Here is a 55,647-nt window from a genome sequence, read left to right as displayed (position 1 = left end):
GCTGAACAATTTGATCGGCAACGCGTTGCACCATGCTGGCAGCGGGGTTGAGGTGGCGGCTTATGTCTCCGGTGATACCAGCGCGCCGTATGTGGTGCTGAGCGTCATGGACCGTGGCGCAGGGATTGATCCGTCGGAACTGGAGGCGATCTTCAACCCGTTCACCCGGGGTGATCGTGCCAGGGGCGGGAAGGGGACAGGACTTGGACTGGCCATCGTGAAGCGGATCGCTTCGATGCATGGCGGGAATGTCGAGTTGCGTAATCGGCCGGGTGGCGGGCTTGAAGCTCGGGTGCGGTTGCCGCTTGGGCTTATGTTGCCGCGGGATGCGGTTTAACAGCTGACTACTCCAAGCATTCCCACGCAGAGCGTGGGAATGCTCGGTGGGTCAGCCCTTGCCTTTGGTGCGCGTCATATTCGGCCCGCCATTCTTCTCAAGATGCTCGATGATGATCCCCGCCACATTCTTCCCGGTGGTGGTCTCGATCCCTTCCAGCCCTGGCGACGAGTTCACTTCCATCACCAGCGGCCCGTGATTGGAACGCAGGATATCCACGCCCGCCACCGCCAGCCCCATGACCTTGGCCGCCCGCAACGCGGTCATGCGTTCTTCCGGGGTGATCTTGATCAGGCTGGCACTGCCACCGCGATGCAGGTTGGAGCGGAACTCCCCAGGCTTGGCCTGGCGCTTCATCGCCGCGATCACCTTGTCGCCCACCACGAAGCAGCGAATGTCCGCGCCCCCGGCTTCCTTGATGTATTCCTGAACCATGATGTTCTGCTTCAGGCCCATGAAGGCCTCAATCACCGACTCTGCCGCCGTCGCCGTTTCACACAACACCACGCCGATGCCTTGTGTGCCTTCCAGCACCTTGATCACCAGCGGTGCGCCGTTGACCATGTCGATCAGGTCGGGAATATCATCCGGGGAGTGCGCAAACCCGGTGACGGGCAAGCCAATGCCGCGGCGCGAGAGCAATTGCAGTGACCGCAGTTTGTCCCGAGAACGGGCGATGGCCACCGATTCATTGAGCGGGAAAACCCCCATCATTTCGAACTGACGCAACACCGCGCAGCCATAAAACGTCACAGACGCACCGATCCGCGGGATCACCGCGTCGAAACCTTCCAGCGGCTTGCCGCGGTAATGGATCTGCGGTTTGTGGCTGGCAATGTTCATATAGGCGCGCAGGGTGTCGATCACCACCATTTCATGTCCACGCTCGGTACCGGCTTCGACCAGACGACGAGTGGAATACAGACGCGGGTTCCGCGACAGCACAGCGATCTTCATGCAACACCTGTGGAAGAGGTAGATACCGGGAACACCGGCTTGTCTTGTACATATTTGATGCCCGGATTGACCACCAGTTGGCCGTCGATCAGGGCTTTGGAGCCGAGGAGCAGGCGATAACGCATGGACTTGCGGCAGGCGAGGGTGAATTCGACCCGCCATACCCGATCACCCAGGGCCAGTGTGGTGCTGACCACGTAACGCATCTGAGCGTGACCGTTGGAGCTTTTGATGGTTTTGCGCGTCACCAGTGGCGCCTCGCAGCGTCGATGGCGCAACTGCACCACCGTGCCCAGGTGGGCGGTGAAGCGCACCCAGCTTTCACCGTCGCGCTCGAACGGCTCGATGTCGGTGGCATGCAGGCTTGAGGTGCTGGCGCCGGTGTCGATTTTTGCGCGCAGGCCCGCGACTCCCAGATCCGGGAGCGCCACCCACTCGCGCAGACCGATAACGGTCAAATGGTCAAATGTCTTCAATAGGAAAAAACCGGCGATTAACGCGTCCAGGCCTCAGGTGCTACCTGGGCCAACGCTTTGAATGCAGGCTTGGCGAACCAGTAACCCTGCATCAGAAATATTCCACAGTCCGCCAGGAAATCCCGTTCTCCGGCGCTTTCGATGCCTTCGGCGATGACTGTAACGTTCAACTCCGCACACATTGTGACAACCCCTCGGACGATCGCCTGACGAACACGGTCGCGATCGACATCGCGGATCAGTGCCATGTCGAGTTTGATCAGGTCCGGTTGGAAATCAGCCAGCAGATTGAGCCCCGAGTAGCCCGCGCCGAAATCGTCGATGGCGGTCTTGAAGCCGAATTCGCGGTATTCACGCAGAATATTAGTCAAATGGCGATAGTTATCTACGTGCTCGCTTTCCAGGGTTTCGAAAATCAGCCGGTTGATGGGGAAGTTGTGTGTTTTCGCGGCTTCCAGAGTGGTGCGGATGCACAGCTCCGGGCGGTACACGGCGTTGGGCATGAAGTTGATGGACAAGTGTGTCTGCATGTTTAGATTGGCCGCTCCTGCAATGGCGCGGGTCCGGCAGAGCTGGTCGAAGCGGTAGCGATTTTCCTCGGTGACCTGGTGGAGCACCGACAGTGCGCCTTCCCCGGCAATGCCACGCACCAACGCTTCGTGAGCAAAAACTGATCGGTCGCGCAGATCGACGATCGGTTGGTAGGCAAAAGAAAAATCGAAGCCCAGCGGCTCGCTTTGCTGGCAGCCCTGGCAACCGCCCTGAGGCGAGGTCAATGAAGACGGGAATATAGTCACTCGATCACTCCATGCCGGTGAGCCGGCCAAGATCACAGTCTATCTGGGGGGCCGAGTTCTTGCGCCCGACAGAAACGGTAGTACAGTTCCGACTATGGGCTGAAAGAGGAATTCCAGTGGCACAAAAAAACGAAGAGGACGACAAGGTCCGTCTCGATAAGTGGTTGTGGGCCGCGCGTTTTTATAAAACACGTGCCTTGGCCAAGGCGGCAATTGAAAGCGGCAAGGTGCATTGCCGTGGTGAGCGCTGCAAACCGGGCAAGGAGCCGAGGGTGGGCGACGAGTTTCAGATTCGTGTGGGGTTCGAGGAACGCACGGTGGTGGTTCAGGCGCTATCGATTGTGCGCCGTGGCGCGCCAGAGGCTCAGACGTTGTATGCGGAAACCGATGCCAGCATCGCCAAGCGCGAAGCGGCTGCGGCCATGCGCAAGGCGGGCGCGTTGGGCATGAGCACCGATGGCAAGCCAAGCAAGAAACAGCGGCGGGATTTGTTCAAGTTTCGTGGGAGCAGTAACGACGAGTGAGGTAGATGCTTCTGTGTCGTCTGGGCTGAAGTCTTCGCGGGCAAGTCACGCTCCCACAGGTATAGCGCAGACCTTTGTGGGAGTGAGCCTGCTCGCGATCGAGTACGCAGCACTCGCCGGCAGCACCACAAAATCAGGCCCTAAGCACCACACTCATCCGCGAAACTCCCCACATCGAATGGGCGCAGACTTGCAATCGCCCAGATGCGTAGCCATATCGGGTTGCTGGCCAGCGGCGCATTCAGCAGATGAAACAGCCACTCGTCGAAAATCACACACAGCATCTGACCCGTAGGCCATAACCAAAAGGCCAGCAGCGCCAGAGGCACGAAATTGCACAGAGCCAACCGGCGCAGGTTCCACCTTGCTTGGAACAAACCCGGATTGTTCATAAAATGCCTCCCATGGCTGAACGTCGCGCACCAAAGTGGTGCTGCAAAGGCGCAATTTTCACGATTTGTAACCATTTTGTCATTACTTCAGAACCCAGACCTATGACCGATCTACCGGATACCGACTACACCCAACGCTTCATCTTCGATGACAGCGACACCCGCGGCGAGCTGGTTTCGTTGGAACGGAGTTACGCTGAAGTCCTCGCCAAACACCCGTATCCGGAGCCGGTCGCGCAACTGCTCGGCGAACTGATGGCGGCTGCGTCGTTGCTGGTCGGCACGTTGAAGTTCGATGGCTTGCTGATTCTTCAGGCCCGTTCCGACGGTCCGATTCCGCTGCTGATGATCGAGTGCTCCAGCGAGCGTGAAATCCGTGGCCTGGCCCGTTACGAAGCCGACCGGATTGCCCCCGACGCGACCCTCGCCGACCTGATGCCCAATGGCGTGCTGGCACTGACCGTCGACCCCACTCAGGGTCAGCGTTACCAAGGCATTGTCGACCTGGATGGCGAAACCCTGTCGGAGTGCTTCACCAACTACTTCGTCATGTCGCAACAGGTTGGCACCCGGTTCTGGCTGTACGCCGATGGCCGTCGCGCCCGCGGCATGTTGTTGCAGCAACTGCCTGCCGACCGCTTGAAAGACCAGGAAGAGCGCGAGGACAGTTGGCAGCACATCACCGCGCTGGGCAACACCCTGACCGCCGACGAATTGCTGAGCCTGGACAACGAAACCGTGCTTCATCGCCTCTACCATGAAGAACAGGTGCGCCTGTTCGATGTGCAGAGATTGCGTTTCCGTTGCAGCTGCTCGCGAGAACGTTCGGCCAATGCTCTGGTCAGTTTGGGCATGGAAGACGCGCAGGCGCTGGTCATCGAGCACGGCGGCAACATCGAGATCGATTGCCAGTTCTGCAACCAGCGCTACCTGTTTGACGCGGCCGATATCACCCAATTGTTCGCCGGTGCGGGTGTCGAGACACCGTCAGATACCCGGCACTAAAACGGTTCAGCGCAGGTAAATTCACTGGATAGCGCCGGAATAACGCCGTTCTGACGGGAGGGCCCTACTATTTTTGGGCGTTTCTGGCATAATCCGGCCCACTTTTTGTCGCGGTAGTAGTGCACGACTTTCTACTACAAAACGTTTGGAGCACACTCGGCCACTGGCCGACGGGGAATCTCATGACGCAAGCCAATAACGCCGTGTACACCGATCTGAGTGTTGATGATCTGGTAAAAGAAGCTCTGAATCGCGGTGAAGGCGAGCTTGCCGACACTGGCGCACTGGTTGTTCGCACCGGTCACCGTACCGGCCGCTCGCCAGTCGACCGTTTCATCGTTGAAGAGCCGTCCACTCAGGCCGCCATTGCCTGGGGCCCGATCAACCGCAAGTTCCCGGCCGACAAGTTCGATGCCCTGTGGGACCGCGTCGAGGCCTTCAACAACGCGCAAGAACATTTCGTTTCCCACGTCCATGTAGGTTCGGCTGAAGAGCACTACTTGGCCGTGAAAATGACCACTCAGACGGCCTGGCAGAACCTGTTCGGTCGTTGCCTGTTCATCAACCCGGCTCAGTACAACCCGGCCGGTCGTGAAGAGTGGCAAGTTCTGAACGTCGCCAACTTCGAGTGCGTTCCAGAGCGTGACGGCACCAACTCCGACGGCTGCGTGATCATCAACTTCGCCCAGAAGAAAGTGCTGCTCGCCGGCATGCGTTACGCCGGTGAAATGAAGAAAGCCATGTTCTCGGTGCAGAACTTCCTGCTGCCGGCCGCCGACGTGCTGCCAATGCACTGCGCTGCCAACATCGGTGAAGCGGGCGACGTGACCCTGTTCTTCGGCCTGTCGGGCACTGGTAAAACCACCCTGTCCGCCGACGAAAGCCGTTACCTGATCGGTGACGACGAACACGGCTGGGGCGAAGGCGTTGTCTTCAACATCGAAGGCGGCTGCTACGCCAAGTGCATCGACTTGTCCGAGAAGAACGAGCCGGTCATCTGGAAAGCCATCAAGCACGGCGCCGTCCTGGAAAACGTCGTCATCGACGATGCCAAGCACGCCGACTACGCCGACGTCAGTCTGACCCAGAACAGCCGCGCCGCTTACCCGCTGGAGCACGTTGCCAAGCGTTCCGAGAAGAACCTCGGTGGCGAGCCAAACGCTGTGATCTTCCTGACCTGCGACCTGACCGGCGTACTGCCGCCAGTCTCGATCCTCAGCGAAGAACAAGCGGCCTACCACTTCCTGTCCGGCTACACCGCGCTGGTGGGCTCGACCGAAATGGGTTCCGGCAGCGGCATCAAGTCGACCTTCTCCACCTGCTTCGGCGCACCGTTCTTCCCGCGTCCGGCCGGCGAATACGCAGAACTGCTGATCAAGCGCATCCGCGGCTTCGGCTCCAAGGTTTACCTGGTCAACACCGGCTGGACCGGCGGCGGCTACGGCGTTGGCAAACGCTTCAACATCCCGACCACCCGTGGCGTGATTGCAGCGATCCAGAGCGGCGCGTTGATCGGTGCAGAAACCGAGCACCTCGACACCATCAACCTGGACGTGCCGTTGGCAGTGCCAGGCGTTGAGACTGGCCTGTTGAACCCACGTAACACCTGGGCTGACAAGGCTGCTTACGATGAAGCGGCGAAAGCACTGGCTGGTTTGTTTGTTGAGAACTTCAAGAAGTTTGAAGTGAGCGACGCGATCAAGGCTGCGGGTCCTAAGCTGTAAGGCTTGGATTTAGCGAATGAAAAAGCCGCCCTTTGAGGGCGGCTTTTTTGTGGGCGTTTGATTTCACCATCCAACTCACAACTGCCAATATTCCAGCTGTGTTGGCGCTAAACGACCAGAATAATGGCACTTATGTGTTGGGCTCGATGCCTTCCAGTTGCTGCGTATCCCACCGTTGCATTTTGATCGCTTGGTAAAGCATGCCGATGGTCAGCGGGATTTTGTCACCGCGACCCTTTGCCTTTCGCTTGAGATGCACATCAAACCCTTCGGGCTGAAAGTAGCGATAGGCGTCGTAGTCATCGAGGTCGAACCCGAACTGTTGTTCCAGCGATTCCATCAAATGCCGCGCATCAGCGCCATTGCAGCCCAGGTCGAAGTTGATCGAGGTGGTGAGGCTGATGGTTTTGCGTTCGGGCAGGCCGAGCTCTTCGTGCAACAGCTGCATGAGCAGGTGCATGACTTGGTCGTCGGGGAAGTTGGGGGAGAGGTTCATTGCGGGGGTGTCCGGTTGGGCTTGGATGGATCTTATTGATCGGCAGGCTTGTGGGGAAGGGCGGGAGCGGGTTGTGACGGTTTGTCTTGTTGGTATTTGGCGAGCGCTTCTTCTCGCGTAGGCAGTGGTTTGTCGAGGTCTGCCGGTGATGTGTCGAAACCAGCGAGATGCAGACTGGCCAGGTAATTAGAGCGGCACACCTTTTCGTAGTGCGCTTGTTTGTGTTTGAACGTTAATTCAGACATCACGATTGTCTCAGGCGTTGAAGGCTTGATCGAATGCAGCCCGGGACGCTCTGCGTCCCAAGAGCCGAACGCGGAGCGTCCGTGGAGGCATTCCCACGCGGAGCGTGGGAACGATCTTTTCACTCGGCGTCAGGCAGGTGCTTTCCAGCCCATCATGCGTTGTTGGGCGACTTGGAGCAGGTCGCAGCCGTCCTGGGCCAAGAGGTAGAGCGCGTGGGTGATGTGGGGGATATCTTCGACGTCGCCGTGTTTGAAGCAAACGCAGTGCAGGGTTTTGAGGAGGTCGCTGGAGGCTCGGATGCGCTGGAGGGCGGCTTCGAGGATGTCCTGGGGGTTGGCCTCTGTGTCGATGATCAGGGGCGGGGAATCGGTTAGGTTGGTTTGTAGTGGGAGGTAGCGATCGTTTGTAAGTGTCATTATTTGTAGCCTCAAATGCATCAGAAAGAACCGCCGCCACCGTGACCAAGCGATGGGAGGCGGACTGTGTTCGGGTTGGTCAACCGATGAGGCTCACATCCCGGCACGCCCGAGGGCGTCCCAAACACAGCCGCCATATAGCGTGCAGGCACTTGAAGTGCCGGCAGCATACAACGGACGCTTAGATATGAGCCATTCGGGTGACCAAGCCCGAGTCGCTGATTTGGCAGCGACAGTCACGACTATAGATACGAGCTACCAAGCAGCGATAGGCGACAAAGCATCCCCGCTTGTAGGAACGGGCCGAACCTCGGTTAGGCCCTTTCTATAGGAATTTTCCGCGGCGCAATTTTCCGCGTTTTTCCGCCATCAGCTTCCTCGCGTCCCCATCAGAAATGCTCGGCGTGAATCATCAAGGTTGACCTGAACCTGCTCCCACTCCCATCACTTAACCAATATGCTGATAAGCCCCCACATCCTGCAGGCCAGTGGTCAACCCAGTCGCCGGCGCATAGATCGTGCCTTTTACTGCCGAGAACTTGACCCCGTTGCTGCCTAGCGAAACGTAGCGCTCGCCCTGGTCCAGTTCGGTGAAGAAGGTGTACGAGCACTTTTCCATCGCTTTGTATTTCGCGGCGGCGCTGGCCATGGCGTTGTGGTGGTTTTGCAGGTCGGTCGGGGTCAGGTTGGTGGTTTTGTTCAGCGGCACACCCCAGCGTTTCAAGCATACTTCGGCAAAGTGGCGGACGATCAGGCCGGGTTCGGCCAGCGCTTTAGGGCCGCTGACACCATCGGCGGCGGCGTTGCCGACCAGCGTGCCGTGGCGGCCGGGCATCGGGTAGATGTGAGTGCGGGTGCCGGTGGCCGTTTGCGGGATGACGCAGCTGAAGCCTTTGGAGCGTTCGTCCCGGGCGTAGAAGCCAACGTATTCTTTTACGTTGGCATTCAGTTTGACTTTTTCTTCCTGAAAGTTACCGATGCCCGGTACCGGATCTATCGCAAAGATGTTCACCGGGATGTTCTTCAGTGCGCTGTCCTTGAACATGGCATTGGCCAGCATATGGCAACTAATGCCGCCGCGGCTCCAGCCTACCAAGTTGACGTTGGTTGGAATAACGCCGTCCTTGCGGAATGTTTTGATGATTTGTTCCTGTAACTTCTGTTGGGTCACGCTGCGGTCGCCGTAGTTGTACTTGCGCCACAACCAGGAACCTTCGACGATCACATCTTCAATAGGGATTCCGGCAGCCTTGAGACGGTTGTATTCAGCCTCGGTCAATTTTTCACGTTCCCAGTCGCATTTGCCTTTGATGATGTTGATGGCGTGTTTGACGTTTTCTTCCCAGCCCTTGCCGAACAGCGTGCCGCTCAGGCCGTAGTCCCCGGATTTGGTGAACAGCTCGTCGGCTTGCAGGTTGCTGGTGCCGGGGCCGTCAATCACGATCCATTCGGCAAATTCGCGGCCGCCGTGATGGGAAGCCAGTGTCGAGACCAGTTCGCCGTTCCAGTAAGTCGGGTTCTGGTTGTCGAATTTGGTCGAACCGGTGCCGCAGAAGAAAATAGTTAATGTAGTCATTGTAGTGCTCTTGATGGGTTTAAGAGCTTGCAGACTAGTGTTTGTTATTTGCAAGTTGAAGAAGTTAGTTGTTTCTGTATTTGTGTTTTTAAAGTTCTGTTCGTTGTCTTGCAACTTCAAGAAGTTCGCAGCCGTCCTGCGTTAATAAATAAAGTGCATTCACTATGTGAGGAATATCCTTCACATCCGCCTGTTTGAAGCACAGGCAGTAAAGTGTTTCGAGCAGGTCGCTGGCGGCGCGCAGACGTTGGTGGGCGGCGTCGAGGATTTCGTGAGGGTCGGCCTCGGTGTCGATGACCAACACGGGCGATTCGCTGTAGCGGGTTTTGAGCGGGCGATAGCGGTCTTGCATGAGGTCCGTCCTGTTTTCAGCGGCGACGCAAACTATAGAGGCGTACTTCCTGGCGTCGCAATACAGCGCAAATGGACGGGATTTGTAGGGGATTTACTTGCGTTGTGGCTTTTTGCCTACGTGTACCCCGAGGCTTTTTTCAGCAAATCCCCTAGAAGTCGAATTTCCTACATGTTTGTCAGGCGCAACGCAGCAATCCTCTGTATGGTGCGCGCCAGAATCTGTAGGACGTTTCGAAAACGTCTGTTCAATGCTTAAAGGGAATTAGGTATGCAATGGCTACGTATGGCCTCGATTTTGTTGCTGTGGGCAGGTGTTTGTCGTTTGGCGGGCGCAGCTGACACGGATAATTCGTTAATCCTCGCCAATGTGGATCGCACCGGTTGGCCAGATGCGATGACAAGCCAGGCCAATGTGGACACTGCGTCCCGCGCCGAAGTATTGATGTTCGGTAAGGCGCTGCTGGCCAGCGAAATGCTCGACGAACAAAGTCTGAAACAGCGACTGGGCGTGCAGGATGTAAAGCTCAAGTCGGTCAGGCGAGTGCGTGACGGGTTGTGGGATCGGTTACTGATCACCTACCGCGGCGCCAGTCAGAACTGCGACGGCGAACCCTTCTGCCCTCGCGTGCGAAGCGTCGCCGATTTGCGTCAGTTGGCGGCGGCGTTCACGGGGGAAATCAGCCCGGCCCATGTGGTTTGGGTGAGCAAGAGCCAAACCGTTCACGAGCAAGCGCTGAATGATCAATTGCGTGTGGCGGTGTTGGTGCCCTGAGGGCTCTCGAAAGTCTTGCGGAGACTGCTCTGGTCTTTTCGCGAGCAGGCTCGCTCCCACACTATTTTGAAATGCATTTCCCTGTAGGAGTGAGCCTGCTCGCGATAGCGATCTGAACGCTGCCCAACCCTCATGCCTTGCCGTGTCCAGGTTGCATCCGCTGTATCATCCCGTATCGTTTTGGTCCCCGACCTTTTCTCGACTCGCTGCGTTTGCCGGCTAGGCTTTGGGCTTCGCAGCGGTCAACGGAGTGACAGCTTATGCACAACACCCTGGAACAGGTTTTCGGTTATCCACAGTTTCGGCCCGGCCAGGAGGCGGCGGTCAGCGCGGTGTTGGCTGGGCGTTCGGCAGCGGCGATTTTTCCCACCGGCTCGGGCAAGTCCCTTTGTTATCAATTGCCGGCGCTTTTGCTGCCGCACCTGACGCTGGTGGTCTCGCCACTGCTGGCGTTGATGCAAGATCAGTTGGCCTTCTTGCAGCGCCACGGTATTGCGGCGGGCAGCATCGATTCGGCCCAGAGTCGGGACGACGCAAGTGATGTGATGGCCCGGGCCAGGTCCGGCGAACTGAAGATTTTGATGATCTCTGTGGAGCGCCTGAAGAACGAGCGCTTTCGCAATTTCCTGCAGCAGGTGCCCATCTCGTTGTTGGTGGTGGACGAGGCGCACTGCATCTCGGAGTGGGGCCACAATTTCCGTCCCGACTATCTCAAGCTTCCCGACTACCAGCGCCAGTTCAACATTCCGCAGGCGCTGCTGCTGACCGCCACTGCGACGCCCAAAGTGATCGCGGACATGGAGGCCAAATTCGCCATCGCACCCGAAGACGTGGTGACCACCGGTTTCTACAGGCCGAACCTCAATCTGCTGGTCGAGCCGGTACGCGGTCAGGACAAGCGCCGACGTCTGGTCGAATGGATGAGCGAGCGTCCGGGCCAGCCGAGTATCGTCTACGTCACCCTGCAAAAAACCGCCGAGCACATCGCCGAACACCTGGGCCGTAACAGCATACAGGCCGAGGCCTATCACGCCGGTTTGCCCCACGAACAACGCGAAGCCATTCAAAAACGGTTCATGGGCGGGCAGTCCAATTGCATCGTCGCCACCATTGCCTTCGGGATGGGGATCGATAAGAGCGATATTCGCAACGTCGTGCATTTCGACCTGCCCAAATCCATCGAAAACTACAGCCAGGAAATCGGCCGTGCCGGACGTGACGGGCAACCGTCCGACTGCCTGGTGCTGGCCAATCGCGACAGCCTCAACGTGCTGGAAAACTTCGTCTACGGCGACACGCCGGAACTGGACGGCATTCGTTGTGTGCTCGATGAGATGCAAGCTGCCGCGCCGGAGGGGCAGTGGGAGTTTCTGTTGGGGCCCTTGTCGGACCAGAGCAACATTCGCCAGCTGCCGCTCAAGACCTTGCTGGTGCAACTCGAACTGCGTGGTTTGATTGCCCCGCGTTACGCCTATTACGCCGAATACCGCTTCAAGTATTTACAAGAACCGGAAGCTTTGCTGGCCCGCTTCGAGGGCGAGCGCAAAGATTTTGTCGCGGCCATCATCCAGACCTCCAGCCGCGCCCGAACCTGGGCAACGGTGAATTTCGACGCTCTCTATGAACAGCATCAAGCCGAGCGCAACCGGGTGGTCAAGGCGCTGGATTATTTCCAGGAGAAAGGCTGGGTCGAGCTGGAAAGCAAGCAGATGACCGAGGTCTACAGCCTGCTGCAAGCGAATGTCGACAGTCAGGCACTGAGCGCCGAACTGCACGCCTATTTCACCCAGCACGAACGTACCGAGATTGCTCGGATTCACGCGATGCTGGATCTGTTTGCCACCGACCACTGCCTGGGCTATCGCCTGGCCGAGTACTTCGGCGATGAAAACGCGCCTCGTCAGTGTGGACATTGTTCGGTGTGTCATGGGCACGTGGCGCGACTGCCATCGCCGCCGGAATTGCCGGCGCTTGTGGATAAAAACTTTGAAGCGCTGTGCGATGATTTTATCCACAGGCATGAACAGCACACCGGCAATGTGCCGTCGGCTGAACGCGTAACGCGATTTTTGTGCGGGATCAGCGTGCCGCTGTTTACCAAGCTCAAGGCGCGTTCGATATCGGGATTTGCGGCGCTGGAAAATTATCCGTATGCCGACGTGCGGGTGTGGGCTGAACAACATCTCGCAGGCTGAACTGCGCCCCCCTGTAGGAGTGAGCCTGCTCGCGATAGCGGATTGTCAGCCAACGTCGTTGTTGAATGTACTAACGCCATCGCGAGCAGGCTCACTCCTAAAGGGGGCTCCAGTGTCTGGCTGAGGTAGATCCATCCGCTGAATGTCCCTCATCACAGGAATAAATTTCAAAAATACCCGGCGGCTGACTATGGTGAGGGCTGTCTTTGGATCGCCAACAAGAGAGCAAACATGAGCCAGACACCGTTCAACATTCAGCGTGCCGCCGTGATTGGTGCGGGCACCATGGGCCGTGGCATTGTCATGTGCCTGGCCAATGCCGGGGTGCCGGTGCAATGGGTCGATAACAACCCGCAGATGCTGGAACAGGCGCTGATTACCGTGGCGGACACCTACGCGCACAATGTGCGCCAGGGTCGCATCGATCAGGCCGAGGCGGATGCGCGCATCGCTCGGGTCACGTCAGCGGCTGATTATGCGGCGATCCGCGAGGTTGATCTGGTGATCGAAGCGGTTTACGAAAACCTGGAGCTCAAGCAAAAGATCTTTCGCGAACTGGACGGGCTGCTCAAACCCGAAGCCATTCTGGCCAGCAACACTTCAGCGCTGGATATCGACGCCATCGCCGCGGCGACTCGCCGTCCGGCTCAGGTCCTGGGGCTGCACTTCTTCAGCCCGGCGCACATCATGAAATTGCTGGAAATCGTTCGCGGTGCGAAGACTTCGCCCGCCGTACTCGATGCGGCGCTGGAGCTGGGCACGCGCATGGGCAAGGTCAGCGTGGTGGCGGGCAACTGTGAGGGTTTCATCGGCAACCGCATGCTCAATACCTACGTGCTTGAAGCGCGCAAGATGCTGCTTGAGGGCGCTTATCCCTATCAGGTGGATGCGGCGTTGCAAGGCTTCGGTTTTGCCATGGGGCCGTTTCGCATGTACGACGTGGTGGGCGTCGACCTGGGATGGCGGGCTCGGGAACTGGCAGGCACAGGCCAGGATGCGCCTGAGGTTCAGGTGGATAACCGTCTGTGCGAACTGGGGCGATTTGGTCAGAAGAGCGGCAATGGCTATTACCACTATGAGCCGGGCAGTCGACAGGCAGAACACGATCCTGAAGTCGATGCGCTGGTGCTAAATGTTAGCGAAGGGCTTGGCTTCCAGCGTCGGGAGATAAGCCCTGAGGAGATTCTTGAGCGCTGTCTGCTGGCGCTGGTCAATGAAGGCGCGAAGATCCTTCAGGAAGGTATTGCGGGGGCGGCGCACGACATTGATCTGGTGTACCTCAACGGGTACGGTTTCCCGGCGGACAAGGGCGGGCCAATGGCGTGGGCGGATCAGCAAGGGTTGGCGGATATTCATCAGCGGTTGATGGCGCTGGAGGCTCGCCAGGGCGATCACTGGAAGCCGGCGCGGTTGATTGGTGAGTTGGAGTTGATGGGTAAAGGGTTTGCTGACAAGTAATTGATGCAGCGCCTGTGCTGGCGCTTTCGCGAGCAGGCTCGCTCCCACAAGGGATCTCGGTGGCCCACCCCTTCAAGTCTAAACATACAAGCGAGCCTGCTCTCGATGAATACAGCGCGGTATTCGCCTTAGACTGGCAATCCAACTCCAGGAATTGACACGATGTCCAACCCGATGCCCCAACGCACCGACTACCCGCACTTCCAGCCCATCACCACCCGCTGGCACGACAACGACGCCTACGGTCACGTCAACAACGTCACTTACTACAGCTTCTTCGACACGGCAGTGAATACCTACCTGATCGAAATCGGTGGCCTGGATATCCATGACGGCGAGGTGGTGGGTTTTGTGGTGAGTTCGTCTTGCGATTATTTCGCCTCCATCGCCTTTCCGGAGCGGATCGAGATCGGTCTGCGGGTGGGCAAGTTGGGTAACAGCTCGGTGCAGTACGAACTGGCGGTATTCAAGGCCGGGGAAGACGAGGCCTGCGCGGCGGGGCGCTTCGTGCATGTGTTTGTGGATCGGACGTCGAATCAGCCGGTGGCGATCCCTGCCAGATTGCGTGGTGCATTGGAGCGTCTGGTGGTTTGACGGACAAAAAAAATCGCAGCCCTTGGGCTGCGATTTTTTATCTATCGGTCAGCGAAGCCGTTCAGGCCTCAATGATGACGATAGTGCTTCTTATGTTTGCGATGACCGTAGGCATGACCTCGGCCCGGGTGGCCGTCACGGTAGTAGCGACGATCATCACGGCCGCCGCGATAGGAGCGACGATCATCGTCTTCATCGCTCTTGTTGCCCATGTAGTTACCCAGCGCGCCACCGGCGCCGCCGCCTGCTGCGGAGCCGATCAGGCTGCCGGTGGTGCCGCCCATGCTGCGGCCGACCACGTTACCGCCTGCTGCGCCCAACGCACCACCAATGGCGGCTTCGCCACGGCTGCGTTTGTCTGCGCCGACTGCGCTACCACCCGCGCCGCCCAAGGCCGCGCCAATGGTGGAACCCGTATTACCGCCAAGCGACTGACCGACGACCGAGCCAAGAACCCCGCCCAATGCGCCGCCCACACCTGCTTCGGTGGTGCCTCCGGCAGAAGCGAAGCCACTGACCAGGCCAAGGGACAACAAGAGAATCGAGGAGAACTTCATAGAGGAACCTCAAGGGGATGACGGCGCGATCCTGAGGCTGTGTCGGGGTTGTGACAATCGAAATCCGACGAGTAACACGACTTGAGCACATTTCTATAAGTTGCTGTTTTTTGGGCGGAACTTAACGGTTTTTCGCCGGTCTTTAGCTACTTCGGATAGGCCGTTTTTGTGAAAAAGCGGCTTTTTTTGTGGGCGATTGGAAAGTACCGAAAGGGGCCCGATCATGTGTTGTCATGTCGGACGCCTTCGCGGGCAAGCCTCGCTCCTACAGGATTCGTGTCATGTACAAAAAAAATGCGTAAGACACCGATCCTGTAGGAGCGAGGCTTGCCCGCGAAGAGGCCAGACCTGCCGTCCCGTTAAGCCGACTTGGCCAAAATCAACCCAGTCTCACTCGCCATTTCCAGACGGATCGCCACAAACTTCGACGTCGGCGTATGGCTGCCATCCCCGGTGCTTTCCAGCGGCACCAGCGGATTCACTTCTGGATAGTAAGCAGCCGCCTGCCCCGCAGGAATATCAAACGCCAGCAGCGTAAAGCCCTTCACTCGACGCTCACGTCCATCATCCCAGATCGAAACGATGTCAGCCTTCTGCCCAGGCTTGAACCCCAGGCGAATGATGTCCGCTTCATTGACGAACAACACATCCCGCTGACCCTTCACGCCACGGTAACGGTCATCCAGCCCATAAATCGTGGTGTTGTACTGATCGTGAGAACGCATCGATTGCATGATCAGGTCCGGCAACACGCCCGTGGCACGGGTGCGTTCGTGCACCAGGTCCTTGGGCAGGGCGTTCGGGCGGAAATTGGCGCGCCCGGACGGGGTGTTCCACCTGCGTGCACCGGCGCTGTTGCCGAGGTAGAAACCGCCCGGATTCTTGATCTTCTCGTTGAAGTCGCGAAAGCCCGGAATGGTATCGGCGATCAGATCGCGAATGCGGCTGTAATCGGCCACGAGCCAGTTCCAGTCCACCGGTCTGCTGCCCAGGGTCGCGGCAGCGATGCCGGCGATGATCCAAGGCTCCGAGCGCATCTGGTTCGACAGGGCCTGCAACTGGCCGTTGGAGGCGTGGACCATGCTGAACGAATCTTCGACGGTCACCGCTTGCGCGCCTTCGGCCTGGATATCGATGTCGGTACGGCCCAGGCACGGCAGAATCAGCGCATCTTTACCGTGGGCCAAATGGCTGCGGTTGAGCTTGGTGCTGATCTGCACGGTCAGGTCGCAATTGCTCAGGGCCTGGAAGGTGCGGGGGCTGTCCGGGGTTGCCTGGGCGAAGTTGCCACCCAGACCGATAAAGACTTTGGCGCGGCCTTCGGCCATGGCATGAATCGCCTCGACCACGTTATGACCGTTTTCACGCGGCACCTTGAACTGGAAGCGCCGCTCCAGGGAATCGAGGAACGCCACCGGCGGACGTTCGTTGATGCCCATCGTCCGGTCACCCTGCACGTTACTGTGGCCACGCACCGGGCACAGGCCGGCACCCGGCCGGCCGATGTTGCCGCGCAGCAGCATCAGGTTGGCAATTTCCTGGATGGTTGCCACTGAGTGGCGGTGCTGGGTGATGCCCATGGCCCAGCACATGATGACGTTCTTGCCTTTGGCGTACATGCGCGCCGCTTGCTCGATTTCCACCAGGGGCAGGCCGGACTGCTCGACGATCTGCTCCCAGGAAGTGTCGTCGACGGTGCCCAGGTACTCCAGGATGTTGACGCTGTGCTCATTGAGGAAATCGTGGTCGAACACGGCCGGCTCACCCGCCTTCTGCGCGTCGCGCTCCCATTGCAGCAGGAATTTCGCCATGCCACGCAGCACCGCCATATCGCCGCCCAGCGCCGGGCGGAAGTAGGCGGTGTTGGTCGGCTTGTCGCCGTTGGTGAGCATTTCGATCGGGTGCTGCGGGTGCTGGAAGCGTTCCAGGCCCCGCTCTTTCAACGGGTTGATGCACACCACCTGCGCGCCGCGTTTCACGGCTTCGCGCAAAGGTTCGAGCATCCGCGGATGGTTGGTGCCCGGGTTCTGGCCCCAGACAAAAATCGCGTCGGCGTGTTCGAAGTCGTCGAAGGTCACGGTGCCTTTGCCGACACCGACACTTTGCGCCAACGCCACACCGCTGGCCTCGTGGCACATGTTCGAGCAGTCGGGGAAGTTGTTGGTGCCGTAGGTGCGCACGAACAATTGATAGAGGTACGCCGCTTCGTTGCTGGCGCGGCCCGAGGTGTAGAACTCGGCCTGATTCGGGCTCGACAGGCCCTGCAAATGTTTGGCGATCAAGGCGAACGCCGCTTCCCAGCTGATCGGCTTGTAGCGATCGGTTTCGGCGTCATAGCTTAATGGCTCGGTCAGGCGACCCTGATACTCCAGCCAATAGTCGCTCTGTTCCAGCAACGAACTGACGCTGTGTTTAGCAAAGAAAGCGCCGTCGACACGCCGTTTGGTCGCTTCCCAGTTCACCGCTTTGGCGCCGTTCTCGCAGAACGCCACCATGCCGGCTTCGTTGGAATCGCCCCAGGCGCAACCGGGGCAGTCAAACCCGCCGTTCTTGTTGGTTTTGAGCATCATGCGCAGGTTTTTCAGCGCGTTGTCACTGGTCAACCAGGCCCGGGCAACGCTGGCCAGTGCGCCCCAGCCACCGGCCGGGCCTTTGTAGGGCTTGTAGCGAGGGACGGGTTTCTGGTCGGCTTGACGGTGTTGACTCACGCTTGATTCTCCAATGCCGGGCTGTAGACCCGCGGCGCATTCTTCTGGGGCAGATGGATGAGGTTGAGGTTGTGGCGACGGGCCCATTGCACGGCAAGGCCCGTGGGCGACGACAGGCTGACCAGGGTCTGGATGCCGGCGCGCAATACTTTTTGAATCAATTCGAGGCTGCAACGGCTGGTGACAATCGCCAGGCCGCCTTCAGTCGGGATCTTCTGGCGGATCAGCCCGCCAATCAGTTTGTCGAGGGCGTTATGCCGGCCGATGTCTTCACGGCCCAGCAGCAATTCGCCCTGACCGTTCATGAACACTGCCGCATGCACTGCGCCGGAGTACTGACCTAGAGGTTGGAACGCACCGATGCGCTGGCGCAAGCCATCGAGCCATTCGGCGGGGGGCAATGGGGCGCCGGGCAATACCTTGAGGTCTGGCAACGCCTGTTCAACCGCTTCCACGCCGCAGAGCCCGCAGCCGCTGGTGCCGGCCATTTGCCGACGCTGCTGCTTGAGGTTCCAGAACGCGCGGTTGGCGATGGTCACTTGCGCGTATTGCGCCGAGCCCGAGCCGCTGAGTTGCAAGTCATAGATGTCAGAGGCGGCTTCGATGATGCCGCTGCCGAGGCTGAAACCGACGATGAAGTCTTCAAGGTCCGTCGGCGTTACCAGCATCACCGCCTGACTGATGCCGTTATACGCGATCGCCAACGCGACTTCTTCGGCGAGCGCGGTGCTGGCCGATTCGGTTTGTTGAAGGTCGCTGTAACTGTAGGTTTGGCTGGCGGCGGGTGCGGGCGCTTCAGAGGCGGGCGCCGCGCAGGCAGGGCGCTTGGCTTTCATGGGCATCACCGACGGTTTAGTCAGCTTTAAGCCTAGGCGCGTCAACTTGTCGCGTCTAATCGCTTATACCGATCTACCGATAGATGACGTCGATCAAGAAGCTGTCAGCGATTTCTGATAGATCGCAAAGCAGGCTTCGGCCAGCGCTGAACGCGGGGCGCTGCGACGCATGATCAGCCCAAGCCGGGCAAGGGTCTTGGCGTTTTCGATGGGTTGCAGACGCAAGTGATCGGTGAGGTTTTCCAGGCCGCCATCCAGCGGCATCACCGCGCAGCAGAGGCCGCCGTGCACCGCTTGTAACAATTGGTGGACCGCGTCGGTTTGCAGAAGCGGCTGGGGTGTCAGGCCGCGGCTGTGGAAGTTGTGATCAATGGACTGGCGAAAGTGCATGCCGCTGGTGAGCATGCCCAAGGGTAACTCGATCAAGGACTCCCAACTCAACGGCGCCTCGCCAAAGCTGAAGAAGCGCTGATCGTAGAGCAGGCCCATGCGGGTTTCGCTGAAGGCCAGGGAGTCGAAACGCTCGTTGTCCAGTCGCTCCAGGTAAGACACGCCGAGGTCCAGGCGATTGTTCGCCAGTTGTTCGAGGATTTGTTCGGAGCTCAGGGCCGAGAGTTCAAAGCGCAGGTTCGGGTGTTCGGCATGCAGGCGTTGCATCAACGGCAGCGGATCGAAACTAGACAGGGGCACCACGCCCAACCGCAGCGTACCGACCAGATTGCCGCGACAGGCGGCGGCCTCGGCCTGCAAGCCGTCGTAGGCCGCCAGCACCGTCCGTGCCCACGCCAACACGCGCTCGCCCGGCGCGGTGAAGCCTTCGAAGCGCTGGCCGCGATTGACCAACGGCAGGTCGAGCTCTTCTTCGAGGCTGCGCAGGCGCATGGACAGGGTCGGCTGGGTAATATGGCAGCGCGCCGCGGCCTGGCCGAAGTGGCGGGTTTCGTCGAGGGCGATGAGGAATTTCAGCTGCTTGATGTCCATCTTCGCTCCAGGGCGCGGTGAAGGTCGGGATTCTAGCGCTTGTGCCGGATCAGCGTCATTGGTCGGGTTGGAACCGGGGGTTTCAAGCTTGGTCTAGTCTTTTGCGTCTGGAACCCTAAACCCAAGGAGCGTGCACCATGAGTATTTTTAGCTTTGTGAAAGAAGCAGGCGAAAAACTTATCGATCTACTGACACCGGGCAACGCCAATGCCAGTGAGCAGTTGAAGGAACACATCAGCAAGGTCGGCCTGGGTAACCCGAATGTGCAGGCTACGGTGGACGGCGACAAAGTCACCGTCACCGGTGATGTGGGCAGCCAGGAAGAGAAGGAAAAGATTCTGCTGGCGGTGGGCAATATCGCTGGAGTTGGCAGTGTGGACGATCAGATGACCGTGACCGGGCCGGTGGTAGTGGCCGCAAAGTTTGTCACCGTCGTGAAGGGCGACACCCTCAGCGCTATTTCCTTGCGCGTGTATGGCGATGCCAACAAGTATCAAAAAATCTTCGACGCCAACAAACCGATGCTCAAGCATCCGGACAAGATCTATCCGGGGCAGACGTTGCGGATTCCTGAGTAATCCTTAAGTCCGTTTGATGGCCTTCGCGGGCAAGTCGGAGCGAGCGATGCGGCGTTCCGACTTGCCCGCGAAGCAGGCGATAAGGTCTAAAGCCCTGCAATAAGCTCCCGATAATCCCCCACCGCCGCAAACTCCGCCGTGTCCTTCGGCCCTTTGCGACTGTCCGGCTCACTCACCGCCAACAGGTGCGCCACCCCAAAACTCTGCGCACTGCGCAGGATCGGCAACGTGTCGTCGATAAACAGGCTGCGCGCCGGATCAAAACCGATGTCGGCCTGCAACGCCTCCCAGAACTGCGGATTCTCCTTGGGAAAACCATAGTCATGCGAGCTGATCAACCGCTCGAAGTAGGGCGCCAGTTCAATCCGTTCCAGCTTCAATGACAGCGAGTCACGGTGCGCATTGGTGATCATCACCACGCGCTTGCCCGCCTGTTTGATCGCCGCCAGAAACGTGTCCGCATCGGGCCGCAGGGCGATCAGGTGGGCGGTTTCCAGTTTCAGTTCGCGCACCGGCAGTTTCAGCTCGGCGCTCCAGAAATCCAGGCAATACCACTGCAATTGGCCGGCGTTGCGTTCGAACAGCGGCTGCAATTCCATCTCGGCCATGGCCCGGCTGACCCCTTGCAGCTCGGCATAACGCTGAGGCAGGTGCTCCATCCAGAAATGGTTGTCGTAGTGCAGGTCCAGCAGCGTGCCGTCCATATCCAGCAGAACGGTGTCGATGTCGCGCCAGGGCAGCAGGGACATAAAAAACTTCTCCAGCGGTAAAAAAGATATCCGAGGTCAACAATCAGGATAGGCCGGGTATAGTAACCCGCTTACGCCAAGGAGCCTTTCATGCGCCAGAAACCCACCGTACTCGCCCGCGAGATTGTCGCCACCAGCCGTTTGTTCTGCGTCGAGGAGCTGAAGCTGCGCTTTTCCAATGGCGTGGAGCGCACCTACGAGCGCTTGGTCGGCAAAGGCGCCGGCTATGGCGCGGTGATGATCGTGGCGATGCTCGATGCGGATCATGCCGTGCTGGTCGAAGAGTATTGTGGCGGCACCGATGCTTATGAGCTGTCGTTGCCCAAAGGCTTGATCGAGCCGGGCGAGGACGTGCTGGCGGCGGCCGAGCGCGAGCTCAAGGAAGAGGCCGGGTATGGCGCGCGGCAACTGGAGCACCTGACCGAGTTGTCGTTGTCGCCCGGTTACATGAGCCAGAAGATCCAGGTGGTGCTGGCCACCGATCTGTACGAAGAGCGCCTGGAGGGCGACGAGCCCGAGCCGATGGGCGTGGACAAGATCAACCTGCGCGAGCTCTCATCCCTGGCGCAGAACCCGCGATTCACCGAGGGCCGTGCCTTGGCGGCGCTGTATCTGGCCCGTGATCTGCTGACTCAGCGTGGGGTGTTTCTGCCATGACGTTCCCACATCCATTGATGGCGCCTGTGATTGAGCTGGCGTTGAAGGCTGGCGAAGCGATTTTGCCGTTCTGGCGCATCGGCACGGCGGTGACCGCCAAGGCTGACGATTCGCCCGTCACCGCAGCCGATCTGGCCGCCCACCATCTGATCCTGGACGGACTGACGGCACTGGACCCGAGTATTCCGGTGCTGTCCGAAGAAGACGCCAACATTCCCCAAAGCGTGCGAGCCGGCTGGCAGCGTTGGTGGCTGGTGGACCCGTTGGACGGGACCAAGGAGTTCATCTCCGGCAGCGAAGAGTTCACCGTCAACATCGCGCTGATCGAGGAGGGCCGGGTGGTGTTTGGCGTGGTGTCGATGCCGACCAACGGGCGGTTTTATGTCGGTGGTGCCGGTCTGGGCGCGTGGCGCGGTGATCAAGGTGCCGAGGCGTTGCCGATTCAGGTTCGCGAGGTTCCTGCTGCGGGCGAGGCGTTTACCGTGGTCGCCAGCCGCCGGCATTCAAGCCCCGAGCAGGAACGTTTGCTGGCCGGTTTGAGCGCCAGTCTGGGTGAGTTGCAACTGGCTAATATCGGCAGTTCGTTGAAGTTCTGTTTGCTGGCTGAAGGGGCGGCGGATTGTTATCCGCGCCTGGCGCCGACTTCGCAGTGGGACACGGCGGCGGCCCAAGGTGTGCTGGAAGGGGCGGGTGGTGAAGTGCTGGATTTGAGCGGGAAGCCTTTTTGTTATCCGGCGCGGGAATCGTTGCTGAATGAGTTTTTTCTGGCGCTGCCGGCGAAGGCTGCGTGGCGAGAGAAGTTACTGGAACTGGCCCGATCCTGAGTTCACCCAAACCTGTGGCGAGGGAGCTTGCTCCCGCTGGGCTGCGAAGCGGCCCCAAAACCTAGACTCCGCGCAGCATCAGTTAAACCCGGCTGCCTGATTTGCGACTGCTGCGCCCGAGCGCGGACCGGCCGGCGGGAGCAAGCTCCCTCGCCACAGGTTTTGTGTCTTTACCGGTGCAAGACGTACTGCCCGGTAAACCTCACCGCATCCTCATCACTATCGGCATTGACGATCCGCGAATGCAACGCCAGCCGCGCCCGTCCATAGCGCTGATACATCGCCAGAAACTTCTTCCACACTACCGCGCTCGGCGCCTGGCAAATCGCAATCGCGTCCATGGTCACCGGCAGCGGATAAGTGATGTGCCCCTCTTGAATCACGATGTGCCCGCCTTCAATCCCTTCTTCGTGCAAGCGCAAATGCAGCCAGCCCCAACCTGCCAGCACCGCGCCGCAGTACAGGCTGCCGCCGAACATGGTGCTTTTGTGATTGACGTTGGCCTCCAGCGGCAAGTGCAGTCGCAGTTGCTGGTCGTGCCAGTCGAGCACTTTGAGGCCCATGTCCCGGGTCAACGGAATATCGCGGTGGAGGACTGATTCCAGGTGACGACTGTCGCGGCTCATTCACGGGTCTCTTTTTTAAAGATGATGATGGGACGGTAGCTCAATCGAGTTCGTCGGTGTGGCTACTGGCGCCGCCGTCGGCGAAGTTCAGGCCGTGCTTGCGCAGTTTGTCGTGCAGAGTCTTGCGCGGAATGCCGAGGGCCTCGGCGAGGCTGCGCACCGAGCTGTGAGAGCGCGCCAGTTCGGCGGCAATCAACGATTTCTCGAAGTTTTCCACTTGCTCGCTCAGGCCGCCGCTGACCACTTCGACGGTCATGCCGGCAGCGCCCTGCGGTGCGTTGTTGTCCAGGGCCAGTTCCAGGCCCAGGGCAAAGCGTTCGGCGGCGTTTTGCAGTTCACGCACGTTGCCCGGCCAGGTGTGGCGCAGCAGCAGGGCGCGTTGCCCCGGTTGCAGTTCATGGGGCGGCAAGCCATGGCGGGCGCTGGCTTCGTCGGCGAAATACTGGAACAGCACCAGCGCGTCTTCGCCGCGTTCACGCAGCGGCGGAATACGCAACGGCGCGACGTTCAGGCGGTAATACAAGTCGGCCCGGAAGCGCCCTTGATCGGCGGATTGACGCAGGTCTTCCTTGGTCGCGGCGATAATGCGGATGTCCAACGGGATCAGTTGATTGCCGCCCAAACGCTCGACCACGCGCTCCTGAAGCAAGCGCAGCAGTTTCACCTGCACATCCAGGCTCATGCTTTCGATTTCATCGAGGAACAGCGTGCCGCCGTTGGCGAATTCGAATTTGCCGATTCGGCGCTTTTGCGCGCCGGTGAAGGCACCCGGCTCGTGACCGAACAGCTCGCTTTCCACCACAGACTCAGCCAAGGCCCCGGCGTTGATCGCTACAAACGGACCGCTACGGCGGCTCGACAAATCGTGCAGCGCGCGGGCCACGACTTCTTTGCCGGCACCGGTTTCGCCAAGAATCAGCACGTCAGCCTTAGTTGCCGCCAGCGCACCAATTTGCTCGCGCAAGCGCAGCATCGGCGCCGATTGCCCGACCAGGCGGGTGCTCAGTTCATTGCGATCGCTCAGGGCCAGACGCAGGCTGCGGTTATCCAGAACCAGTCGGCGCAGGGCCAAGGCGCGGCGAACGCTGTCCAGCAGCGCGTCGCTGGCGAAGGGTTTTTCCAGGAAGTCATACGCCCCGGCACGCATCGCTTGCACGGCCAGCGGCACATCGCCGTGGCCGGTGATCAGCAACACGGGCAACTCAGGGTCCTGGGCATGCAGTTCGGTCAGCAGTTCGAGGCCGTCCATGCCCGGCATGCGGATGTCGCTGACCACCACGCCGGGCCAGTCGCGCTCCAGTTGCCCGGCCAGGCCCTTGGCTTCGGCCAGTGGCAGGATTTTCAGGCCCGCCAGGTCCAGCGTCTGGCTCAACGCCTGACGCAGGTGGGGATCGTCGTCGATCAGCACGACCTGGACACGGTTATCGATGGTCATGCACTTCGGTCCTCGGACGGTTGCAGGCTCACACCCGGTGCGCCTGCGCGCAACTTCAGGGTAATCAGGGCGCCGCCTTCCTTGTGGTTGGCGAACGACAGTTCACCGCCGAAGGCGCGCATCAGGGTTTCGCAAATCGCCAACCCCAGGCCAAGCCCCTGGGTGCGGGTCTTGGTGGTGTAGAAGGGCTCGCTGGCGCGACCAAGGGCTTCCATGCAGAAGCCGGGGCCGTTGTCGCGAATGTACAGCGTGACGCCGTCCGCGGTGGATTGGGCACTCAACCAGAGTTTACGCGGCGGGCCTTTTTCGGTCAGCGCGTCCAGCGCGTTGGCCAACAGGTTGCCGAGTACCTGGCGCAGACGGGTTTCCCCGGCCTCGACCCACAACGTGGCCGCCGGCAAATCGCGGATCAGTTCGACTTCCATGCTGCGCCGACGCTTGGCCAGCAACGCCAGGGCGTCATCCAGCGCTGGTTGCAGGGCGACACTTTCCGGCGCATGGCGATCGCGCCGGGCGAAGGCGCGCAAATGAGCAATGATCGACGCCATGCGTCCGGTCAGTTCGCTGATCAGCTTGAGGTTGCCGCGGGCATCGTCGGTGCGCTGATGATCGAGCAGCACTTCGGCGTTTTCCGCGTAGCTGCGAATGGCGGCCAACGGTTGATTCAATTCGTGGCTGATGCTCGCCGACATCGTCCCCAGCGCCGACAACTTGCCGGCCTGCACCAAGTCGTCCTGGGCGCGCACCAGTTCCTGCTGGGCATGTTCGCGCTCCAGCACTTCCTGTTTCAATCGACGGTTGAGGCCTTCGAGGTCACTGGTCCGCTCGGCGACCCGGCCTTCCAGCTCGCGCCGCGCCTTGGCTTCGAAGGCGATGCGTTCGAGGTAATGGCGGCGGCGCTGCATCATCAGGCCGAGCAGCAACATCAAGACCAGCAACGTCGCGCCGCCAATGGCGACAACGGTACGCACCGGGCGGTCGATCAGGGTGCGGGGGGCGAGGATGCTGACGTTCCAGCCGGTTTCGGCGATCTGCTGGGTTTGAGTCAGCCAGGCGTTGGGGTTGAGCCTCAATGGTTTCGGATCGCGGGTCGGGTACGGCTGGATCGCAGTGATCGCTTTGCTTTCTTCTTCGCTCAAGGGCCGGGTCGAGCGGAATCGCCACTCAGGCCGCGACGTGAGGATGACCACACCGTTATGGTCGGTCAGCAGCAGTTGTTCCGGGGTTTTACCCCACAGGCTTTCGGTGTGGTCCAGGTCGACCTTGACCACCAGTACGCCGATGATTTTCTCGCCGTTGCGCACGGCGGCGGCGAAGAAATAGCCGCGCTTGGCTGACGTGGTGCCTAAGCCGAAGAAGCGCCCGAGCCGCCCGGCCATGGCTTCGCTGAAATACGGACGGAAGGAAAAATTGCGGCCGACGAAACTGTCGTGTTTGTCCCAGTTCGATGCGGCCAGGGTCTTGCCCGTGGTGTCCATCAGGTACATGACTTCGGCGCCGGTCTGGGCGCTGATGTTTTTCAACAGGCGATTGGCATTGCCTTGGGTGACGCTGTCATCCGGCGCCCCGAGCACTGCGCGCAGGGCCGGCAGATCGCCGAGGATCTGCGGCAACACTTCATAACGGTGCAGCGTGCCCAGCAGGTTGGCAACGTAAAGGTCGAGGGTCTGACGGTTCTGCCCGGCCAGCTCGCTGCGGTAGTAACGCTCGGCCAGATGCTCCAGCGGCCACAGCAACGGCGCCAGGCACAGCGCAAGCAGTGCGAGGCTGCGCCAGCGGGGTCTGCGGGGAAGGGTCGGAGTCATGAGCATCGGGCGCCTGTGGGTACAGGCGCATTATGCCTAGGCTTGCTCGGCAAGACACTCGCGCAGCGCGGTTTGCCAGTCAGGCTGACTGACGCCCCATTCGCGTTGCAGGCGGCTGCAATCCAGGCGCGAGTTCAATGGCCGGGCGGCCGGCGTCGGATAGTCGCTGGAGGGGATCGGCAGCAGGTTTGCGCAAGGCTTGCCCTGATCCCGCAGTGCCTGGCCGATGGCCTGGGCGAAACCGAACCAGGAAGTCTCACCCTGAGCGGTCAAGTGATACGTGCCCCAGGCCCCGGCCTGTCCCGCTTGCCAGCGTTCGATCAGTGCGACGGTGCTGCTGGCGATCGTGCCGGCCCAGGTGGGCGCGCCGATCTGGTCGGCGACAATGCGCATCTCCGGCTTTTCTTGCAGCAGGCGTTGCATGGTCAGCAGGAAATTACGACCGTGGGTCGAGTAGACCCAACTGGTGCGCAGGATCAGGTGCTGGCCTTGTACCGCGCTGATCGCTTGCTCGCCGGCCAGCTTGCTCTTGCCGTAAACGCCGAGCGGGTTGGGCAAATCGGCTTCGTTGTAAGGCTCGGCTTTGCTGCCGTCGAAGACATAATCGGTGGAGTAGTGAATCAGCGGGATACCCAGCGCCGACGCTTCTTCGGCCAAAATACCCGGCCCGGTCGCGTTGATGGCAAACGCCAACTCCGGCTCGCTTTCAGCTTGATCGACTGCGGTGTGAGCGGCCGCGTTGATGATCAGGTCCGGGCGAACGCGCTGCACTTGCTGACGAATCTGTTGCGGCTGAGCCAGATCGAGCTGATCGCGACCCAAAACAACCCATTCGCCAACAGCACCCAGGCGAAGCTGCAACTCACGCGAAACCTGACCGTGCTGACCGCAGATAAGAATTTTCATGGAAACAGATCAGCCTCTTTCAGGCTTTTGCCGTTCTGATCCTTGGCCGACAGTTTGGGCGCTTCGTCCAGTTGCCAGTCGATGGCCAGCGTCGGATCGTCCCAGCGAATGCAGCGCTCGGCGGACGGCGTGTAATAGTCCGTAGTCTTGTAGAGAAACTCGGCGAATTCGCTCAGCACCACGAACCCATGGGCGAACCCTTCCGGCACCCAGAGTTGGCGACGGTTTTCTGCAGACAGGCGCACCGCTTCCCACTGGCCGAAATTCGGCGAGCTGCGACGGATGTCCACCGCGACGTCGAGCACTTCGCCGACGGTTACCCGCACCAGTTTCCCCTGGGTATTTTCCAGCTGATAGTGCAGGCCGCGCAGCACGCCTTTCTGCGAGCGGGAGTGGTTATCCTGAACAAACTGCGTGTCCAGGCCGGTCGCTTCTTCGAACGCCTTGGCATTGAAGCTTTCGTAGAAAAAACCGCGCTCGTCACCAAACACCTTGGGTTCAATGATCAGCACGCCGGGCAAGGCGGTTTCAATCACATTCATTGTTCTTCCCCGGCCAGTTTGAAGAGGTACTGGCCATAGCCGGTCTTGCCGAAATAGCTGGCGCGCTCCAGCAACAGCTCGCGGCTGATCCAGCCATTTTCGTAAGCGATTTCTTCGAGGCAAGCGACTTTCAGGCCTTGGCGGTGCTCGATGGTCTGCACGTATTGCGAGGCTTCGAGCAGGCTGTCGTGGGTGCCGGTGTCGAGCCAGGCGAACCCGCGACCGAAGCGCTCGACCTGCAGATCGCCGCGTTGCAGGTAAGCGTTGTTGACGTCAGTGATCTCCAGCTCGCCGCGCGGCGAAGGCTTCACCGCTTTGGCGATCTCGATCACATCGTTGTCGTAGAAATACAGGCCGGTCACGGCATAGCTGGACTTCGGCTTTTTCGGCTTCTCTTCGATCGACAGGGCGCGGCCTTCTCTGTCGAAATCAATCACGCCGAAGCGCTCCGGATCCTTGACCCAATACCCAAACACGGTGGCGCCGGAAGGGCGCATGGCCGCGTTTTTCAACTGTTCGCCAAAGTGCTGCCCATGGAAGATGTTGTCGCCGAGGATCAGGCACACCGGATCGTCGCCAATAAATTCTTCGCCGATCAGGAAAGCCTGGGCCAAACCGTCCGGCGACGGCTGTTCGGCGTAGCTGAAGTTGACGCCGAACTGACTGCCGTCACCCAGCAGGTTGCGGTATTGCGGCAAATCCTGAGGCGTGGAGATCAACAAAATATCTTTGATGCCGGCCAGCATCAGGACCGAGATCGGGTAGTAGATCATCGGTTTGTCGTACACCGGCAACAGCTGCTTGGAGACGCCAAGCGTGATCGGGTGCAGACGCGTGCCTGAGCCACCGGCCAAAACGATGCCTTTCATCATGCGAGCAGCTCCTTGGTATTGATGGCACCCAGGCGTTCACCCTGATAACTGCCATCCTGAACGCGACGGCACCATTCCAGGTTGTCGAGGTACCACTGAACGGTTTTGCGCAGGCCGGTTTCGAAGGTTTCTTCGGGCACCCAGCCCAGTTCGCGCTCGATCTTGCTCGCGTCGATGGCGTAGCGCAGGTCGTGGCCCGGCCGGTCCTGAACGAAGGTAATCAGGTCAGCGAAATGCGCCACGCCTTCAGGCTTGTTCGGTGCCAACTCTTCGAGCAGCGCGCAGATGCCACGCACCACGTCGATGTTCTTTTGCTCGTTGTGACCGCCAATGTTGTAGGTCTCGCCGACCACGCCTTCGGTGACCACTTTGAGCAGCGCCCGGGCGTGATCTTCGACAAACAGCCAGTCACGCACCTGCAGGCCGTTTCCGTAAACCGGCAGCGGCTTGCCGGCCAAGGCGTTGAGGATCACCAGCGGAATCAGCTTTTCGGGGAAGTGGAACGGCCCGTAGTTGTTCGAGCAATTGGTCAGCAACACCGGCAAGCCGTAGGTGCGCTGCCAGGCGCGGACCAGATGGTCGGACGCCGCTTTGCTGGCCGAATAGGGTGAGCTGGGCGCGTAAGGCGTGGTTTCGGTGAACAGATCGTCGACGCCATGCAGGTCGCCGTAGACCTCGTCGGTGGAGATGTGATGGAAGCGGAAGGCGCTTTTTTCCGGCTCGGCCAGCGTCTGCCAGTAGGCGCGAGTGGCCTCGAGCAGGCTGTAGGTGCCGACGATATTGGTCTGGATGAAGTCCGACGGACCGTCAATAGAACGGTCGACATGGGATTCTGCCGCCAGGTGCATGATCGCGTGAGGCTGGAAACGTGCCAGTACCGCACTGACGGTGGCCTGGTCGACGATATCGGCCTGGACGAATTCGTAGCGGGTGTCGGTGGCAATGCTGGTCAGCGACTCGAGATTGCCGGCGTAGGTCAGTTTGTCCAGGTTGAGCACTTCATGCCCGGTGTGCCGAATGAGGTGGCGAATCAGGGCAGAGCCAATGAAACCGGCACCGCCGGTGATGAGAATACGCATGTTGGCCAGCCTTTTTCTGTAAGACGATAAAGCGAATGAGCATAGCTTGTCGGCAGGAGCAGGGCGGTGCAAGAGGGTTGTTGGTCGTAATTGGCATTTGCCGCACCAGGGGGGGGTTGATTCTCGACCGATGCAGTGGCGATATAGGCGCCTAATAACATTTCAGGGGTCGTTGTATGCCGCTCGCCACGTTGATTCACCGCGCCAGTTTGCCCAGCCCGCAAGTGTCTGCGGAGCAAGCGCTAGAGCTGCTGGAAGGGCATTACGGGCTGAGTGGAAGGTTGCACGCCCTGGGTAGCCAGCAGGACCTCAATTTTCGGGTCGACAGTGATCAAGGGCGTTTCGTCCTGAAAATCTGCCGTGGCGACTATTCGGCGCTGGAGCTGCAAGCCCAACATGCCGGACTCAAGCAGTTGGGTGAACACTCCGGCGTGCATGTGCCGCGAGTGATTCCTGCAATAAACGGCGCTGAACTGCTCACGCTGGAAGTCGGGGGGCAGGCCGTGCATATGCGCCTGCTCGATTACATCGAAGGCCAGTCGCTGACGCACCTCGATCATTTGCCCGGTCCGGTGGTGGCCGGTTTCGGTCGGCTGTGTGGCGAAATGGACCTGGCACTGGCCGCTTTCGAGCATCCGGGCCTTGAGCGCACGCTGCAGTGGGATGCCCGCCACGCCAGCGCGCTGATTAGCCATTTGCTGCCGGTGATCAAGGATGACGCGCAACGCCAGTTGATCGCCGACGCGGCGGAACGGGCCGAGCGCCATTTGCTGCCGCTGGTGGACAAGCTGCCGGTGCAGGCGATTCACATGGACATCACCGACGACAACGTGGTCTGGCAGCGTGACTCGCAACGCCAATGGCAGTTGCAGGGCGTGATCGATTTCGGCGACCTGATCCGTACCTGGCGCATCACCGATCTGTCGGTCACTTGCGCGGCGTTGCTGCATCACGCCGATGGCGATCCTTTCTATATTTTGCCGGCGGTCCAGGCGTATCACGCCGTCAATCCGCTCACCCATGAAGAACTGCGGGCGCTGTGGCCGCTGATCGTCGCGCGCGCGGCGGTGCTGGTGCTCAGTGGCGAGCAGCAAGTCAGCATCGATCCGGGCAATGATTACAGCCGCGACAACCTGAGCCACGAGTGGGAGATCTTCCGCGTGGCCACGTCGCTGCCGCTGGAATTGATGGAAGCGGCGATTCTGACGTCGGTCGGCCAGACACTGCCGAGCATTGGCAGCGAAGGTTTCGCGCCGTTGCTGCCGAGCCTGGTGGGGCGTGAATTTGCCTTGATTGATCTGGGCGTGCTGAGCCCGCATTTTGAGGCGGGTAACTGGGAGCAAGAGGGGGTTGATCAGCGTTTGCTGACTGAGGCCGCGGCGGCTCACGGATTGGCGGCCAGTCGTTATGGTCAATACCGGCTGTCCCGTACTCGTCCAGATAGCTCAGGCGAACCCGACACCTGCCCGTTGCACGTGGAGTTGCGAGTGCCAAACGGCACGGCGGTCGAATCGCCGTTTGCCGGCGTGGTCCATCAGCCGGCGGCGGGTGTGTTGCAACTGGACGGTCCGCAACTGAGCGTGCGGTTGTGGGGCGTGACGCCGTCGCTGCACACCGGCGCGGCGCTGGTCAAAGGTCAGGTGCTGGGTGCGGTCAGCGGGCCGTTGATTGTGCAGTTGTGCCGAGGCGCTTCGTTCGATGCGCCGTTGTTTTGCACGCCGTCTCGCGCACCGGCCTGGCAAGCGTTGTGCCCGTCACCGGCGGCGCTGCTGGGGCTGGCCTGCGATGCTGAAGCCGAGCTCGATTCGCAGACGTTGCTGGCGCGCCGTGACGCCAGTTTCGCGCGCACGCAGAAGCATTATTACGTCGACCCGCCGCGCATCGAGCGTGGCTGGCGCAATCACCTGATCGACATGCAGGGCCGCTCCTACCTCGACATGCTCAACAACGTCGCGGTGCTGGGCCACGGTCATCCGCGCATGGCGGCGGTGGCCAGTCGTCAGTGGTCGTTGCTCAATACCAACTCGCGCTTCAACTACGCGGCGGTGGCCGAGTTTTCCGAGCGCCTGCTGAAGCTGTCGCCGGAGGGCATGGACCGGGTGTTCCTGGTCAACAGCGGCAGCGAGGCCAATGACTTGGCGATCCGTCTGGCATGGGCCTACAGCGGCGGTCGCGACATGCTCAGCGTGCTGGAGGCTTATCACGGCTGGACAGTGGGCGCGGACGCGGTTTCGACCTCGATTGCCGACAACCCGCAAGCCTTGAGCAGCCGTCCCGATTGGGTGCATCCGGTGATCGCGCCGAATACCTATCGCGGCGAATTCCGTGGCCCAGGCAGCGCGCCGGACTACGTGCGCAGCGTCGAACACAACCTGGCGAAAATCGCTGAGCAGAAACGCCAGTTGGCCGGTTTCATCTGCGAACCGGTGTACGGCAATGCCGGCGGGATCTCGCTGCCGCCGGGTTATCTGAAACAGGTCTATGCGTTGGTTCGCGCCCAAGGCGGTGTGTGCATCGCCGATGAAGTGCAGGTCGGCTACGGGCGCATGGGTCACTTCTTCTGGGGCTTCGAGGAGCAAGGCGTGGTGCCGGACATCATCACGATGGCCAAAGGCATGGGCAACGGCCAGCCGTTGGGCGCGGTCATCACCCGCCGGGAAATCGCCGAGGCGCTGGAGGCCGAGGGTTACTTCTTCTCGTCGGCCGGTGGCAGCCCAGTCAGTTGCCAGGTCGGCATGGCGGTGCTGGACGTGATGGAGGAAGAAAAGCTCTGGGAAAACGCTCAGGTGGTGGGGGGGTATTTCAAGGAGCGGCTTGAAGCGCTGATCGATATTCATCCGTTGGTGGGCGCGGTGCATGGTTCCGGCTTCTATCTGGGTGTCGAGCTGATCCGCAACCGCGAGACCCTGGAACCGGCGACCGAAGAAACCACGGCGCTGTGTGACCGGTTGCGGGAGTTGGGGATTTTCATGCAGCCGACAGGGGATTATCTGAACGTGCTGAAGATCAAACCGCCGATGGTGACCTCGCGCCGGAGTGTGGATTTCTTTGTCGACATGCTTTCGAAGGTGTTGGGTGAAGGGTTGTAAGGCTTGATACCGTCTTCGCGGGCAAGCCTCGCTCCTACAGAATTTGCGCGATTTCAAATTGGCGCATGGCCTGTAGGAGCGAGGCTTGCCCGCGAAGGGGGTCTCAAAAAAGCCGATTGTTATCGAGTTTAAGTGCTTTAAATAAGACGGGCGGAGTATTAATCGCTTCTAAAGTCGATATTTATCGGCTATAAAGTCGCCATTGCTCACGGCGTGCCTCATCGCGCCCTTGCTTCCCGTTTCTGTCATCGGTCGAGGCCATACTCGACCCATCAGCACTTGCCCGGAGATGATCCATGAGTCGTATCGTTACCGTCGCCGCCACCCAGATGGCCTGTTCCTGGGACCTTGAAGCCAACATCGAGACCGCTGAGAAGCTGGTCCGTGAGGCTGCAGCCAAAGGCGCGCAGATCATACTGATCCAGGAGCTGTTCGAGGCGCCGTACTTCTGCCAGAAACCGAACCCGGATTACCTGCAACTGGCCACGACGGTTGAAGACAACGTCGCCATCAAGCACTTCCGGAAAGTCGCCAAGGAACTGCAAGTGGTGCTGCCGATCAGCTTCTATGAACTGGCCGGCCGCGCCCGTTTCAACAGCATCGCGATCATCGATGCCGACGGCAGCAACCTCGGGATTTATCGTAAAAGCCACATCCCGGACGGCCCGGGTTACCACGAAAAGTATTACTTCAACCCGGGCGATACCGGCTTCAAAGTCTGGAACACCCGTTACGCGAAAATCGGCGTCGGCATCTGCTGGGATCAGTGGTTCCCGGAGTGCGCCCGCAGCATGGCGTTGCTGGGCGCGGAAATCCTGTTCTACCCGACCGCCATCGGCAGCGAGCCGCACGACAAAACCATTTCGTCCCGCGACCACTGGCAGCGCGTGCAACAAGGCCATGCCGGCGCCAACCTGATGCCGCTGATCGCGAGCAACCGCATCGGTAACGAAGAACAGGACGGCTACGACATCACGTTCTACGGCTCATCGTTCATCGCCAACCAGTTCGGCGAGAAGGTCCAGGAACTCGACAAGACTGAAGAGGGCGTGCTGGTCCAGAGCTTCGACCTCGACGAGCTGGAGCACATTCGCAGCGCGTGGGGTTCGTTCCGTGATCGTCGCCCGAACCTATACAATGCGATCAAAACCCTCGACGGTTCCCTGGAGTCCTGATCGCATGACCACTTTAAACAGCACCCCGCGCGCCGATGGCTTCTACATGCCCGCCGAGTGGGCGCCACAAACCCAGACCTGGATGATCTGGCCGGAGCGCCCGGACAACTGGCGCCTGGGCGGCAAACCCGCGCAAGCCGCGCACGTGGCCGTCGCCAAGGCCATCGCCCGTTTCGAACCGGTGACCGTGGCGGTCTCTGCCGGCCAATACGAAAACGCCCGTGCCCGTCTCGACGTGCCGAATATTCGTGTGGTCGAGATGTCCAGCGACGACGCCTGGGTTCGCGACACCGGCCCGACGTTCGTCATCAATAACAGTGGCGAAGTCCGTGGTGTGAACTGGGACTTCAACTCGTGGGGCGGTTTCGATGGCGGTTTGTACTCGCCGTGGAACCGCGACTCGCAGGTGGGCGGCAAGATCCTCGAGATCGAGCGCAGCCAGCGCTACCGTACCCAGGGCTTCGTGCTCGAGGGCGGTTCGATTCACGTCGATGGCGAAGGCACCCTGATCACCACCGAAGAATGCCTGCTCAACCGCAATCGCAACCCGCACCTGAGCCGGGGGGAAATCGAAGCGGTGCTCAGTGCTCATCTGGCTGTGGATAAGATCATCTGGCTGCCGGACGGTCTGTTCAACGACGAAACCGACGGCCATGTGGATAACTTCTGCTGCTACGTGCGTCCGGGTGAAGTATTGCTAGCCTGGACCGATGATCCGCAGGACCCGAACTACCCGCGCTGCCAGGCGGCAATGAAAGTGCTGGAAAGCAGCACCGATGCCAAGGGTCGCCCATTCACGGTGCACAAGATGCCGATTCCGGGGCCGCTGTATGCGACCGAGGAAGAGTGTGCCGGCGTGGATCCGGTGGACGGGACTCAGGAGCGTAATCCGAGCGTGCGTCTGGCCGGTTCCTACGTGAACTTCCTGATCGTCAACGGCGGCATTATCGCGCCAAGTTTCGACGACCCGCTGGACGGTCCTGCGAAAGAGATTCTGCAGGCGCTATTCCCGCAGCATGAAGTGGTGATGGTGCCGGGCCGCGAACTGTTACTGGGGGGCGGTAACATCCACTGCCTTACCCAACAACAGCCGGCGCCGCACAAGGAGTGAGTGGGGTTGTAACAGCCTGAACCGGCTGAAAAATCACCAAGACGCCGGTTTATCCCCGCTCTTCACCCAGAAGCCCGCAGCCCCAAAGGACTGCGGGCTTCTTTGTATCCACTTGTCGACACTTGGGAAACATTGGCACAGCTCTTGTATCTGTCACGGAGTGAAACAGGGAGGGGGAGGACTTCGATGTTCTGTCATAAACCTTGGATAAGTTAGCCGCTCACGAACCAGGAGAGAGCGCTGAAATGAACGCCGAAGTGAACGTAGTGAGAGAGCGGGCGTTGCATCCCCTGGCAGTTAATAGCGAATCGCTCCAGGTCCTGGCGCACTGGTTGAAGTCCAATGGAACGCGTCAGATCAGAGAACCTGATCCGCGCCGGATGATGATCGAGCGCTACCCCGCTGGTTTATTCAGCGAGGCGGAACTGGAAGCGTTGTGGGATGTGATGGAAGGATAAGAAGAAAAAACAAAGGATTGATGAGAGCGCTGCCGGGATGGCGGCGCTTTTTTATGGGCGATGGATTTGTAAGCTACACCCTGACCATTGTAGGAGCGAGCCTGCTCGCGATGGCGGCCTGGCAGTCACATTAACGTTGACTGACCCGCCGCCATCGCGAGCAGGCTCGCTCCCACAGGTGATTGGTGGGAACACATCAGCAGTGTTTAGAAGCTGTAGGTCCCCGTCACCACCAGGCTGCGCGGTTCGCCGGGTTGAATCTGCGCGGCGCTGGTGGCCGACGAGTAATAGTTCTTGTCGCTGATGTTGTTCAGTGCCGCACGCAAGTCCCAATCCTTCTGCCGGAATCCAGCCAGTGCATCCCAACGGCCATAACCCGGCAGTACGACGGTGTTGAGGTTATCGGCGTAACGCTGGCCGACCAGGGTCAACCCGGTTTCCGCATACCAGCCCATTTCCGGTTTCCAGGTCAGGAACAGACTGCCGTTGTGCTTGGCCACGTTGCTGATGCGTTTGCCTTCAAAGCCGTTGTTGTCCTTCTCGACCGTCGCGTCCTGTACGCCCACGCCACCGCGCACGTACCAGTTGCCGGCAATTTTACCGGTGCCGGTCAGCTCGATCCCGCGGGAACGTTGCAGGCCCGAGAGCAAGGTGACGGTCGGGTTGAGGGGATCGCTGGTGCGGCGGTTGTAGAGTTCCAGTTCGTAGATTGCCAGGGTGGTGCTCAGGCGGTCGTCGAGCCAGTCGCTCTTCACGCCGATTTCCTTCTGCTTGGTCAGCTCCGGGCTCAAGTCGTTGCTGTTACCGGCCGCGCCGGGCGTGATGCCGATCAAGCCGCCGCCCACTGGCGAGAACGTCTTGGTCCAGGAGGCATAGAAGGAATGATTCTGCAGCGGCGTCCAGACCAGGCCTACACGCGGGCTTGTGCTGTGGCTGTCACGGTCTTCGGAAATGTCGCGCAGCTTGTTGGTTGATTCGATGTCGAACGTGTCGTAGCGCAGACCGGCCAGCAGTTGCCATTGATCGTTCAGACGCAATTGATCCTGCACGTACACCGCACGGCTTTCGACTTCGGTGTGGTTGTCGCTGGACACCTGCATGCGGCCGGTATGCCGCAGATCGCGATTCGGGTTGTGCAGGTCCAGCGCCGGCACCGGCGAGCTGCCCGGCCCGGAAGTGGCCGCGTTGTAAAGGGTCGGATCGCGGCGTTGACTGCCGATCTCGATCCCGGTCAGCAGGCGATGCTCCAGGCCGAAGGTGTCGAAACCTCCCTCCAGTTCGACGTTGTTGTAGACATTGCGGGTGGTCAGGTCTTGCTGCCAATGCTGACGCGTGACCTTGTTGGTGGCCGGGGTGTATCCGGTCAGGTACGTGTTGTCGAAATCGCTGTCGAGCTTGAACACGCCCAGGGTGTGGCGCAGCTGCCAGTTGTCGCTCAGTTCATAGCTGAGTTTGGAGCGCAGGGATTGCGACTTGTCGTCGATGAAATCGTGCTCGCTGCCGTAGGTCGTATCGCGTCCTACGTCTGCCGGGCGCCCGTTTACGCCAGGAATACCGCGATCCGGCGTGCGGTTGTAACGGCTGTATTCGTATTGCACCAACCAGTTCAGGTCCGGCGTCAATTGCCAGCTCATGGATGGCGCGAACAGTTGGCGGTTGCCGCTGACACCCTCGCGAAAGCTGTTCTGATCCATGTTGCCCATGTTCAGGCGCAGGCTGATGTTCTCGGACGGATCGGTGCTGAGGTCGGCATAAAGGCTGCGTAAATCATCGCTGCCGCCCTGGGCTTCGATGGTCGAACGGCGGCCGAACTCGGGCAGTTTGCTGACCCGGTTGACGATTCCGCCCTGGCTGCCACGCCCGTATAACACGGCGGCCGGCCCTTTGAGGACTTCGATACGCTCGATGTTGTGCAAGTCGCGCACGTATTGGCTGTCGTCACGAATGCCATCGAGGTAGAAGTCGTTGCTCGCATCGAAACCGCGGATACGCAGGCTGTCGAAACGAGTGTCTGCACCGCTGCTGACGTTGGGGATGCCGCTCAATGCAGTGCCCAGATCATTGGTACCGTAATCCGAGACGTTCGAGGTTTTAATCGAGTCGATGGCTTGTGGCACGTAGCGCACCGGAGTCGCAGTCCGGGTGGCGGTGCTGGTTTCCTTTACTCGCGGATCGTCGGCCTCCGCTTCGGCACTGATCGAGGTTTCGGGTAAAACGGTGGTCGCGGCGCAGGTGAATCCGGCAGACAGAAAAGCAGAAAACCCAAGGGTGACGGGCATAAGGCGGAAGGGGGCAGGCATCTGAAGCGCATCCGAAAGGGTAGAAGAATTCGAGGGCGCGAATGGTAATGCTTGTTATTTGCTTCGGTTAATTATTCTTGAAAAGCTTCGTTGTTCGATTGTTTCAAGTTGTGTCGAGATTGCTACAGAGATTCGTCGAGGCTATTCGACCGATTCATGAAACAGACTGAACGCCATTCCAGCGTTTTTCCGCAACGGTCCGAGGATTAGTCTGCCGGCACTGAGTTTCCCTGATTGATTGCCGGAGTCTTTCCATGATCCTTCACTACATTTACGACCCTTTGTGCGGCTGGTGCTACGGCGCCAAACCGCTGGTGCACGCCGCCCAAGGCGTGTTGCCGGTGATCGCCCACGGTGGCGGCATGATGAGCGGTGCCAACCGCCAAGCCGTTTCGCCACAATTGCGCAGCTATGTGATGCCCCACGACCGCCGAATCGCCGAGTACACCGGCCAGCCATTTGGCGAAGCGTACTTCGAAGGTTTGCTACGCGACGACACGGCGGTGTTCGATTCCACCCCGCCAATCGCTGCGGTGCTGGCCGCCGAACGCATCGCCGGCCGTGGGCTTGAGTTGCTGGGGCGTTTGCAAACCGCCCATTACGTGGAAGGGAGGCGGATTGCCGATGAGGCGGTGTTATTTGAGCTGGCAAAAGAGATTGGTCTTGAGCCTGATGCCTTTGCGTCAGCCTTCATAAGCACCGACTCGGATCGCCACATCAAGGACAGCCGCGCATTGCTGGCCCGTGTCGGTGGCCAAGGTTTTCCGACCTTGGCGTTGGAGCAAAATGGTCATTTCACGGTGGTCGATATCAGCCCTTGGCTTGGTAAGCCGCAAGCGTTCGCGTCCTGGCTTGCTCAGTCCGCTTAGATGTTTTTCGCCTATGGATAGACGATTCATCAAATTGACACAGCCTTCTGGGCGCGGCTACGATCGCGCCCAACGCCTGTGGCTAACCGCCATGACTCATAAAATAATAAAAAGGCCCGCCACGATTTCTTCGTGGGCGGGCCTTTTTGTTTTGGGGTGAAAAAAGAGTGCGATAGCGCCGTTTCAGCCGTTCGACACAGCGCGTATCAACCGGTAATAAGGAAAAAAACAAAATGTTGAATAAGCGAATCAGCTTGATCGCTCTGGGGATGTTGAGCGCTACACAGGCCATGGCTAACGACCAGGCCGAATCCAAGGGATTTGTTGAAGACAGCAGCCTCAAAGTGCTGCTGCGCAACGCCTACATCAATCGTGATTACAAAGACGGTCGTGCGGACAAAGCCGAATGGGGCCAAGCGGCCATCGGCACGTTCTCGTCCGGCTTCACCCAAGGCACCGTCGGTGTCGGTGTGGATGCTTTCGGTCTGTACGCACTGCGTCTGGATGGCGGCAAGGGTCGCACCGGCGCACAAGGCATCGACTTCTTTAAAAAGGGCGACAGCGGCAACGCGGCTGACGACTTGTCCAAAGGCGGTGCAGCAGTCAAATTCCGTGTCTCCAGCACCACGCTGACCTACGGCGACCAGATGCCGGCCCTGCCGGTGCTGAGCTACGACAACTCGCGCCTGCTGCCGGAAAGCTACACCGGCACCTTGATCACCTCCAAGGAGATCAAAGGCCTGGAGCTGAACGCCGGTCGCTTCACCGCCGAATCGCGCAAAAGCGCTGAAGGCCGTGACAGTGGTGGCCTGAAGTCGATCAACGTATTGGGCGGTAGCTACCAGTTCACCGAACAATTCAAAGCGGCGCTGTACGCATCCGACGTTGAAGACGTGTTGAAGAAGCAATACGTGAACGCCAACTACGTGTTCCCGATCGACAAGGATCAGTCCCTGACCCTGGACTTCAACGGCTATCGCACCAAGCTGGATGATTCCTACGTCCGCGAAAGTGGCGCTACCGGCGACGACAACAAAATCTGGAGCCTGGCGGCGACCTTCGCCACCGGCCCGCACTCGTTCACCCTCGCGCACCAGCGCAGCACCGGCGACAGCAATCTGGGCTACGCCTACGGCGGTTACCAGAAGGATCAAGGTCGTGTCGGCGACGGCGGCAACACCATCTACCTGGCGAACTCCTACTGGTCTGACTTCAACGCCGAAGACGAGCGCAGCTGGCAGTTGGGCTACGGCCTGGACTTCACCGCATTCGGCGTTCCTGGCCTGAGCTACAACTTCGCCTACGTGCGCGGTGACAACATCACCACGTCCACCAGCGAAGGCGGCACCGAGCGTGAAATCTTCAACCAGTTCAAGTACGTCGTGCAAAGCGGCCCGGCCAAAGACCTGAGCGTGAAACTGCGCAGCTCGATCCTGCGTGTCTCGCAGAAATCCAGCGAGTACAACGTCAGCGGTAACGAAGTGCGTGTGTTCGTGGATTACCCGATCAACATCTTCTGATGATCGACTGAGTGTTCAACACTCACTAAAGAACCCCGACTGGCTCGGGGTTTTTTTCGCCTGAGATCCGTTGAAAAACGCATAAAAAGGCCATTTTCGATCGTAAAAAGTCAAACTAATGCAACGTCATGCTCCGTTTCAAGCAGCGCTTGATATGCCTCAAATTCTTTCTCATGGACGTAAATCCTGTGCTCTCTAGATTAGGCAGCTAAATGCACGGAGATTTTTAAAATGATCGTTTTGAACAAAGAAGTGGGCGAGTTTCTACGGCGTGACAAATATGCGAACGTCCGGGGTGCTGACTTCAATCTTTTCGGTCATTTCAACGATTTCGTCAGATTGACCAATAGCTGGGAAAACATGGAGCCGGACAGTTACTACGGACAGTCCGAGGCGGGCATGCGCTACCGTCGCTACAGCGATTTCGAGTACAACCCGGTCACGCGCGATCTGAAGCAACTGGAACACCGCGCCTATGTTCAGTCCAAGGCGAACAACAGTTATGTTGGCGGGATGGTTCGGCACTTCCAGGACTTCTCTGATGAAATCATCAGTTCGCCGGTGATGCGCAGCCTGATCGACACCGACTTCGAAGTGTACAAAAACGTTTTGCCACCTGAGTTGCACGACGAAATCTGGCAGTGCCAGATTCATCAGATCCGCATCGAGATCAAGCCTGGCAAACAACTGGAAATCACCCCGGAAGGTATTCACTGCGACGGTTATCCGTTCAGCGGCGTGCACTTCTGGGGACGCAATAACGTTGAAGGGGCAGAGAGCCGGTTGTACGACACGGAAAACCAGGAGCACCTGGCCTCGACGACGTATCAGGAAATCCTCGACACCACCTACTTTCTCGATCGCGACATGCGTCACTACGTGACACCGGCACGCAATACCCATTCTCACGACATGGCGTACCGGCAGATTCTGGCGATCTCTTTCTCGCGGCCCGGGACCGCTTTCGACATTGTTCGCTGAACAGTACAACACCGTGACCAGCCTCGCCGAGTGCCCCGCACCGGTGATGCTGCGGCGCACCACGGCCAAGGATGCACAGCGCCTGGAACGCTTCTTTCGGCAATTCGAAGAAGTGTCTTTCTGTGAATGGCAGGACGCCAAATGCCTGCGCAGTGTGCTGGTGCAGAAGACCACCACCGCGTTTATCGCACTGGACGTCAGCGGCGAAATCGTCGGCGCGGTGTTGGGCGGAATGCTCGGCAGTCGCGGCACGATCAACCACCTCGCCGTGAGCCCGGATTACCGCAGCCAAGGCGTCGGTCAACGCCTGGTTGAAGCAGCGTCGTCAGACATGAAGCGCGTGGGCGTGCTGCGGATGTTCCTGTTTGTCGACGATGCTAACCTTGCCGGCCAGCGCTTCTGGAGTGCCCAGGGTTTTTGCGAGCCGCGCGGCGAAAGAACATTTGAGAGGGACCTATGAATGAGACGTCCAGCAGCCAGCCGCTGATGGTCGAGCCGCACGCTTCGCGCACCTTCGCCGAAGCCAGCCCGGTGGTTGCGGGTTACTTCACGGTGTCGTTTGTGTTCGGTTTGATGGCGGTGAACGCCGGGTTGCCTGTGTGGCTGCCGGTCGCCATGTGCCTGTTCGTGTATGCCGGCGCTTCGCAGTTCGCGGCCCTCGCGCTGATTTCCAGCGGTGCGTCGCTGACCACCATCATCCTCACCACGTTTCTGATCAACGCGCGGCACATGCTGATGTCGGTCTACATGGCCAAGGCGTTGCAGGCGATGGGCCTCAGCCGAATGGAGCGCTGGTGTTACGCGGGCGGGCTGACCGATGAGTCGTTCGCTTTTCACAGCGTCAAACTGGGCAAAGGCTCGCCCGTCAACGTGCGTTACCTGATCGGTTTCAATCTGTATTGCCACACCTCGTGGGTGCTCGGCGGTTTGCTGGGGGCGATTTGCGCGCAGTATGCGGCGCACTTGATCCAGTATCAGCTCGACTACGCGTTGACCGCGATGATGCTCTACGTGCTGGTGTCGCTGTGCAACACGCGTAACAAACTCATCGCCGCACTGGCCGCCGTCGCCTGCATGGGCGTGCTGAGCCTGGTCGGCAGCTCGCCCTTCAACGTATTCATCGCCACATTTGTGGGCTGCGGGGTGGGCGTATGCCTGACCAAACGTTCCTGATTCTGGTCGTTGTGCTGATGATGGCCGTGACCTTCCTGCCGCGCGCATTGCCGCTGCAAGTGAACACTGACCATTGGCCGCCCTTCGTCGCTCGGGCGCTGGAATACCTGCCGGTGGCGATCGTCGCTGCAATCAGCCTCACGCCGTTGTTGATCAAGGATCAGCACGTGCAGCTCGATCGCCCGGAATTTTATGCCGCGATTCCGACGTTGTTATGTGCGTATTTCAGCAAAAACCTCTTTCTCTCCGTTGCGGTGGGAACGGCTGCGTACATTGCGCTCGGCTCGTTCATGTAGCGGGAGGTCGACCACATCGTGCAAAGCCTGGCCCGACAACTCAGGATTATTGATCGCCAGCCGCACTTCAAGGGCATCCTCGAAGCCGGGGAAAATCGTCAGGCCATTGCGCTGGGCTGCATCCCGCGAAACCATGCCAAGGCCGTCCATCTGGGTGATCAACGACAGCGTCAGGGTTTCGCTGCACGAATAGACCATCCGCTTGCCCGACTCGTAATTGCCGAGACCGGCGTCGAGAAAGCGCAAGAAGCTGTGGGAATACGGACAATCGTCTGCCGGACGCACCTGAAACTTGTTGCCGAGCAGCACCAGCGGATCATGTTCCTGACCGCAATGCGCACCGACCACCTGCACCTGGACCTCGGGCAGGATGATGCTGGGCAATCCCGGCTTCTGCGGACCAATCAGCACCGCCAGGTCAAAGTCTTCGTTCTTCAGCTTGCTGAGGTTTTCCATCGACTCGGCGTAGCTGAATTCCAGCTGATAGTCGGGAAACACCTCAATCAGGCGTCCGATCATTCGCCGATTGAAGTCAGCCGACAGCGTCGTGTTCAGCGCTACCTTGAGCGTGCGCTGCCCAGGCACCTTCAACGCGGCGACTTTTTCTTCCAGTTGCCGCGTGGCAACCAACACCTTGTCCATGTAAGGCGTGAGTTCCGTGCCCTGCGTGGTCAGGGTCAAACCCTTGTTGGAGCGACGAAACAACCGAAAACCGAACTGTTCTTCGACCTTGTTCAACTGCGCGGCCAACGCCTGCACGGTTAAACAGGAATGCTCTGCCGCCGCCGACAAAGAGCCGGTCTGAACAATGCGCATGAGGTTGCGTAGGGTTCTGCTATCCATTGGGTAATGCCCTCTAAAGTGGGCTGGCTATTGTTGAGTACCTGGCCGCCGGTTGGGCGATACGTGCTGGCTATAATCCTGCACCTGAACACGCTTGTCCCGAGTTTAGTAGCGAATTGATGCTGCGTCCGATGGTTGGAGGCTTACATAGAGTCGAGGTTTTTTGGGAAAGCTGGGTGATCAGGGTCAAAAAAATGCTCAGGCCGGGAGGTTTGGGCATTTTTTTTGGGGTTGTGAATGCTCGACCTTGCCGCTTTTCTGTATCTGAGGGCGGCTACTGCGGTGGCTGGCAAAGGTATTTGTGAAAAAACAGGTTTCCTCCATAAATGATCAAAACGATCATTTGAATGATTGATTTGCGCAATTAAGAACGAAAGCCTAAGATTATTTTGACTGACTCAATCACCAAATGATCGAATCAGTCAGTTTCGAGGTGAAGTACGTCTTACCAAACAATTATAAAAGGAGACCCTCGTGGCCCAAATTCCTATCAAGCGCACCATTGAACGCATCCCTGGCGGCATGATGATTGTCCCGCTGCTGATTGGCTCACTGGTGGCTACATTCCTTCCTGACACACCGAAGTTTTTCGGCTCTTTCACCAATGCGCTGTTCACCGGGGCGTTACCCATCCTCGCGGTGTTCTACGTCTGCATGGGCGCGAGCATCAATATCAAGGCCACACCTTATCTGCTGAAGAAGGGCGGCACGCTGCTTATCACCAAAGTCGGCATCGCCGTGCTTATCGGCATTGTGCTCGGGCATTTTCTCGGCGAGCAGCCGATCTCGTCTGGCCTCTTCGCCGGCATTTCAACGCTGGCGGTCGTCGCCGCGATGAACGACACCAATGGCGGCTTGTACATGGCGCTGATGGGGCAATACGGTCGATCCGAAGATGTCGGCGCCTATTCGGTCATGTCCCTGGAGTCCGGGCCTTTTCTGACCATGGTCACCTTGGGGATCGCCGGCCTGTCGGCTTTCCCTTGGCCGACGCTGGTGGGCAGCATCCTGCCACTGGCCCTCGGCATGCTATTGGGCAATCTCGACCGTGACATGCGCGACTTTCTGGCCAAGGCCGTCCCGGTGATGATCCCGTTTTTTGCCCTTGCACTCGGCGCCAGCCTGGACTTGCATAACGTCTGGCAGGCCGGTTTGCTGGGTCTCGGCATGGGCGTTGCGGTGGTTGTGCTGACCGGCATTCCGCTGTTCTTCGCCGATCGTTTGACCGGTGGCACGGGCGTCGCGGGTGTTGCCGCCGCCACCACCGCCGGGAATGCCGCCGCCGTCCCTGCACTGATTGCGGCAGCCAACCCGGTGTACGCCGAAGCGGCCAAGAGCGCGACCATACTGGTAGCCGCCTGCGTCGTGGTCACCGCAATTCTTGCGCCGTTACTCACCGCCGCCGTCGCCAAACGCGTGCAGCAGCGCAGTCCTGTCGTCATGCCTGAACCGGGGATCGAACCTCAAAAGCAGGAGGCTTTGCGATGAGGATTCTGATCATCGCTGACGATCTGTCCGGCGCGGCAGATTGCGCCATCGGCTTTGCCAGCGTGGGGATGCAAACGGTCGTCACCCTCGACCCCCTGAATGACGAGGCTGACGCTCAAGTGATTGCCGCGGATACGGACACTCGGCGCCTCCCACCCGCGAGGGCTGCCGAGCGCACGGTCGCGGCATTCAAAGCGCTGCACAAACCCGGGCAGCGGCTGTACAAAAAAATCGATTCGACGCTGCGCGGCAACTGGGCGGCTGAGGTTGCCGCCCTGCAACCGTTGGCCGGCCTGGCCATCGTCGCCCCGGCGTTTCCGGCCACCGGGCGCACGTTGCGCGGCGGTCGCGTGTTCGTCAACGGCCAGCCGCTGGAAACCACCGACACCTGGAAACTGGAAAACGCCGACCGTCCGGCCGATGTCGAAGCGATGCTGATTGCCGCAGGCCTGAGCACTGCGAAGCTCGACCTCGACACCTTGCGCGGCAACGAAAAAGCGCTCGAGCGGCACATTGCTGAAATTGCCGGCAATGGCACGCAGGCGCTGATCGTCGATGCGCAGACCGAAGACGACCTGCTGACCCTCGCTCGCTTGACCGCGTCGATGGATCAGCCGCTGTTCTGGATCGGTTCGGGTGGCCTTGCACGGGAAATCGCCAGTCTTCCTGATTTATCCGAAGCACAGTTCACGACTATCGAACCTGCGGCCCTCGAAAAAAGCCAGGCGCCGATTCTGATCCTTGTCGGCAGCCTCTCCGGCGTCTGCGAGCGACAATGCGAGCGGCTCAAAGAGCGTGGCGGCGTCAGCGAACTGGTTATACCGCCTGAAGTCCTTCGTCAGGGTTCAACCCACGGCGATTGGTCGCTCTGGCAATCGCGCATTGGCGAGCAACTGGACGGCTGGAGTGACCTGCTGCTGCGCATCGGCCGCGATGAAGCGTTCGATCCCCAAGAGGGCGCGCAACTCTCGACCATGCTCGCCGTGCTGGTCGAACCGCACTTCGCCAAGGTCGGCGGCCTGATCGCCACCGGCGGCGAAACCGCGCGGGCCATATTGACCACCGTCGGCATCGACAGCCTGCAACTGCTGACCGAAATCGAAGCCGGCGTCGCCTTCGCCCGCCCGACCGTTTCCCGCCAGGGCCATCGTCCCGGCATCGTTACCAAGGCCGGCGCGTTCGGTACCGACAACGCCTTATATGCGGCATGGCAACACCTGAGCGACAGCGCCGATCGCTCCCCGCCCCAACGCACACGAATCCAAGGACTCGAATGAACACTATGAGCAATTACCTCCCCATCATCGGCATCACCATGGGCGACGCCACGGGTGTCGGCCCGGAAATCATCGTCAAGAGCCTGACTCACGACATCGTCTACCAACAATGCCGGCCGCTGGTGATCGGCGATGCCCGTCGCCTCGAACAGGCCAACGTCATCGTCGGCGGAAGTGCCAAAGTGCGCCGCATCGAGGACGCCTCCCAAGCCTTGTACGAAGCCGGCGCCATTGACTGCATCGACCTTAACCTGATCCCCGACGACCTGCCGTTCGGCGAACTGTCGCCCATCGCCGGTGACGCTGCTTATCAATACATCGCCCGCGCCGTGCAACTCGCCGAGGCCAGCCAGATCGACGCGATCTGCACCGCACCGCTGAACAAGGAAGCGCTGCACGCCGGCGGCCACAAATACCCCGGCCATACAGAAATGCTCGCGCACCTGACCAACGTCGACGAAGTGTCGATGATGTTGGTGGCGCCTCAACTGCGGGTGATTCACGTCACGACCCACATCGGCATCATCGACGCGATCCGCAAGATCGAGCCGGGCCTGGTCCAGCGCACCATCGAGCGCGGCAACGCGACACTGATCAAGGCCGGCATTGCTCGCCCGCGAATTGGTGTTTGCGGGATCAACCCCCATGCCGGTGAAAACGGACTGTTCGGTTATGGCGAAGAAGAGGAAAAAATCATCCCTGCGGTGAAGCTGCTGCAAGAACGCGGCCTCGACGTCACCGGCCCGCTGCCTGCTGACACCCTGTTCTTCCGCGCCGGTCGCGGTGACTTCGATCTGGTGGTGGCGATGTATCACGACCAAGGCCACGGCCCGGTCAAAGTGCTCGGTCTGGAAGCGGGCGTAAACGTCACCGTGGGCCTGGACGTGATCCGCACCTCGGTCGACCATGGCACCGCGTTTGATATCGCCGGCAAAGGCATCGCCGATGAGCGCAGCCTGCTCGAAGCGCTGCGCCAGGGCGCCGAGCTTGCCACGCGACGGGGATGAGGCGCAGGGGCTCGGTCGTGTAAGATCGACCACCGTCCCCACAACGAGACCTGCCATGAAAGCCTCCGAACGCCACCGCGCCATCCTCGATCTCGTGCGAATTGGCGATGCCAACGTCGAGCAATTGAGCGCGGCACTCGGGGTCTCGGAAGCCACGGTACGGCGGGACCTGACCATGCTCGCCAAACAGCGGCACCTGGTGCGCACCTATGGCGGCGCGACTGCGGTGGTCGGCGTTCATGAGCCGGAAGCCTCGCTCGAAGAACGCAAAACATCCCAGTGGGAACAGAAAGATGCCATCGCCCAGGCAGCGGCGGCCCACGTTCAGGATGGCGATACCGTCCTGCTCGACGGCGGCACCACGTGCGCCGCACTGGCCCATCATCTGTGTTCGCGACAAGACGTGCATGTGGTGACCAACAATTTGCTTGCCGTAATGACCCTGGCCAATGCGCCGGGTATTCGGTTGACGTTGATCGGCGGCGATCTGCGCGGTTCGAGCATGAGCACGTTGGGGCCGCTGGCGGAGCTGACGTTGAGTCGGCTCAGTGTCGACAAGGCCTTTCTGGGTGCGGATGGCGTGGTTGCGGAGTTTGGTTTGTGTGAGGCGAGTGCGCAGCAGGCTTATTTGAAGGAATGCATCATCAAGCGAGCGGCGCAGATTGTTGTGCTCGCGGACACTGACAAGTTGGGGCGCGCCCGACAGCAGCACTGGACGCCGATTGAGCGGGAGTGGCGGTTGATTACCGGAGCTTCAGCGGATGAGGCGGCGCTTGCGCCGTTTTATGCGCTGAAGCAGATCACTGTGGAAACTGTGAGCGTCGACAACGCTTAAGGTTGTGAACGTTTTTATGCAAAAGACCCATTTTATGATCGTTTTTGTGCACGTAGATTCGTTTTTACGCACAAAGCATATGCCAACACCCTCTCATTGACGCAAAAAGCCCCGATTGATTCGGGGCTTTTTTATGCATGCGATTTAGATAGGTACGACGTTACTGGCTCGGTTGTTACATGGCGCGTCCAACACCTTCACCACATCATCAATGATCGCCTTGCTCATATCCTGCAAGTAATGCGATGCCCAGGCGTGCCGGTCGGTGTCGCGAACCATGGCCGCGTCTGACGCGAGCAGTTTGGCGACGTGGAGCAGATCGGAGGCGTGGGAGAGGGCTGCAATGACCGGGACGCCGGCGTTGATGCGGAAGAGCGGTTCGTTGGCGTGGTAGGAGAAGGGGGTGAGGCCGATGGTTTTAAGGTCTTTGGGGTTGGTCATTGGGCACCTCCGGTTTTTGGGCGGTGGTGGGTGATGGCAGGCGTAGCAAAGAGGGAAGTTTTGAACGGATCAATAGCGTGCATTTGCAATACTCCAAAATCAAAGTAGAGCTGCCGCGTTCGTTCTCAGGCGAATGGGTGGCAGCTGTGCGCAGGCTGAGAAACCGGTATGCACGACCCGGCAGACCCGAAGGTCTCCCACGCACAGCCGCCATTGCACGGAAATGCAGGCACAAAAAAACGCCGGCAATCGTGATTTAGGGCGCTGGTGCGCGCGCATATTACCCGGGTTCTCAGGCCCGGTCGCTGAATTGGCAGCGACGGTCTGAAGGTAGCTTGAGGGCGACGGATGCGCAATCGTGGCTAGGTGGTGGCTTGTGTGCAAATTTAACAAAGGAGATTAATAAGAATTTTAAATTACACCTACGTCGGAAAATTCATTCGACTTTTTAGGAGGGATTTGTAGGAGCGCTGTGTCACTGAACTAAAAAAGTCAGCTATATTTATGGCTTGGATCGAGCCTTGAAAAAATGCGGGTGTATGTTGAAAAAAATAACAAAAAACAATTCAAAAAACAGATCGATTGAAGGTAGGGTTTTTTATTTTTCTGTAATGTTTTCCAATTTTTGGATGACGCTAATTTCGCCCGTTATCATTGGTGCGTTTATTAGTAAATATTTTGCGACTGGGGAATTATCTAAGTTTACGTTGGGTGAAACGGTACTTTTTTCATTAAGCGCTTTTCTGCATCTAGTGTTTACCAGCGTTTTATTGTCGTCGAGCACTCGTAAATCCGTGACTCAAGAAGTAGAGAAGCTTATTAAGCAGAATAAGATTTTCAGAAAGATAGTGATTCCGAAAGCTTCCCAAATGTATCAAAACCTAAAGTTTCAACAAACTGTGTCGTATATTTCCACGTTGGAGTTGGAGAATTTAATCGATGAAATCAATGATTCTAATAATACTGACTGCACAAGCGCTCGGGTATCTGCTGATTTAGGAAAGATACTTTCGCCTCTAGTCAAATATAGAGCGGAGCTTTTTGGTTATAGCTCGACGGCTTTATATAACTTTGCATTATACCTTTATAATGAGAGCACAGCTCAGCTTGAGCTTAAATGGAGAAGCCATGATGACAGGCTCGTTACCACGGGGAGGAGCTGGAAACCGGGATTCGGCCATGTAGGATTAACATACATTTTGGATGAGATAAAAATTTGCCATGATATTACTAGGAGCACGGAGCTTTCGGTAAGCTCAAGTACTATCGGTGATGAGCATAAATATAAGTCATTTCTTTCTATGCCAATAAAAGACTCTGCAAAACTCAGCTCTGGCAGCAAACCGTTGGGTGTGCTAGTATTCACTAGTAATGAATCTAATCAATTTTCCTTGGAGAGAGATAAGATGTTAGGCCTGACAATAGCTAAACTCTTATCGATTTATCTGGATAAACGATTTGGAGCAAGACCATGAGAATATTTAATTTTCTTTCAAAGAAAAACAGCGAAATTGATAAAAATAGAGTTGCTGGTGGAAATGATATATATCATTCGTCGATATCTATGTTTTTTGAAGACGAGCTTTTAAAGGGCTCCGAAGAGAAAAATTCGTTTGTAGCGAGCTGGGTTGATTCTGAAATAAAAAATAGCGAAGATTATTTTAATAATGAGCTGAGGTCATCAGCTTCAAAAGAGTAGAGTCTTGTATTTGTTAATGACTAAGTAAGAGTTTTTTGAGTTTATATACTTACTTCGGTCCAATGTAGCATCACTATAATGAACTTAGGTGTCGAGGGCTCTAATTAGAGGCCGTCCTGAGTGGAATTATGAAATTACGATTTGTTGACGAGAGCCCGACCTGTTCGGGCTTTTTTACGTCCGGAAAGGTACTGGGCGCCCAGGAAAATGTGCCCCTAACAACAGATCTCTTAAATCTCTGCGAGAGCTTCCTGATTAGCGAAGAAGTCACGTCGAGCTCGGATTGTAATAATTACACCGCGTAACTAATGATGTTCCCGCCCCCACCTTTATCCCCTCCAGCTAACTCCCTACATTGAACTCCAACGCCGACCCATTCATTCCGAAGGGAAGGTCACTGGAGATTCCTCATGCCTTTCGTAAGCGTACGCATCACCCGCGATGGCGTTACCTCTGAGCAGAAAGCTCAGGTGATCGCCGAAATCACTGAAACCCTGGAACGCGTCCTGAAGAAGGATCCGCACCTGACCCACATCGTGATCGAAGAAGTCGACACCGATAACTGGGGCTACGCCGGCATCAGTACCACTAAGTACCGCAAGCAACTGGCTGAGGCGGAGGGCAAATCATGACCGCGTCCGTCTCCATCGATTTCATCTCCGACGTGGTGTGCCCGTGGTGTGCATTGGGTGCGACGGCGCTGGAGCAAGCGATCGAGAACGTGGCCGGTGAGATTTCAGTGGAGCTGACCTACAAGCCCTTCGAGTTGAACCCGGACATGCCGGCAGTCGGCGAAAAAGCGGTTGAGCATTTGATGCGCAAATATGGACGCACCGCCGCAGACGTCGCCGCCGGCAAAGCGATGCAGATCGAACGTGGCGCGGCCCTGGGGTTCAAGTTCGATCTGGACAAGCGCACTCACTTCTACAACACGTTTGATGCGCATCGGCTGCTGTTGTGGGCGTTGCAGGAAGGGCGGCAGGTCGTACTCAAGAAAATCCTGTTGCGCGCTTACTTCACCGACGGCCAGAACCCGAGCGATCGCGAGACGTTGGTGAGTCTGGCTGCTGAAGCGGGACTGGATGCGGCGGCGGCTCAAGAGGTGTTGGCGTCCGGCGCATTTGCCAAAGAAGTGCGTGAGCTTGAAGCGTTTTACCGCCAGCACGGCATCAACTCGGTCCCGGCCATGGTGCTGAACGGTCGCCATCTGGTGTCCGGTTCGCAGTCGGTCGAGTACTACGAACAAATGTTGAGACAAATGGCCAAGACCCCCGCCGAAGCCTGATTACTTACTTATTCAAACCATTCTTAATTAGTAGAGGTTCATCATGAGCAATTCGAAAAAAGTCATCGTTATCACTGGCGCATCCCAAGGCCTCGGCGCCGGCATGGTCAAAGCCTTCCGCGACCTGGATTACAAAGTTGTCGCCACTTCGCGTTCGATCAAACCGTCCAGCGATCCGGACATCCTCACCGTGGCGGGCGACATCGGCAACCCGGAAGTCGCACAACAAGTCATCCGTGAAGCCATCGCACGTTTTGGTCGCATCGACACCCTGATCAACAACGCCGGCATCTTCATCGCCAAACCGTTCACCGCCTACACCGCCGAAGACTACGCCAACGTGTTGTCGGTGAACCTGAACGGCTTCTTCTACATCACCCAACTCGCGATCAACGAGATGGAAAAGCAAGGCAAAGGCCACGTCGTCAACATCACCACCAGCCTGACAGACCACGCGATTGATGGTGTGCCGTCGGTACTGGCCTCGCTGACCAAAGGTGGTTTGAACGCTGCGACCAAGTCCCTGGCGATTGAGTACGCCAAGCGCGGGATTCGGGTGAATGCGGTTTCCCCTGGCATCATCAAGACCCCGATGCACGGCGAAGAAACCCATGCAGCGCTGGGCAGTCTGCACCCGGTCGGCCACATGGGCGAAATCAACGACATCGCTCAGGCGGTTGTGTATCTGGACAACGCCAACTTCGTCACTGGCGAAATCCTGCACGTCGATGGCGGTCAGAGCGCCGGTCACTAAGACCTCTTTGACTTGTCCACAGCGCCGTCGATCACTATCGACGGCGTTTTTATTGGAGAACGCAGCATGAACACCCACGCTCACAAGGTTTTCCTGATCACCGGCGTCAGTTCAGGTTTCGGCCTGGCCTTTTCGCAAGCAGCGCTGGCGGCGGGGCACACGGTGGTTGGCACGGTGCGGCGCGAATCCGAGTGCGCCGCGTTCGAAGCGCTGGACGCCCATCGCGCTAAAGCGTTCGTGCTCGACGTCACCGATTTCCCAGCCATCGAACCACTGGTGGCTGACATCCTGCGCGAGGTGGGGCAGATCGACGTGCTGGTGAACAACGCCGGCTATGGGCACGAAGGCATTCTCGAGGAATCGCCACTGACTGAAATGCAGCGCCAGTTCGACGTCAACGTGTTTGGCGCGGTGGCAATGATCAAAGCAGTCCTGCCCGGCATGCGTGAACGGCGCAGCGGGCATATCGTCAACATCACCTCCATGGCCGGCTTCATCACCTTTCCGGGCATCGCTTACTACAGCGGCAGCAAATTCGCCCTTGAAGGCGTTAGCGAAGCGCTGGCCAAAGAAGTCGAAAGCCTGGGCATTCACGTAATCGCCGTGGCACCTGGCTCATTTCGCACCGAATGGGCTGGGCGCTCGATGATCCGATCCGGTCGCACCGTGAGTGACTATGACCCGGTGTTCGATCCAGTGCGCAAGGCGCGGGAAGAGAAGAGTGGCAAGCAGGCTGGCGATCCGCAAAAGGCTGCGCAGGCGTTGCTGACCTTGGTCGCCGCTGAAAAGCCGCCGGTTCATCTGTTGCTGGGTAAGGATGCGGTGAGGTTGGTGCGTGAAAAGATTGCGCGGTTGCAGGGGGAGATTGATGCTTGGGAGCATCTTTCGGTTTCTACGGAGTTTGAGTGATTGATGGCCGGTGTATAAATATCCAGAACCCAGAAACAACAAAGCCCTCGTATTTCTACGAGGGCTTTGTTTTGTGGTGTCGGCAATAGATCTGAAAATCATTTGGGCGCCCCCCTCCTCTCGTAGGAGGCGAGTGATTCCATTCGCTACAGTCAGAAAAGCGCCACATCTTCGTCGTCGGGGACTTCGTCCGTAACAATCACTCGTGCGTGTGCGCTGTGCTCGTCCTCCATGCGCAACCCGAAGTAGCGGGTATCGTTGGCGTCCCAAAATGCCTCTATCTGTGACATGGGTGCATGTTCAAGCAGCACCTCGGCGCTGTGCTCCAAGATGATCGAGTAACGTCGTTCGGTGTTCATTACAAAGAGGCTCGCAACGGCGGAGTGAAGTGGCAGGTTGTGCATAAGCACTGCTGTCATTATGCCGCCTCACTGATTTTCGACCGTAACCGCTCATCGTTTCGGTGAGATATGTAGATGCGCGGTACCAGAATTGGCTGCGTCGATTCCGCACCTTTGATGAATGTAACCACCCTTCAGCGAGCGGGGCGCAAAAAGGGGCGAACACGGAACGGGGAGCCAGCAGAGGAAACCCAGGAGCGTAAGACCCATAAACGAAAAAGGCCCACCTTTCGGTGAGCCTTTTTCGATACTGCGTATGGTGCCGGCACCAGGAGTCGAACCCGGGACCTACTGATTACAAGTCAGTTGCTCTACCAACTGAGCTATACCGGCGTGTTAGGGCGACGATTATAGCGATTGGATTGGTTCTGTAAACCCCTGAATTCAGACTATTTTTGCGCAGGTGTCAGGTCAGGCGCGAAGCAGGGTTTTCTTGAGTTTCTGAAGGGCTTTCCAGGTGCGGCTGTTTTGCATCGCGCGCAGCTGTGCTTCGGCCTGTTCGGCGCGTTGCAGGGCGGCGGCGAGTTGGTGTTCGGCGTCGCTGACGGGGTGGCTGAAGTTGTGGCCTTTGCAGAACTGGAACTCGTCCAGGTTGCACGGCGGGATGTCGAAGGCGGGTTTGAGGTTCAGGTGTTCGTTGGCCAGGTAGTAGGTGTTGATGCCGTCGAACAGGATGGACTGATAGCCGGCGTCGGTGACGAGGGTTTCCCAGGTCTGGTCGCGGTCCCATGGGGTTTCGATGAGGATGACCCACGGCCGCCATTGGCTGAAGTCCATGCCGCGCAGGACGGTTTCTTCGTGGCCTTCGACGTCGATTTTCAGAAAGTGGATCTCGCGGCCTTGGGCGTGTTCTTCGCAGATGGAGGTCAGGGTGCGGGATTGGACGGTTTGGCTGCGCACGTCCATGCCGGCGTCTTTGTGCATTTGCGCCATGGCCGGGTCGAGGGTGGAGAGGCCGGTGCCGGCGATGCCGTAGAAGGTCAGGTCGTTGGCGCTTTCACCTGCCACGCATTGCAGGTTGGTGTCTTTGGCGCGTTCCTGGCACAGCGCTTCGTAATAATTGGGCATCGGTTCAACGTTGATGCCGGTCCAGCCACGGTCATAGAAAGCTTTTGTCACGGAGTCGTGAGTGGGGTGGTTGGCACCGACGTCGATATAGAAGCCGTTTTCGACGGTTTTGAGGGCGCGCCACAGGCGTATGTCTTCGAAATTCTGTGCGTAAGAAATGAACGTCACTGTGGCTTCCTGTCTGTCAGAGATTTCTTGTTCGTGGGCGCACTTTGGCGCTCTTGTCTGCCTGTATAACAAGGGTGATCGCGGCACGCAATTTTCCGCCGAGCGCGACCGGGTTTCGGCGGTTATGTCCTTTTCGTCGGACGCTTATGCACAACGGCCGCACTCAGGAGTGGCGCTCATGACTTTTTTGTGGACCCATTCTCATTTGTGCGCAAATGCCTGTTTTTCTCGGTTTTTTATCATGTGTACGAAAATTGAACAGTAGCGTTTCACCCCTGAAACAGGCGGTTATATTGGATCCATGATAATTCCATCAACAGAGTTATCCACAGGCTGTGGCTTTTTACGGACGTTCTGCCAGGAGCAGGAAATTGCGCGGCGTGAGCGGGGTTTTGCAGAAGGTGCCGAGGCGAACGGTGTAGCCCTGATCGGCCAGGAAAAGTGCCCGATCGAGTACCAGCCAAAGCTCCAGCGGGCGTCGGAAAAGGCCACGCAGCAATTCCAGATTGCGCACTTCGGCAAGTCGGCGCCAGCCAGCGGCTTCGAGTGCTGACCAATCTTGCGGGCCGGTTGTGGATAACTCTTTCAACGCGGCCAAATGATGGCAGTAGTCGGCGAAGGATTTATCCAGCCAGGCACTCGGTAGGGAGGGAGTTGGCAGGTACTCGTCAACGCCACGCAGTTGTCTTTGCAGCAGGTCGAAGCCGAGGCGCCGGGCCATGGAAATGTCGCGCTGACGTCTGACGCGAGCCCCGGCGGTGACGGTTTCGCTCATCGGCAATGAGAGATCGTCGAGGGAGAGTTGTAGGTCGGATCGCAAACCGGCCGGGGAAAGCGGTTGGTACGCAGTAAGGCTGATTCGGTTATAGCAGCAGGGCGCGATCGCCAATTGTTTGCAGCCTGCGGCGCTGGCTAATTGAATGAGCCGCACGTGCAGATCACCACAAGCATGCAGCGCAACGGGCGTGTGATCGGCATTCAACATCGCAATGGTATCCGCCGCGAGCACATCCTGTTCGACATGCA

General features: G+C 58.8%; 56 protein-coding genes, 1 tRNA gene and 2 pseudogenes (2 of these 59 running past the window's edge). 31 read left to right on the top strand and 28 right to left on the bottom strand.

Annotated features, from left to right (window positions below):
* A protein-coding gene (locus AB4N91_RS25585) for an ATP-binding protein (RefSeq protein ID WP_010464772.1) crosses the window boundary here: on the top strand, positions 1 to 337 show its 3' end. It extends 977 nt beyond the left edge of the window; 337 of the gene's 1,314 nt are visible here — the last part of the coding sequence; its start codon lies off the left edge, out of view; the stop codon is at positions 335 to 337.
* 51 nt (positions 338 to 388) lie between these two features.
* Here the strand turns inward: AB4N91_RS25585 and rimK are convergent, their stop codons facing one another.
* From rimK to rimA, 3 genes are read right to left on the bottom strand one after another with little or no spacing between them, the layout of a single operon-like run.
* Positions 389 to 1,294 carry a 30S ribosomal protein S6--L-glutamate ligase gene (rimK, locus tag AB4N91_RS25580; RefSeq protein WP_007949201.1) on the bottom strand — a complete coding sequence of 302 codons (906 nt, stop codon included), beginning with the start codon at positions 1,292 to 1,294 and terminating at the stop codon, positions 389 to 391.
* Positions 1,291 to 1,770, bottom strand: coding sequence for a retropepsin-like aspartic endopeptidase RimB (gene rimB / locus AB4N91_RS25575; RefSeq protein WP_010464766.1), 480 nt, complete (start codon positions 1,768 to 1,770; stop codon positions 1,291 to 1,293). Before rimB ends, rimK begins: the two co-directional genes overlap by 4 nt.
* A gap of 17 nt (positions 1,771 to 1,787) precedes the next feature.
* On the bottom strand, positions 1,788 to 2,567 hold the full coding sequence (gene rimA, locus AB4N91_RS25570) for a S6 modification regulatory phosphodiesterase RimA (RefSeq protein WP_221107992.1): 780 nt from the start codon (positions 2,565 to 2,567) through the stop codon (positions 1,788 to 1,790).
* A gap of 116 nt (positions 2,568 to 2,683) precedes the next feature.
* Here rimA and AB4N91_RS25565 point away from each other — a divergent pair, with 116 nt between their 5' ends.
* A complete protein-coding gene (locus AB4N91_RS25565) occupies positions 2,684 to 3,091 on the top strand; it encodes an RNA-binding S4 domain-containing protein (RefSeq protein WP_077747501.1) in 408 nt (135 codons plus the stop codon).
* Positions 3,092 to 3,264: 173 nt separating this feature from the next.
* Here AB4N91_RS25565 and AB4N91_RS25560 read toward each other — a convergent pair.
* Positions 3,265 to 3,483: pseudogene (locus AB4N91_RS25560) on the bottom strand (phosphatase PAP2 family protein); the annotation flags it as partial.
* A 102-nt stretch (positions 3,484 to 3,585) separates the two neighbouring features.
* On the opposite strand from AB4N91_RS25560, the gene hslO reads away from it, so the two are divergent.
* Positions 3,586 to 4,488: an Hsp33 family molecular chaperone HslO gene (gene hslO, locus AB4N91_RS25555; protein WP_083375279.1), complete on the top strand. Its 903-nt coding sequence runs from the start codon at positions 3,586 to 3,588 to the stop codon at positions 4,486 to 4,488.
* Between the two features lie 182 nt (positions 4,489 to 4,670).
* Positions 4,671 to 6,212, top strand: coding sequence for a phosphoenolpyruvate carboxykinase (locus AB4N91_RS25550; RefSeq protein WP_077747502.1), 1,542 nt, complete (start codon positions 4,671 to 4,673; stop codon positions 6,210 to 6,212).
* A gap of 130 nt (positions 6,213 to 6,342) precedes the next feature.
* Here the strand turns inward: AB4N91_RS25550 and AB4N91_RS25545 are convergent, their stop codons facing one another.
* The 5 genes and pseudogenes from AB4N91_RS25545 to AB4N91_RS25525 form a co-directional block, all read right to left on the bottom strand.
* Positions 6,343 to 6,708: a DUF1493 family protein gene (locus AB4N91_RS25545; protein ID WP_460111876.1), complete on the bottom strand. Its 366-nt coding sequence runs from the start codon at positions 6,706 to 6,708 to the stop codon at positions 6,343 to 6,345.
* Between the two features lie 89 nt (positions 6,709 to 6,797).
* Positions 6,798 to 6,953, bottom strand: a pseudogene (locus AB4N91_RS25540) (YhfG family protein); the annotation flags it as partial.
* Between the two features lie 129 nt (positions 6,954 to 7,082).
* Entirely contained in the window at positions 7,083 to 7,370 is a 288-nt protein-coding gene (locus AB4N91_RS25535; RefSeq protein ID WP_077747505.1) for a hypothetical protein, read from the bottom strand.
* 448 nt (positions 7,371 to 7,818) lie between these two features.
* On the bottom strand, positions 7,819 to 8,946 hold the full coding sequence (locus AB4N91_RS25530) for a hypothetical protein (RefSeq protein ID WP_288114023.1): 1,128 nt from the start codon (positions 8,944 to 8,946) through the stop codon (positions 7,819 to 7,821).
* Between the two features lie 88 nt (positions 8,947 to 9,034).
* Positions 9,035 to 9,298, bottom strand: a complete 264-nt coding sequence (locus AB4N91_RS25525) for a hypothetical protein (protein WP_010464748.1) — start codon at positions 9,296 to 9,298, stop codon at positions 9,035 to 9,037.
* 270 nt (positions 9,299 to 9,568) lie between these two features.
* Between AB4N91_RS25525 and AB4N91_RS25520 the strand changes: the two genes are divergently transcribed.
* From AB4N91_RS25520 to AB4N91_RS25505, 4 genes are all read left to right on the top strand, one after another.
* Positions 9,569 to 10,072, top strand: coding sequence for a polysaccharide deacetylase (locus tag AB4N91_RS25520; RefSeq protein WP_460111875.1), 504 nt, complete (start codon positions 9,569 to 9,571; stop codon positions 10,070 to 10,072).
* A 260-nt stretch (positions 10,073 to 10,332) separates the two neighbouring features.
* Positions 10,333 to 12,267, top strand: coding sequence for a RecQ family ATP-dependent DNA helicase (locus AB4N91_RS25515; RefSeq protein ID WP_460111874.1), 1,935 nt, complete (start codon positions 10,333 to 10,335; stop codon positions 12,265 to 12,267).
* Positions 12,268 to 12,498: 231 nt separating this feature from the next.
* Entirely contained in the window at positions 12,499 to 13,725 is a 1,227-nt protein-coding gene (locus tag AB4N91_RS25510) for a 3-hydroxyacyl-CoA dehydrogenase (protein ID WP_460111873.1), read from the top strand.
* A gap of 162 nt (positions 13,726 to 13,887) precedes the next feature.
* A complete protein-coding gene (locus tag AB4N91_RS25505) occupies positions 13,888 to 14,319 on the top strand; it encodes an acyl-CoA thioesterase (RefSeq protein ID WP_424479053.1) in 432 nt (143 codons plus the stop codon).
* Positions 14,320 to 14,387: 68 nt separating this feature from the next.
* Here AB4N91_RS25505 and AB4N91_RS25500 read toward each other — a convergent pair whose 3' ends face one another.
* The 4 genes from AB4N91_RS25500 to AB4N91_RS25485 all read right to left on the bottom strand — a co-directional run bounded on the left by AB4N91_RS25500 (position 14,388) and on the right by AB4N91_RS25485 (position 19,401).
* On the bottom strand, positions 14,388 to 14,876 hold the full coding sequence (locus AB4N91_RS25500; protein WP_145309130.1) for a glycine zipper domain-containing protein: 489 nt from the start codon (positions 14,874 to 14,876) through the stop codon (positions 14,388 to 14,390).
* A 359-nt stretch (positions 14,877 to 15,235) separates the two neighbouring features.
* On the bottom strand, positions 15,236 to 17,584 hold the full coding sequence (locus tag AB4N91_RS25495) for an FdhF/YdeP family oxidoreductase (RefSeq protein WP_282411961.1): 2,349 nt from the start codon (positions 17,582 to 17,584) through the stop codon (positions 15,236 to 15,238).
* On the bottom strand, positions 17,581 to 18,420 hold the full coding sequence (gene fdhD / locus AB4N91_RS25490; protein WP_077747511.1) for a formate dehydrogenase accessory sulfurtransferase FdhD: 840 nt from the start codon (positions 18,418 to 18,420) through the stop codon (positions 17,581 to 17,583). The genes AB4N91_RS25495 and fdhD overlap by 4 nt, the downstream gene beginning before the upstream one ends.
* 93 nt (positions 18,421 to 18,513) lie before the next feature.
* Positions 18,514 to 19,401 (bottom strand): LysR family transcriptional regulator, encoded by an 888-nt coding sequence (locus AB4N91_RS25485; protein WP_010464716.1) that lies wholly within the window; start codon positions 19,399 to 19,401, stop codon positions 18,514 to 18,516.
* 137 nt (positions 19,402 to 19,538) lie between these two features.
* On the opposite strand from AB4N91_RS25485, the gene lysM reads away from it, so the two are divergent.
* Positions 19,539 to 19,979, top strand: a complete 441-nt coding sequence (lysM, locus tag AB4N91_RS25480) for a peptidoglycan-binding protein LysM (protein ID WP_102593431.1) — start codon at positions 19,539 to 19,541, stop codon at positions 19,977 to 19,979.
* An 86-nt stretch (positions 19,980 to 20,065) separates the two neighbouring features.
* On the opposite strand, the gene yrfG is transcribed toward lysM, so the two are convergent.
* Positions 20,066 to 20,728, bottom strand: a complete 663-nt coding sequence (gene yrfG, locus AB4N91_RS25475; protein WP_460111872.1) for a GMP/IMP nucleotidase — start codon at positions 20,726 to 20,728, stop codon at positions 20,066 to 20,068.
* Positions 20,729 to 20,818: 90 nt separating this feature from the next.
* Between yrfG and nudE the strand changes: the two genes are divergently transcribed.
* Both nudE and cysQ read left to right on the top strand, forming a co-directional pair.
* Positions 20,819 to 21,385: an ADP compounds hydrolase NudE gene (nudE, locus tag AB4N91_RS25470; protein WP_010464710.1), complete on the top strand. Its 567-nt coding sequence runs from the start codon at positions 20,819 to 20,821 to the stop codon at positions 21,383 to 21,385.
* The gene (gene cysQ, locus AB4N91_RS25465; RefSeq protein WP_154502602.1) at positions 21,382 to 22,209 is read left to right on the top strand and encodes a 3'(2'),5'-bisphosphate nucleotidase CysQ; all 828 of its coding nucleotides are present in this window, start codon (positions 21,382 to 21,384) and stop codon (positions 22,207 to 22,209) included. Before nudE ends, cysQ begins: the two co-directional genes overlap by 4 nt.
* A 170-nt stretch (positions 22,210 to 22,379) precedes the next feature.
* Here cysQ and AB4N91_RS25460 read toward each other — a convergent pair whose 3' ends face one another.
* From AB4N91_RS25460 to rfbB, 7 genes are read right to left on the bottom strand one after another with little or no spacing between them, the layout of a single operon-like run.
* Entirely contained in the window at positions 22,380 to 22,835 is a 456-nt protein-coding gene (locus AB4N91_RS25460) for a YiiD C-terminal domain-containing protein (RefSeq protein ID WP_010464706.1), read from the bottom strand.
* A gap of 40 nt (positions 22,836 to 22,875) precedes the next feature.
* Positions 22,876 to 24,270, bottom strand: coding sequence for a sigma-54-dependent transcriptional regulator (locus AB4N91_RS25455; protein ID WP_102593432.1), 1,395 nt, complete (start codon positions 24,268 to 24,270; stop codon positions 22,876 to 22,878).
* On the bottom strand, positions 24,267 to 26,075 hold the full coding sequence (locus AB4N91_RS25450) for a sensor histidine kinase (RefSeq protein ID WP_010464701.1): 1,809 nt from the start codon (positions 26,073 to 26,075) through the stop codon (positions 24,267 to 24,269). The genes AB4N91_RS25455 and AB4N91_RS25450 overlap by 4 nt, the downstream gene beginning before the upstream one ends.
* A 36-nt stretch (positions 26,076 to 26,111) precedes the next feature.
* The gene (gene rfbD / locus AB4N91_RS25445; RefSeq protein WP_145309134.1) at positions 26,112 to 26,981 is read right to left on the bottom strand and encodes a dTDP-4-dehydrorhamnose reductase; all 870 of its coding nucleotides are present in this window, start codon (positions 26,979 to 26,981) and stop codon (positions 26,112 to 26,114) included.
* Entirely contained in the window at positions 26,978 to 27,523 is a 546-nt protein-coding gene (gene rfbC, locus AB4N91_RS25440) for a dTDP-4-dehydrorhamnose 3,5-epimerase (protein ID WP_010464697.1), read from the bottom strand. The genes rfbD and rfbC overlap by 4 nt, the downstream gene beginning before the upstream one ends.
* The gene (gene rfbA / locus AB4N91_RS25435; protein WP_460111871.1) at positions 27,520 to 28,395 is read right to left on the bottom strand and encodes a glucose-1-phosphate thymidylyltransferase RfbA; all 876 of its coding nucleotides are present in this window, start codon (positions 28,393 to 28,395) and stop codon (positions 27,520 to 27,522) included. Before rfbA ends, rfbC begins: the two co-directional genes overlap by 4 nt.
* Entirely contained in the window at positions 28,392 to 29,474 is a 1,083-nt protein-coding gene (gene rfbB / locus AB4N91_RS25430; protein ID WP_010464694.1) for a dTDP-glucose 4,6-dehydratase, read from the bottom strand. Before rfbB ends, rfbA begins: the two co-directional genes overlap by 4 nt.
* Before the next feature lie 176 nt (positions 29,475 to 29,650).
* On the opposite strand from rfbB, the gene AB4N91_RS25425 reads away from it, so the two are divergent.
* The 4 genes from AB4N91_RS25425 (at position 29,651) to AB4N91_RS25410 (ending at position 35,307) form a co-directional block, all read left to right on the top strand.
* Positions 29,651 to 32,563, top strand: a complete 2,913-nt coding sequence (locus AB4N91_RS25425; RefSeq protein WP_460111870.1) for an aminotransferase — start codon at positions 29,651 to 29,653, stop codon at positions 32,561 to 32,563.
* 296 nt (positions 32,564 to 32,859) lie between these two features.
* On the top strand, positions 32,860 to 33,738 hold the full coding sequence (gene aguB, locus AB4N91_RS25420; RefSeq protein WP_077747518.1) for an N-carbamoylputrescine amidase: 879 nt from the start codon (positions 32,860 to 32,862) through the stop codon (positions 33,736 to 33,738).
* 4 nt (positions 33,739 to 33,742) lie between these two features.
* Positions 33,743 to 34,849 (top strand): agmatine deiminase, encoded by a 1,107-nt coding sequence (aguA, locus tag AB4N91_RS25415; protein WP_077747519.1) that lies wholly within the window; start codon positions 33,743 to 33,745, stop codon positions 34,847 to 34,849.
* Positions 34,850 to 35,094: 245 nt separating this feature from the next.
* Positions 35,095 to 35,307 (top strand): hypothetical protein, encoded by a 213-nt coding sequence (locus AB4N91_RS25410; RefSeq protein WP_010464685.1) that lies wholly within the window; start codon positions 35,095 to 35,097, stop codon positions 35,305 to 35,307.
* Between the two features lie 206 nt (positions 35,308 to 35,513).
* On the opposite strand, the gene AB4N91_RS25405 is transcribed toward AB4N91_RS25410, so the two are convergent.
* The gene (locus tag AB4N91_RS25405; protein WP_010464683.1) at positions 35,514 to 37,607 is read right to left on the bottom strand and encodes a TonB-dependent receptor; all 2,094 of its coding nucleotides are present in this window, start codon (positions 37,605 to 37,607) and stop codon (positions 35,514 to 35,516) included.
* A 254-nt stretch (positions 37,608 to 37,861) separates the two neighbouring features.
* Between AB4N91_RS25405 and AB4N91_RS25400 the strand changes: the two genes are divergently transcribed.
* The 6 genes from AB4N91_RS25400 (at position 37,862) to AB4N91_RS25375 (ending at position 42,446) form a co-directional block, all read left to right on the top strand.
* Positions 37,862 to 38,476: a DsbA family protein gene (locus AB4N91_RS25400; RefSeq protein ID WP_102593438.1), complete on the top strand. Its 615-nt coding sequence runs from the start codon at positions 37,862 to 37,864 to the stop codon at positions 38,474 to 38,476.
* A 233-nt stretch (positions 38,477 to 38,709) separates the two neighbouring features.
* On the top strand, positions 38,710 to 39,996 hold the full coding sequence (locus AB4N91_RS25395; RefSeq protein WP_010464680.1) for an OprD family porin: 1,287 nt from the start codon (positions 38,710 to 38,712) through the stop codon (positions 39,994 to 39,996).
* Between the two features lie 231 nt (positions 39,997 to 40,227).
* Positions 40,228 to 40,977 (top strand): 2OG-Fe dioxygenase family protein, encoded by a 750-nt coding sequence (locus AB4N91_RS25390; RefSeq protein WP_102593439.1) that lies wholly within the window; start codon positions 40,228 to 40,230, stop codon positions 40,975 to 40,977.
* Positions 40,978 to 41,023: 46 nt separating this feature from the next.
* Positions 41,024 to 41,437, top strand: a complete 414-nt coding sequence (locus tag AB4N91_RS25385; protein ID WP_169857613.1) for a GNAT family N-acetyltransferase — start codon at positions 41,024 to 41,026, stop codon at positions 41,435 to 41,437.
* A complete protein-coding gene (locus AB4N91_RS25380) occupies positions 41,434 to 42,150 on the top strand; it encodes an AzlC family ABC transporter permease (RefSeq protein WP_010464674.1) in 717 nt (238 codons plus the stop codon). Before AB4N91_RS25385 ends, AB4N91_RS25380 begins: the two co-directional genes overlap by 4 nt.
* Positions 42,129 to 42,446, top strand: a complete 318-nt coding sequence (locus tag AB4N91_RS25375; RefSeq protein ID WP_010464672.1) for an AzlD domain-containing protein — start codon at positions 42,129 to 42,131, stop codon at positions 42,444 to 42,446. Before AB4N91_RS25380 ends, AB4N91_RS25375 begins: the two co-directional genes overlap by 22 nt.
* Here AB4N91_RS25375 and AB4N91_RS25370 read toward each other — a convergent pair.
* Positions 42,363 to 43,289, bottom strand: a complete 927-nt coding sequence (locus tag AB4N91_RS25370) for a LysR family transcriptional regulator (protein ID WP_042932449.1) — start codon at positions 43,287 to 43,289, stop codon at positions 42,363 to 42,365. The genes AB4N91_RS25375 and AB4N91_RS25370 overlap by 84 nt on opposite strands.
* Before the next feature lie 474 nt (positions 43,290 to 43,763).
* On the opposite strand from AB4N91_RS25370, the gene AB4N91_RS25365 reads away from it, so the two are divergent.
* The 4 genes from AB4N91_RS25365 to AB4N91_RS25350 are packed head-to-tail and all read left to right on the top strand — an operon-like array spanning position 43,764 to position 47,896.
* Positions 43,764 to 44,777: a 2-keto-3-deoxygluconate permease gene (locus AB4N91_RS25365; RefSeq protein WP_010464667.1), complete on the top strand. Its 1,014-nt coding sequence runs from the start codon at positions 43,764 to 43,766 to the stop codon at positions 44,775 to 44,777.
* On the top strand, positions 44,774 to 46,054 hold the full coding sequence (locus AB4N91_RS25360) for a four-carbon acid sugar kinase family protein (protein ID WP_221108024.1): 1,281 nt from the start codon (positions 44,774 to 44,776) through the stop codon (positions 46,052 to 46,054). Before AB4N91_RS25365 ends, AB4N91_RS25360 begins: the two co-directional genes overlap by 4 nt.
* A gap of 5 nt (positions 46,055 to 46,059) precedes the next feature.
* Complete coding sequence (gene pdxA / locus AB4N91_RS25355; RefSeq protein WP_460111869.1) at positions 46,060 to 47,061, top strand: 4-hydroxythreonine-4-phosphate dehydrogenase PdxA; 1,002 nt, start codon at positions 46,060 to 46,062, stop codon at positions 47,059 to 47,061.
* Positions 47,062 to 47,116: 55 nt separating this feature from the next.
* The gene (locus tag AB4N91_RS25350) at positions 47,117 to 47,896 is read left to right on the top strand and encodes a DeoR/GlpR family DNA-binding transcription regulator (RefSeq protein WP_145309143.1); all 780 of its coding nucleotides are present in this window, start codon (positions 47,117 to 47,119) and stop codon (positions 47,894 to 47,896) included.
* Between the two features lie 144 nt (positions 47,897 to 48,040).
* Here the strand turns inward: AB4N91_RS25350 and AB4N91_RS25345 are convergent, their stop codons facing one another.
* Positions 48,041 to 48,337, bottom strand: a complete 297-nt coding sequence (locus AB4N91_RS25345) for a DUF3077 domain-containing protein (RefSeq protein ID WP_010464659.1) — start codon at positions 48,335 to 48,337, stop codon at positions 48,041 to 48,043.
* A 539-nt stretch (positions 48,338 to 48,876) separates the two neighbouring features.
* Between AB4N91_RS25345 and AB4N91_RS25340 the strand changes: the two genes are divergently transcribed.
* From AB4N91_RS25340 to AB4N91_RS25315, 6 genes are all read left to right on the top strand, one after another.
* Entirely contained in the window at positions 48,877 to 49,812 is a 936-nt protein-coding gene (locus AB4N91_RS25340; RefSeq protein ID WP_094469610.1) for a GAF domain-containing protein, read from the top strand.
* Positions 49,809 to 50,036: a hypothetical protein gene (locus AB4N91_RS25335; protein WP_102593444.1), complete on the top strand. Its 228-nt coding sequence runs from the start codon at positions 49,809 to 49,811 to the stop codon at positions 50,034 to 50,036. Before AB4N91_RS25340 ends, AB4N91_RS25335 begins: the two co-directional genes overlap by 4 nt.
* 410 nt (positions 50,037 to 50,446) lie before the next feature.
* Positions 50,447 to 50,668 (top strand): tautomerase family protein, encoded by a 222-nt coding sequence (locus tag AB4N91_RS25330; RefSeq protein ID WP_010464654.1) that lies wholly within the window; start codon positions 50,447 to 50,449, stop codon positions 50,666 to 50,668.
* Positions 50,665 to 51,321 (top strand): DsbA family oxidoreductase, encoded by a 657-nt coding sequence (locus AB4N91_RS25325; protein ID WP_200667476.1) that lies wholly within the window; start codon positions 50,665 to 50,667, stop codon positions 51,319 to 51,321. The genes AB4N91_RS25330 and AB4N91_RS25325 overlap by 4 nt, the downstream gene beginning before the upstream one ends.
* Before the next feature lie 43 nt (positions 51,322 to 51,364).
* Complete coding sequence (locus AB4N91_RS25320) at positions 51,365 to 52,075, top strand: SDR family NAD(P)-dependent oxidoreductase (RefSeq protein ID WP_154911937.1); 711 nt, start codon at positions 51,365 to 51,367, stop codon at positions 52,073 to 52,075.
* 66 nt (positions 52,076 to 52,141) lie between these two features.
* On the top strand, positions 52,142 to 52,984 hold the full coding sequence (locus tag AB4N91_RS25315) for an oxidoreductase (RefSeq protein ID WP_460111868.1): 843 nt from the start codon (positions 52,142 to 52,144) through the stop codon (positions 52,982 to 52,984).
* Between the two features lie 152 nt (positions 52,985 to 53,136).
* On the opposite strand, the gene AB4N91_RS25310 is transcribed toward AB4N91_RS25315, so the two are convergent.
* From AB4N91_RS25310 to AB4N91_RS25295, 4 genes are all read right to left on the bottom strand, one after another.
* Positions 53,137 to 53,343 (bottom strand): hypothetical protein, encoded by a 207-nt coding sequence (locus AB4N91_RS25310; protein WP_460112682.1) that lies wholly within the window; start codon positions 53,341 to 53,343, stop codon positions 53,137 to 53,139.
* Between the two features lie 299 nt (positions 53,344 to 53,642).
* Positions 53,643 to 53,718 (bottom strand) — tRNA-Thr (locus AB4N91_RS25305).
* A 78-nt stretch (positions 53,719 to 53,796) separates the two neighbouring features.
* Positions 53,797 to 54,621, bottom strand: a complete 825-nt coding sequence (locus AB4N91_RS25300; protein ID WP_221108036.1) for an FkbM family methyltransferase — start codon at positions 54,619 to 54,621, stop codon at positions 53,797 to 53,799.
* Positions 54,622 to 54,964: 343 nt separating this feature from the next.
* A protein-coding gene (locus AB4N91_RS25295) for a methyltransferase (RefSeq protein WP_460111867.1) crosses the window boundary here: on the bottom strand, positions 54,965 to 55,647 show its 3' portion. Its footprint extends 547 nt past the window's final position; only the last 683 of its 1,230 coding nucleotides appear in the window; the start codon falls outside the window, past its right edge; its stop codon occupies positions 54,965 to 54,967.

The sequence above is a fragment of the Pseudomonas sp. H3_D04 genome, from assembly GCF_054669175.1.
Note: the sequence above shows the minus strand (reverse complement) of the source record. Positions and strands in the feature narration are given on the sequence as shown.

Coding starts and splice junctions, on each gene's coding strand:
- rimK (WP_007949201.1), bottom strand. CDS start 1,294: ATGAAGATCGCTGTGCTGTCGCGGAACCCGCGTCTGTATTCCACTCGT.
- hslO (WP_083375279.1), top strand. CDS start 3,586: ATGACCGATCTACCGGATACCGACTACACCCAACGCTTCATCTTCGAT.
- AB4N91_RS25550 (WP_077747502.1), top strand. CDS start 4,671: ATGACGCAAGCCAATAACGCCGTGTACACCGATCTGAGTGTTGATGAT.
- AB4N91_RS25545 (WP_460111876.1), bottom strand. CDS start 6,708: ATGAACCTCTCCCCCAACTTCCCCGACGACCAAGTCATGCACCTGCTC.
- AB4N91_RS25535 (WP_077747505.1), bottom strand. CDS start 7,370: ATGACACTTACAAACGATCGCTACCTCCCACTACAAACCAACCTAACC.
- AB4N91_RS25530 (WP_288114023.1), bottom strand. CDS start 8,946: ATGACTACATTAACTATTTTCTTCTGCGGCACCGGTTCGACCAAATTC.
- AB4N91_RS25525 (WP_010464748.1), bottom strand. CDS start 9,298: ATGCAAGACCGCTATCGCCCGCTCAAAACCCGCTACAGCGAATCGCCC.
- AB4N91_RS25520 (WP_460111875.1), top strand. CDS start 9,569: ATGCAATGGCTACGTATGGCCTCGATTTTGTTGCTGTGGGCAGGTGTT.
- AB4N91_RS25515 (WP_460111874.1), top strand. CDS start 10,333: ATGCACAACACCCTGGAACAGGTTTTCGGTTATCCACAGTTTCGGCCC.
- AB4N91_RS25510 (WP_460111873.1), top strand. CDS start 12,499: ATGAGCCAGACACCGTTCAACATTCAGCGTGCCGCCGTGATTGGTGCG.
- AB4N91_RS25505 (WP_424479053.1), top strand. CDS start 13,888: ATGTCCAACCCGATGCCCCAACGCACCGACTACCCGCACTTCCAGCCC.
- AB4N91_RS25500 (WP_145309130.1), bottom strand. CDS start 14,876: ATGAAGTTCTCCTCGATTCTCTTGTTGTCCCTTGGCCTGGTCAGTGGC.
- fdhD (WP_077747511.1), bottom strand. CDS start 18,420: ATGAAAGCCAAGCGCCCTGCCTGCGCGGCGCCCGCCTCTGAAGCGCCC.
- AB4N91_RS25485 (WP_010464716.1), bottom strand. CDS start 19,401: ATGGACATCAAGCAGCTGAAATTCCTCATCGCCCTCGACGAAACCCGC.
- lysM (WP_102593431.1), top strand. CDS start 19,539: ATGAGTATTTTTAGCTTTGTGAAAGAAGCAGGCGAAAAACTTATCGAT.
- yrfG (WP_460111872.1), bottom strand. CDS start 20,728: ATGTCCCTGCTGCCCTGGCGCGACATCGACACCGTTCTGCTGGATATG.
- nudE (WP_010464710.1), top strand. CDS start 20,819: ATGCGCCAGAAACCCACCGTACTCGCCCGCGAGATTGTCGCCACCAGC.
- cysQ (WP_154502602.1), top strand. CDS start 21,382: ATGACGTTCCCACATCCATTGATGGCGCCTGTGATTGAGCTGGCGTTG.
- AB4N91_RS25460 (WP_010464706.1), bottom strand. CDS start 22,835: ATGAGCCGCGACAGTCGTCACCTGGAATCAGTCCTCCACCGCGATATT.
- AB4N91_RS25455 (WP_102593432.1), bottom strand. CDS start 24,270: ATGACCATCGATAACCGTGTCCAGGTCGTGCTGATCGACGACGATCCC.
- AB4N91_RS25450 (WP_010464701.1), bottom strand. CDS start 26,075: ATGACTCCGACCCTTCCCCGCAGACCCCGCTGGCGCAGCCTCGCACTG.
- rfbD (WP_145309134.1), bottom strand. CDS start 26,981: ATGAAAATTCTTATCTGCGGTCAGCACGGTCAGGTTTCGCGTGAGTTG.
- rfbC (WP_010464697.1), bottom strand. CDS start 27,523: ATGAATGTGATTGAAACCGCCTTGCCCGGCGTGCTGATCATTGAACCC.
- rfbA (WP_460111871.1), bottom strand. CDS start 28,395: ATGATGAAAGGCATCGTTTTGGCCGGTGGCTCAGGCACGCGTCTGCAC.
- rfbB (WP_010464694.1), bottom strand. CDS start 29,474: ATGCGTATTCTCATCACCGGCGGTGCCGGTTTCATTGGCTCTGCCCTG.
- AB4N91_RS25425 (WP_460111870.1), top strand. CDS start 29,651: ATGCCGCTCGCCACGTTGATTCACCGCGCCAGTTTGCCCAGCCCGCAA.
- aguB (WP_077747518.1), top strand. CDS start 32,860: ATGAGTCGTATCGTTACCGTCGCCGCCACCCAGATGGCCTGTTCCTGG.
- aguA (WP_077747519.1), top strand. CDS start 33,743: ATGACCACTTTAAACAGCACCCCGCGCGCCGATGGCTTCTACATGCCC.
- AB4N91_RS25410 (WP_010464685.1), top strand. CDS start 35,095: ATGAACGCCGAAGTGAACGTAGTGAGAGAGCGGGCGTTGCATCCCCTG.
- AB4N91_RS25405 (WP_010464683.1), bottom strand. CDS start 37,607: ATGCCTGCCCCCTTCCGCCTTATGCCCGTCACCCTTGGGTTTTCTGCT.
- AB4N91_RS25400 (WP_102593438.1), top strand. CDS start 37,862: ATGATCCTTCACTACATTTACGACCCTTTGTGCGGCTGGTGCTACGGC.
- AB4N91_RS25395 (WP_010464680.1), top strand. CDS start 38,710: ATGTTGAATAAGCGAATCAGCTTGATCGCTCTGGGGATGTTGAGCGCT.
- AB4N91_RS25390 (WP_102593439.1), top strand. CDS start 40,228: ATGATCGTTTTGAACAAAGAAGTGGGCGAGTTTCTACGGCGTGACAAA.
- AB4N91_RS25385 (WP_169857613.1), top strand. CDS start 41,024: ATGCTGCGGCGCACCACGGCCAAGGATGCACAGCGCCTGGAACGCTTC.
- AB4N91_RS25380 (WP_010464674.1), top strand. CDS start 41,434: ATGAATGAGACGTCCAGCAGCCAGCCGCTGATGGTCGAGCCGCACGCT.
- AB4N91_RS25375 (WP_010464672.1), top strand. CDS start 42,129: ATGCCTGACCAAACGTTCCTGATTCTGGTCGTTGTGCTGATGATGGCC.
- AB4N91_RS25370 (WP_042932449.1), bottom strand. CDS start 43,289: ATGGATAGCAGAACCCTACGCAACCTCATGCGCATTGTTCAGACCGGC.
- AB4N91_RS25360 (WP_221108024.1), top strand. CDS start 44,774: ATGAGGATTCTGATCATCGCTGACGATCTGTCCGGCGCGGCAGATTGC.
- pdxA (WP_460111869.1), top strand. CDS start 46,060: ATGAGCAATTACCTCCCCATCATCGGCATCACCATGGGCGACGCCACG.
- AB4N91_RS25350 (WP_145309143.1), top strand. CDS start 47,117: ATGAAAGCCTCCGAACGCCACCGCGCCATCCTCGATCTCGTGCGAATT.
- AB4N91_RS25345 (WP_010464659.1), bottom strand. CDS start 48,337: ATGACCAACCCCAAAGACCTTAAAACCATCGGCCTCACCCCCTTCTCC.
- AB4N91_RS25340 (WP_094469610.1), top strand. CDS start 48,877: ATGTTGAAAAAAATAACAAAAAACAATTCAAAAAACAGATCGATTGAA.
- AB4N91_RS25335 (WP_102593444.1), top strand. CDS start 49,809: ATGAGAATATTTAATTTTCTTTCAAAGAAAAACAGCGAAATTGATAAA.
- AB4N91_RS25330 (WP_010464654.1), top strand. CDS start 50,447: ATGCCTTTCGTAAGCGTACGCATCACCCGCGATGGCGTTACCTCTGAG.
- AB4N91_RS25325 (WP_200667476.1), top strand. CDS start 50,665: ATGACCGCGTCCGTCTCCATCGATTTCATCTCCGACGTGGTGTGCCCG.
- AB4N91_RS25320 (WP_154911937.1), top strand. CDS start 51,365: ATGAGCAATTCGAAAAAAGTCATCGTTATCACTGGCGCATCCCAAGGC.
- AB4N91_RS25315 (WP_460111868.1), top strand. CDS start 52,142: ATGAACACCCACGCTCACAAGGTTTTCCTGATCACCGGCGTCAGTTCA.
- AB4N91_RS25310 (WP_460112682.1), bottom strand. CDS start 53,343: ATGAACACCGAACGACGTTACTCGATCATCTTGGAGCACAGCGCCGAG.